Below are 56,990 nucleotides of genomic sequence, written 5' to 3' on the forward strand. Positions count from 1 at the left end.
CTTTTCTTTCATTTCGACTTCGGTGGCAGCGCCAACCTTGATCACGGCAACACCGCCGGCCAGCTTGGCCACGCGCTCTTGCAGTTTTTCACGGTCGTAGTCGCTGGTCGCTTCTTCGATCTGAACGCGCACTTGCTTGACGCGGGCTTCGATGTCGCTGGCTGCGCCGGCGCCGTCGATGATGATGGTGTTTTCCTTGCCCACTTCGATGCGCTTGGCCTGGCCGAGGTCAGCCAGCGTCACTTTCTCGAGCGACAGGCCGACTTCTTCAGCGATGACCTTGCCGCCGGTCAGGATGGCGATGTCTTCCAGCATGGCTTTGCGGCGATCGCCGAAGCCAGGGGCCTTGACAGCCACCACTTTCAGGATGCCGCGCAGGGTGTTGACCACCAGCGTTGCCAGGGCTTCGCCTTCAACTTCTTCAGCGATGATCAGCAGCGGACGGCCGGCCTTGGCGACTTGCTCCAGGGTGGGCAGCAGGTCACGGATGTTGCTGATCTTTTTGTCGAACAGCAGCACAAACGGGTTGTCCAGCAGGGCGGACTGCTTTTCAGGGTTGTTGATGAAGTAGGGTGACAGGTAGCCACGGTCAAACTGCATGCCTTCAACGACGTCGAGTTCGCTTTCGAGCGACTTGCCGTCTTCCACGGTGATCACGCCTTCTTTGCCGACTTTGTCCATCGCGTCAGCAATGATCTTGCCGATGGTTTCGTCAGAGTTGGCAGAAATCGAGCCGACCTGGGCGATTTCCTTGGAAGTCGTGGTGGGCTTGGAAGCCTTTTTCAGTTCTTCGGTCAGGGCCAGAACAGCCTTGTCGATACCGCGCTTGAGGTCCATCGGGTTCATGCCGGCGGCCACGTACTTCATGCCTTCGTGAACGATGGCTTGTGCCAGCACGGTGGCGGTGGTGGTGCCGTCACCCGCGATGTCGGAGGTCTTGGAAGCCACTTCCTTGACCATCTGCGCGCCCATGTTTTGCAGCTTGTCCTTGAGTTCGATCTCTTTGGCGACGGACACACCGTCTTTGGTCACGGTGGGGGCGCCGAAAGAGCGCTCGAGCACCACGTTGCGGCCTTTGGGGCCCAGGGTTACCTTGACGGCGTTGGCCAGGATGTTCACACCCTCGACCATGCGTGCGCGGGCTTCGCCGCCGAAAATGACGTCTTTTGCTGCCATGTTTAATTCTCCAGATTCAGTAAATTTAAGGATTGAAAGAGATGAGAAAAATTACTTCTCGACGACCGCGAACAGGTCGTCTTCTTTCATCACGAGCAGCTCGTCGCCATCGACCTTGACGGTCTGGCCGCTGTATTTGCCAAACAGCACGCGGTCGCCGACTTTGACGGCCATCGGGCTCAAATCGCCCTTGTCATTCTTTTTGCCAGGACCGACGGCCAAGACTTCACCCTGATCAGGCTTTTCAGCGGCGCTGTCGGGAATGACGATGCCAGAGGCGGTTTTGGTTTCGTTTTCCACGCGTTTGACGATCACGCGGTCGTGCAGGGGACGAAGTTTCATGAGAGCTCCTTGCTTTTAGACAATGGTTTTAGGAATCAAAAAGCACCAGCGTATGAGGTTGGTGCTTGTTAACTTAGGTGGCAGGAGTGATTTGTTAGCACTCCATGTCATCGAGTGCCAATCATAAGGGCGTTTTGTGATGGTTTCAAGTCACGGCCTTCGAAATTCACCGGGTGGCTGCTGCAGAAGTGCCGCATCGCCCGAGCCGGATTAAGGGACAGCCTTAGGCGCAGGACTCAGTGGGGCGCTTATCCGGCACGCCGGCGTCTAAGGCCCCCACGGGCTGCGCCCTGCCCCCCGAGGGGGCGCAGCCGGTTTGAGGCGGCTCGGCACCGGCTAAGCTTCCACGGGAAAGCCAAGCCGTTTGGCTCGCTGGGTTTTAATCCCCATGCGCTCTTCAATAGCTTAATTGGCTTAAGGCAACACTTTCACTAGATGTTCTAAGTGCATAATTTAGAACACTTTTTTGCTTTTGGTTTGCTTCCGGAAAGACGCCTAAGTCCTTGATTTCATTGAAAGAATTTGTTTCAACCCTCTTGCGTGCGGGAGGTTTCCTGATAAAGTGGTAAAAAGTGCAATTTAGTGGTGAAAAGTGTTTTCTAAAGGTTTTTAGCGGTGTTTCAAGGCGCGTCATCTGTAGCTCTCGATGCCAAGGGTCGGCTTTCTGTGCCGACCCGGCATCGTGACGTGCTCAGCGCCACGGCCGCCAGCCAGCTCACCATCACCAAGCATCCGCACGGCTGCCTGATGATTTTCCCTCGCAACGAGTGGGAGAAATTCCGCGAGCGCATTGCGGCTTTGCCGATGCAGGCACAGTGGTGGAAACGGATTTTTCTCGGTAACGCCATGGATGTGGAGATGGATGCGACCGGCCGTGTGCTGGTTTCGCCCGAATTGCGCGCGGCTGCGGGCATCACCAAAGACTCCGTGCTGCTGGGCATGGGCAGTTACTTTGAACTGTGGGATGCGGCGACCTACGCGGCCCAGGAAGCCGAGCAGATGAAGGGCGAGATGCCCGATGTCTTCAGAGACTTTTCATTTTAGAAAGCAGACGGTGCAAGACACATGGACACACCGCACCGTCTTGTTGAACGAAGCAGTCGAGGCGCTTCACATCAACCCGGACGGCCACTACATCGACGCGACCTTTGGCCGCGGCGGGCATTCGCGGCTGATCCTTTCGCAACTCTCGCCAAGCGGCCGCCTGACGGCCTTCGACAAAGACCCCGACGCGATTGCCGAGGCGCAGACCCTGGTCGATCCACGGTTTTCCATTCGCCACGAGGGCTTCATGCATCTGGGCGAGCTGCCTGCGGCCAGCGCGGCTGGCGTGCTGATGGATCTGGGCGTGAGCTCGCCACAAATCGACAACGCGGCGCGTGGTTTCTCGTTTCGATCGGACGGTCCCCTCGACATGCGCATGGACACCACGCGCGGTCAAAGTGTGGCCGATTGGCTGGCAGATGCGCAGATAGAAACCATGGCGGAGGTGATTCGTGAATATGGCGAAGAACGGTTTGCTCAACAGATTGCAAAGGCGATTGATCGTCGCCGACAGGAACGGGGCCCTCTTCGAACCACCGCTGAGCTGGCCGAAGTCGTGGCTGGCGCGGTCAAAACCCGCGAGCCGGGCAAGGACCCTGCAACGCGCACATTTCAGGCTCTTCGGATTTTCATCAACGCCGAGCTTGAAGAGCTGCAACAAGCGCTAGAGGCTTCACTGAAGGTACTGCAACCAGGAGGACGTTTGGTGGTGATCAGTTTCCATTCACTGGAAGACCGCATCGTCAAGCAATTCATGGCGGCGCATTCGCGCGAGGTGTTTGACCGTCGCGCGCCTTTTGCTGCGCCCAAGGCGATGAAGCTCAAGGCGCTTGGTCGCATCAAGCCCAGCGAAGAAGAAATTGCCGGCAACCCGCGCTCGCGCAGTGCCGTCATGCGCGTCGCCGAGCGCACGGAGGTGAGCGCATGAGCACCGCAGTACGCGCAGCGACAAGCGTGGGGACCAGCGAACGCCGCGAAGGGCCGCCCCAAGCAAGTTCAGCCCCTCCTCGTGGTGAAAGGGGCAGCGTAACGCCGGAGGCACGCGCAGCGACAAGCGTGGGGGCCGCCGAACGCCGCGAAGGGCCGCCCCAAGCAAGTTCAGCCCCCTCGGGGGGCAGCGCAGTACGCGCAGCGACAAGCGTGGGGGCCTCATGACCCGCCTCAATCTGGTGTTGCTGGTGGCAGTGATGGTCAGTGCGCTGTACCTGGTGCGCACGCAATACGAGTCTCGCCGCCTGTATGTCGAGCTGGAAAAAGCCACCGCCGAAAGCCGCAGGCTGGAGACCGACAGCGAGCGTCTGCAGGTTGAAAAGCGCGCGCAGGCGACGCCGTTGCGGGTGGAAAAACTAGCGAAAGACCGCTTGCAGATGCAAACGGTCACGCCTGCCATCACGCAGTATGTAACGTATAAAAGCAATGCGGCGGCGGGGGGTACGCATGAGTAGAAGCGTCCTCTACACTTCCAGCCCCTTGCTGGCGAGCAAAACGCCGGTCTGGCGCAGCAAGTTCATCGTGGCCGGCATTGCGCTGGCCTTTGTTGCATTGGCGGGGCGGGCTGCGTATGTGCAGGTGTTTGGCAATGATTTTTTCCAGCGGCAGGGCGAAGTCCGCTTTGCCCGCACGCTGGAGTTGCCCGCCAACCGCGGGCGCATTCTGGATCGCAACGGCCTGATCCTGGCTTCCAGCGTGCCGGCGCCCAGCATCTGGGCGATTCCGGAAGATGTGGAAGGCAGCAAAGCCCAGCTGGCGCAGCTCGCGAAACTGCTGGACATGTCCCAGGCAGAGTTGTCAAAGAAACTTGAGAACGAAGACAAGAGCTTTGTCTGGCTCAAGCGTCAGGTTGACGAGCCTGTTGCCCAGAAAATCCAGGCCTTGGGCATCAAGGGGATATACCAGCGCAAGGAATACAAGCGGCAATACCCGGAGGGTGAAGCGGTCGCGCATGTGGTGGGCTTTACCAATGTGGAAGACCGCGGGCAAGAGGGCATGGAGCTGGCCTTCAACAAGGATCTGGCGGGGCGCCCCGGTTCCCGCCGGGTGATCAAGGACCGCCTGGGCCGGGTGGTGGAAGACGTGCGCGAACAGGTGCCGCCGGTCGATGGCAAGGAGCTGCAGCTGAGCATCGACAGCAAGATGCAGTTCGTGGCCTACCAGAAACTGCGGGACGCGGTGCTGACCAACAGGGCGCATGCCGGCAGTGTGGTGGTGCTCGATGCCATCACAGGCGAGGTGCTGGCGATGGCCAACTATCCCAGCTATGTGCCGGACAAGCGCCAGAACATGAGCGGATCGCAACTGCGTAACCGGGCCCTGACCGACACGTTTGAGCCGGGCTCTGTCATGAAGGCCTTCACGGTCGGCCTGGCATTGGACACCAACCGTGTGAAACCCCAAACCCAGATCCAGACGGCGCCGGGCCGCATCCAGATCACAGGCTCCACCATCAGCGACGCGCACCCCCGTGGCGTGCTGTCGGTTGAGGAGGTGATCCAGAAGTCCAGCAACGTGGGCACGGTCAAGATGGCCATGCAAATGCAGCCGCGAGAAATGTGGGAGACTTTTTCACGGGCTGGTTTCGGCCAGAAGCCGCAGCTCGCTTTCCCGGGCGTGGTGTCGGGGCGTCTGCGGCCCTACAAAACCTGGAAGCCGATTGAGCAGGCGACCATGTCGTATGGCTACGGCTTGTCGGCCTCGCTGTTCCAGATGGCGCGTGCCTATACCGTGTTTGGCCATGATGGGCAGATCATTTCGGCCACGCTGCTCAAAAGCGATGAACCTGCCTCCGGTGTGCAGGTCTTTTCATCCCGCACGGCGGCAGAAATCCGCAAGATGCTGCAAATGGCGGCGGGCCCTGGCGGCACCGGCCCCAAAGCCCAGACCGTGGGTTATTCGGTTGGCGGCAAATCAGGCACGGCCTACAAGCAGGTGGGCAAGGGCTATGGAACCGACAAGGACCGCAAGTACCGGGGCTGGTTCGTGGGCATGGCGCCCATCGACAAGCCGCGTGTCATTGTGGCGGTGATGATTGATGAGCCGTCGGCGGGCAAGTACTTTGGTGGCGATGTCGCAGCGCCGGTGTTCAGCGAAGTGGTGCAGCAGACCCTGCGCATGATGGGCGTGCAACCCGACGTGGCGGTGAAACCGCAGATCGTGGCGCAAGCCGTGGAGGAGTCATTTTGACCACGCTGCTGCAAACTCCTGAACAGGCAGCCCGCTGGCTGCGTGAACGCGTCACAGGCAGTCTGTGGGCCGACAGCCGCAAAGTGGGTGCGGGTGATGGTTTCATCGCCTGGCCCGGCGCCGCGACCGATGGCCGCAAATACGTCAACCAGGCGCTGGCAGCTGGCGCCCATGCCTGTCTGGTCGAACAGGATGGCGTGGACGCCTATGGTTTTTCCGACGACCGCATCGCGGTTTACGGCGGGCTGAAGGCCGCCACGGCGCCCATTGCGGCGGCCTATTTTGATGAGCCGAGCCAGCACCTGCAGGTGCTGGCCGTGACCGGCACCAATGGAAAAACGTCCACCACCTGGTGGCTGGCCCAGGCGCTGGCCAAGCTGGGGCGCAGGTGCGGCGTGGTCGGGACACTGGGCGTTGGCGAGCCCCATGCCATGGTCTACAACGGCTTGACAACGCCAGACCCGGTCTTGCTGCAGCAGCAATTGCGCCGCTTTGTGGATGAAGGTTTTTCCGCTTGTGCGATGGAGGCCTCTTCGATCGGCATGGCCGAGCGCCGCCTGGATGCAACCGCCATACAGATCGCGATTCTGACCAACTTCACCCAGGATCACCTGGACTACCACGCGTCCATGCAGGTTTACTGGGAAGCCAAGGCCGGGCTGTTCAGCTGGCCAGGCCTCAAGGCCGCGGTGATCAATGTCGATGATCACAAGGGCGTCGAGCTGGCCGAATCGCTGCGGGAGTCGGGTCTGGATGTCTGGACTTTTTCCTGTGTGGGGCCTGCGCGGATTGAAGCCCGGGCGATTGAGCACGGTGCCCAGGCTTTGAGTTTTGAGGTGTTCGAAGGGGCTGAGAAGCACTGGATTTCAACCCCGATGGTGGGGCAGTACAACGTTTCCAACCTGCTCGGCGTGATGGCGGCCCTGAGGGCCATGAATATTTCCTTGAAGGATGCCGTGGGTGCTTGCGCCGACCTGCTGCCCGTACCTGGCCGCATGGAGACCATCGCCCTGCAGGGGCGGCCGCTGGCGGTCATCGATTACGCGCATACGCCGGACGCGCTCGAAAAAGTCCTGTCCGCCCTGAGACCGGTCGCGCTGAGTCGCGGAGGGCGGCTCTGGTGTGTGTTTGGCTGTGGCGGGGACCGCGACGCCACCAAGCGCCCCCTGATGGCGGCCGTCGCAGAAAAAAATGCGGACGAGATTGTGGTGACCAGCGACAACCCGCGCAGTGAAAGTCCGGCGGTCATCATCAGTCAGATCCTGCTGGGCTTGAGTCACCGTGCGGTGGTCCATGTGCAGGCCGACCGGGCTGCGGCGATTGCGCATGCGCTGGGTTTGGCGCAATCTGGCGATGTCGTGCTGATAGCGGGTAAAGGGCATGAAGACTACCAGGAGGTGCAGGGAGTCAGGTTGCCGTTTTCTGACCGGGTCCATGCGCAAGCAGCCCTGCAGCAGGGCCCGGCCACGGTCCCGGGCGCAGGAGGTGTCGCATGATGAATTTGCAGCAAGTATTGGGCTGGCTGCCTTCGGCGCGGCTGGTGGGCGATGGCGAGGTGCGTGTCAATCGGGTGCACACCGATACGCGAACCCTGCAGGCCGGCGATCTGTTTGTGGTGCTCAAGGGGGAGCGTTTTGACGCGCATGATTTTCTCGCCCAGGCCAAAGACAAGGGGGCGGTGGCCGCCATTGCGCACCACGGTCTTGCCCACGCAGGTCTGCCGGGTCTGGAGGTGGCGGACTCCAAGCTGGCCTTGGGGCAGTTGGCTGCCGGTTGGCGCTCGCAGTTTGAACTGCCGCTGATTGCGGTGACGGGCAGCAACGGGAAAACCACCGTCACGCAAATGATTGCGTCGATTCTGCGTGCCTGGAAACAGGGGCAGGCCTTTGCCACCGAAGGCAATCTCAACAACGACATTGGGGTGCCCCTGACCCTGCTGCGCCTGCAGCGCAGCCATCGGGTAGGGGTGGTGGAGTTGGGCATGAACCACCCGGGTGAGATTGCCTACCTCTCGGCCATCGCCAAGCCCACCGTGGCGCTGGTCAACAACGCCCAGCGCGAGCATCTTGAATTCATGGCGACGGTTGAAGCCGTCGCGTGCGAAAACGGCTCGGTCATAGAGTCACTCGGCGCCCAAGGCGTGGCCGTATTCCCCGCCGATGATGAGTACTCAGGCGTTTGGCGAGCGCTGGCAGGCTCAAGGCCGGTGTTGACATTTGCCGAGACCGGGCTGGCCGATGTGACGGCGGATGCCGGCTGGACCGGCAGTTACTGGCAGGTGAATGCGACAACACCTTCAGGTTCGTTTGAATTTGAGCTGGCGGTGGCGGGTCGCCACAACGTCAAGAATGCGCTGGCGGCGACGGCCTGTGCGCTGGCAGCAGGGACCCCGTTGGCAGCCATCGCGGCCGGGCTGTCTGCGTTTGTTCCCGTCAAAGGCCGTTCACGGGCCGCGACCATCAGTCTGCAAGGGCGATCATTCACCCTGATTGACGACACCTACAACGCCAACCCCGACTCCATGCGCGCGGCCATTGACGTGCTGGCAAATTTGCCGGGCCCGCGCCTGTTGGTGCTGGGCGACATGGGGGAGGTGGGCGATCGCGGGCCTGAGTTTCATCAGGAAATTGGCCAGTACGCCAGGCAATCCGGCATCGAAGGCCTGCTGTGCATTGGTGACTTGATGAAGCACAGTGCGGCTGCATTTCCCGGCGCGCACCACCACGACAGCATGGACTCGTTGATCGAATTGACGCGCCAGATGCTGGGCCAGCAGGGCAGCGTGCTGGTCAAGGGGTCACGCTTCATGAAGATGGAGCGCGTGGTTCAGGCGATTGAGGCGATGGCGGTTGAACCGGCTGCCGCAATACAGCCTGGGCAGGATGGATTAACGGCGCAGGCCGGCAAGGAATCAAAATGTTATTGAGTCTGGCTCAGTGGTTGCAAAGCCTGTCGCCCGAGTTTGGTTATTTCCGGGTGTTTCAGTACATCACTTTTCGTGCGGTGATGGCGGCCATGACCGCCTTGCTGATCGGTTTGATTGCCGGTCCCTTTGTGATTCGCCGCTTGACGGAACTCAAGATTGGCCAGCCCATCCGTGAATACGCGATGCAGACGCATTTGAGCAAGACCGGCACCCCGACGATGGGGGGCGTGCTGATTCTTTTGTCGATTGGCATTTCCACGCTGTTGTGGTTTGACCTGAGCAACCGCTTTGTCTGGATTGTGCTGGTCGTCACGCTGGGTTTTGGCGCCATTGGATGGGCAGACGACTGGCGCAAGGTGGTGCACAAAGACCCCGAAGGCATGCGGTCGCGTGAAAAATACCTCTGGCAGTCGCTGATTGGCCTGCTGGCTGCGCTGTACCTGGTGTTCAGCATTTCCGAGAGCTCCAACCTGCGTGTGCTGGAGCTGTTCTTCAGCTGGGTGCAATCGGGCTTTGATGTGAACCTGCCACCCAAGGCCGGCTTGCTGGTGCCGTTTGTCAAGGAAGTCAGCTACCCGCTGGGCGTGTTTGGCTTTGTCATCCTCACCTACCTGGTGATCGTGGGCGCGAGCAATGCCGTCAATCTGACGGATGGGCTGGACGGCCTGGCGATCATGCCGGTGGTCATGGTTGGTTCGGCGCTCGGCGTGTTTGCTTACGTGACGGGCAGCTCGGTCTACTCCAAATACCTCTTGTTCCCCTATATCCCCGGCTCGGGCGAGTTGCTGATATTTTGCGCTGCCATGGCCGGCGCCGGCTTGGCATTCCTGTGGTTCAACACCCATCCGGCCCAGGTGTTCATGGGCGACGTCGGCGCGCTGGCGCTCGGTGCGGCACTGGGCACCATTGCCGTCATTGTTCGCCAGGAAATCGTGCTGGCCATCATGGGCGGAATTTTCGTGGTCGAGGCCCTTTCCGTGATGCTTCAGGTGGTGTATTTCAAATACACCAAAAAAAGATACGGAGAAGGACGCCGCATCCTCAAGATGGCGCCGCTGCACCATCATTTCGAGAAAAGTGGCTGGAAAGAAACGCAGGTGGTGGTGCGCTTCTGGATCATCACCATGCTGCTGTGTCTGGTCGGCCTTTCATCGCTCAAACTAAGATGAAACACCTGGCTCAAAAAAATGTTCTGGTGCTGGGGCTGGGCTTGTCCGGCCTGGCGCTGGCCCGCTGGTGTGCCCGCTGGGGTGCCCAGGTGACCGTGGCCGATACCCGTCAGGCACCGCCGCAGCTTCAGGTCTTGCAGGACGCGGTGCCGTTGGCTACCTTTGTAAGCAGCGAGATGAATGAAGCGCTGCTGGGCGCTGCCGATTTTGATCTGGTGCTCAAAAGCCCGGGCTTGTCGCCCGCCTCGGTGGCGCCAGTGATGAACGCTGCACAGGCCAGGGGTGTGGTCTGCGGCAATGAGCTGAGCCTGTTTGCGCAAGCGCTGGCGGACCTCAAAGAGAGCCAGGGCTACGCCCCCAAAGTGATTGGCATCACGGGCACCAATGGCAAGACGACCGTGACATCCCTGACGGGGCAGCTGGTTCAGCGCGCCGGTAACTCGGTGGCTGTGGCGGGCAACATCGGCCCGACGCTGCTCGATACCCTGGCCGAAAAACTGGATGCGCAAGTTTTCCCGGAGGTCTGGGTGCTTGAGCTGTCGAGTTTCCAGCTCGATCAGGTGAACAATTTCGAACCGTCTGTCGCCACCATCCTGAACATCACCCAGGACCATCTGGACTGGCATGAAACCATGTCTGCCTACATGGCAGCCAAATCGCGTGTTTATGGCAGCCAGGGGCTGATGCTGCTTAATCGTGATGACGCCCGGGTCATGTCCGGCTTGCCGCCGCTGGTCAAGGGCAAACAGCTGCGCGAGTACCTGACTTTTGGCAGTGACGAGCCGCAACGCCCCGGTGACTACGGCATCGAAACAGTCAATGGCATGGCCTGGCTGGTCCGCGCGGCCGAGGCGGATGAAACCATCAAGCGCCGCAAGGATGAGGAAATCACGCTGCATGTCCAGCGTTTGATGCCCGTCGATGCCCTGAGGATTCGCGGCCGCCATAACGCAAGCAATGCGCTGGCGGCCCTGGCGCTGGCCGTTGCGGCCGGCTGCGGCATGGCCCCCATGCTGCATGGCCTGCGCGAATACAAAGGCGAGCCGCACCGGGTGGAGTCGGTTGCCGTGATCCATGACGTCGAGTATTTTGACGACAGCAAAGGAACCAACGTCGGAGCGACGGTCGCGGCACTGGCCGGTCTGGGAGCGGAGCGCAAGCTGGTCGTGATCCTGGGCGGAGAAGGCAAGGGGCAGGACTTTTCGCCACTGGCCGATCCGGTGGCACGCCATGCCAGGGCGGTGATTTTGATCGGACGCGATGCCCCTCTGATCAGGGCCGCGCTGGAGGGTACGGGTGTTGCCTTGCTCGATGCGCAGGCTATGCCCGCAGCGGTGCTGCTGGCCTCGCAGCAAGCCCGAACCGGTGATGCCGTCCTGATGTCACCTGCTTGTGCCAGTTTTGACATGTTTGAAAACTACGAGCACCGCGCCCAGGTGTTTTGTCAGGCCGTCAATGAGTTGGCGCAGGATGCGGGGGTTGTGTCGTGATCGCCATGGCACGTCTTTCCGGCTGGTTTTCGGGCTTGGGCAAGGCTGCCTCCGATGCGTTGCCGGTTCGTACCGGGGGCCAGAGCCTGTCGCGCACGCCCTCCACACCCCATCGCATGCCCGGGTTTGATCAGACTCTTGTGTGGGTCACGCTCGCGCTGCTGATGTGGGGGCTGATCATGGTGTATTCGGCTTCCGTCGCGATGCCGGACAACCCCAAATTCGCCCGCTACGCCCACACCCACTTTTTGCTGCGCCATGTGTTGTCGATGGCGGTGGCATTTGTGGCCGCCGTGCTGGTCTTTCAAATACCCATGTCAACCTGGGAAAAACTGGCGCCCTGGCTGTTTGTGGCCTCTTTGCTGCTGCTGATACTGGTGCTGGTGCCATTCATCGGCAAAGGCGTCAATGGTGCACGGCGCTGGATTTCCATGGGGTTCATGAATTTCCAGCCTTCCGAGCTGGCCAAGTTCGCGGTGCTGTTGTATGCCGCCGACTACATGGTGCGCAAGATGGAGGTCAAGGAGCGCTTCTTCCGCGCGGTGATGCCCATGGCGGTGGCGATTGCGGTGGTGGGGCTGCTGCTGCTGGCCGAGCCCGACATGGGCGCTTTCATGGTGATCTCCGTGATTGCCATGGGCATACTTTTTCTGGGCGGCGTCAATGCGCGCATGTTCTTTGTCATCGCGGCGGTGGTCGTCATTGCTTTTGGCCTGATGGTGATGCTCAGTGACTGGCGCAGGGAGCGGATTTTTGCCTACCTTGACCCGTGGAGCGACAAGTACTCCATGGGCAAGGGCTACCAGCTGTCCCATTCACTGATTGCGTTCGGACGCGGCGAGATTTTCGGGGTGGGATTGGGCGGCAGCATTGAAAAACTTCACTGGCTGCCTGAAGCGCACACCGACTTTTTGCTCGCCGTCATCGGTGAGGAGTTTGGCTTGCTGGGGGTGCTGTCGGTCATCGGCATGTTCATGTGGATGACACGCCGGATCATGCATATCGGCCGCCAGTCGATTGCGCTGGACCGCCTGTTTGCCGGTCTGGTCGCGCAGGGCGTGGGCATCTGGATGGGCTTTCAGGCCTTCATCAACATGGGTGTGAATCTGGGCGCCCTGCCCACCAAGGGCCTGACGTTGCCGCTGATGAGCTATGGCGGCTCTGCGATTCTCATGAACCTGATCGCGCTTGCCGTGGTGCTGCGGATTGACTACGAGAACAGAACCTTGATGCGGGGAGGGCGGCCATGAGCGCCGTGCGGACGCCTCTATTCCTCAGCCCCTGTGCGGGGGGGGCTTTTTCCCTCTCCCTCTGGGAGAGGGTTAGGGTGAGGGCGCTCGGTCGGCGCGATGCCCTCACCCCTGCCCTCTCCCAGAGGGAGAGGGAGCAGGAGCAAGAGGTGACACCATGAGCAAGTGCGCGTTGGTCATGGCCGGTGGCACCGGCGGCCACATTTTCCCCGGGCTGGCCGTGGCCGAAGCCCTGCGTGAGCGCGGTTGGCGTGTGCACTGGCTGGGCGGTAAAGGCACGGCCGAGCATCCGAGCATGGAAAGCCAACTGGTACCACCGCGCGGATTTGCTTTCGAGAGCATTGATTTTTCAGGCGTGCGCGGCAAAAGTCCTGTCACGCTGGCTTTCCTGCCGCTGCGCTTGCTCAAGGCCTTCTGGCAGAGCATTGCCGTGGTGCGCCGCGTCAAGCCGGATGTCGTGGTGGGTCTGGGGGGCTACATTGCTTTTCCGGCTGGCATGATGAGTGTGCTGCTGGGCAAACCCCTGGTGCTGCACGAACAGAACTCGGTCGCCGGCCTGGTCAACAAGGTGCTGGCCGGCGTGGCTGATCGTGTCTTTACCGCCTTTCCAAATGTGCTGAAAAATGCGCAGTGGGTAGGCAACCCCTTGCGTCCGGCATTCACGCAGCAGCCTGAGCCTGCCGTCCGTTTTGCCGGCCGCAGCGGGCCTTTGAAATTGCTGGTGGTCGGCGGCAGCCTGGGGGCTCAAGCCTTGAACCGCATCGTGCCGCAAGCGCTGGCCCTGATTCCGCAGGCGCAGCGCCCCAGCGTCATCCACCAGAGTGGCGCCCGGCAGATTGATGAACTGCGCGAGAACTATCGCGCCGCTGGCGTGCAGGCCGAACTCACGCCCTTCATCGATGACACCGCCCAGGCTTTCGCCGAGGCCGACCTGATTGTCTGCCGCGCCGGTGCCAGCACCGTGACCGAGATTGCGGCGGTGGGTGCCGCGGCCCTGTTTGTGCCTTTCCCGGCAGCTGTCGACGACCACCAGAGCACCAACGCGGCCTTCCTGGTGGACCAGGGCGGCGGCTGGTTGGTGCGGCAAAAAGACCTGACACCCGACTACTTGGCCAGAATGCTGCAAAAAACAGAGCGCTCCGCGCTGATGGAGCGGGCGCTACAGGCCAGAAAGATGCAAAAAACAGATGCCACAGCCCTTGTGGTGGCCGCTTGCGAGGAGCTGGCAACATGAAACACGCCATTAAAAACATTCATTTCATCGGGCTGGGTGGATCCGGCATGTCGGGTATTGCGGAGGTTCTGCACAACCTGGGCTATGTGATCTCCGGCTCCGATCTGCATGACAGCCAGACGCTCAGGCGCTTGGCTCAGTTGGGCATCAAAACCTTTGTAGGCCATGCTGCGGCCAACCTGGCCACGGTAGATGCGGTGGTCACCTCCACGGCGGTGCAGGCCGATAATCCCGAAGTGCTGGCGGCGCGCGAAAAGCGCATCCCGGTGGTGCCGAGGGCCCTGATGCTGGCCGAGTTGATGCGTCTCAAGCAGGGCATCGCGATTGCCGGAACGCATGGCAAGACCACGACCACCAGCCTGGTGGCCAGTGTGCTGGCCGAAGCGGGGCTGGACCCGACCTTTGTGATTGGCGGCCGGCTCAACAGCGCCGGCGCCAATGCCAAGCTGGGCTCGGGCGACTACATCGTGGTTGAGGCCGACGAGTCGGATGCGTCTTTCCTCAACCTGCTGCCGGTGATGGCGGTCGTGACCAATATCGACGCCGATCACATGGAAACCTATGGCCATGATTTCGGCAGGCTGAAACATGCATTTGTCGACTTCCTGCACCGCATGCCGTTTTATGGCACGGCGATTTTGTGCACCGACGATGCGGCCGTGCGCGAAATCGTGCCCCAGGTGACCTGTCCCATCACCAGCTACGGCTTTGCTGAAGAAGCCCAGGTACGCGCCATCAACGTGCGGGCGGTGGGCGAACAGATGCATTTCACGGTGCAGCGGCGCAACGGCGTGACCTTGCCGGACTTGCCCATCGTGCTCAATTTGCCGGGTGTGCACAACGTGCTCAATGCACTGTCGGCGATTGCGGTCGCCGTGGAACTCAATGTGCCTGATGCAGCCGTGCAAAAAGCACTGGCCGACTTCAAGGGGGTGGGCCGCCGCTTCCAGCGATACGGCGAGGTTGCGGCCAAACCCGACAACGGGGGCGGCAGCTTTACCGTGATCGATGACTACGGCCATCACCCGGTCGAGATGGCCGCCACGCTGGCCGCGGCGCGCGGGGCATTTCCGGGCCGGCGGCTGGTGCTGGCCTTCCAGCCGCACCGCTATACCCGCACCCGCGATTGCTTTGAGGATTTTGTCAAGGTCATTGGGCTGGCAGATGCCGTTTTGCTGGCAGAGGTCTATGCCGCCGGCGAAGCGCCGGTGGTGGCGGCTGACGGGCGTTCGCTGGCGCGCGCCTTGCGGGTTGCCGGCAAGGTGGAGCCCGTGTTCGTGGATGACATTGGTGCCATGCCGCAGGCTATTTTGGACAACGCGCGGGACGGCGATGTGGTGATGTGCATGGGGGCGGGCTCGATTGGTCTGGTCGCCGGAAAAGTCGTTGAAATGCAGGAAATAACAGGGCGCCCGGCGCCGGCGGGGCGGACATCATGAGTCAGAAGAATCCGGATTTTGGCAAGGTTGCCGTGCTGATGGGAGGGCGGTCCGCCGAGCGCGAGATTTCCCTGATGTCGGGCGCGGGCGTGCTGCAGGCACTACGTTCGCGGGGTGTCGATGCCCATGCCTTTGATCCTGCCGAGCGCGATCTGGGCGAGCTGAAAAATGAAGGCTTTGAACGCTGCTTCATCACCCTGCATGGCCGGTTTGGCGAAGACGGCACGGTGCAGGGCGCCCTGGAGCTGCTGGGCATTCCCTACACCGGCTCGGGGGTGATGGCCTCCAGCATTTCCATTGACAAGGTCACCACCAAGCGCGTCTGGCTGGCCGAGGGCCTACCCACGCCGAAGTATGTGCTGTTGCACCAGGGGGCGTACAGCAGTGCCCAGGTCAACACCATTGCCGACACGCTGGGTCTGCCGCTGATCGTCAAGCCTTCGCGCGAAGGCTCTTCCATTGGTTTGACCAAGGTGACCAAGGCGGTGGATATGGCGGGCGCAGTGGCGCAGGCCGGGCAGCTGGATGCCGACATCCTGTGCGAGCAATTCATCAGCGGCGATGAAGTGACCTGCCCGGTGCTGGGAACGGGCGCGCAGGCCCGGGCGCTGCCGGTGATTCGCATCGTGGCGCCGGATGGCAACTATGACTACCAGAACAAGTATTTCACCGATACCACGCAGTACCTGGTGCCTTGCGGACTGCCCGAGGGCGAAGAGCAGGCCATCCAGCAACTGGTGTTGCAGGCCTACCGCACGCTCAATTGCCGCGGCTGGGCCCGGGCTGATGTGATGATCGATGCGACAACGCGCAAGCCCTACCTGCTTGAAATCAATACCTCACCCGGCATGACGGGGCACTCCCTGGTGCCGATGTCGGCGCGGGCGGCCGGTATTTCGTACGAGGACCTTTGCATCGAGGTGCTCAAAACGGCCGCGCTGGATTATCCCAAGCCGGGAGGACATTGACTTGAGTCGAACCCTGCCACTGCCAAAGCCATTGCCGCTGGATGTCAAGTTCATGAACACCCTGTCCATGGTGTTCGGCCTGGCGTTTGCGGCCATGGCGCTGGCATGGGTGGGGACGTGGTTGATGCGTCAGCCGCTGTTCGCCTTGAAGGCCATCCATGTGCAAGGTGATTTGACGCATAACAACGCCGTGACCTTGCGTGCCAATGTGGCGCCCAGGCTGGCTGGCAATTTCTTCACGGTCGATCTGGCCCGCACGCGCGCCGCCTTCGAGGCGGTGCCCTGGGTGCGCAAGGCGGTGGTGCAGCGCGAATTTCCCAATCGGCTCCGGGTGAGCTTGCAGGAGCACCAGGCGATGGCCTATTGGGGCCCTGAAGAGGACTCGCGGCTGGTGAACCATTTTGGTGAGGTGTTCGAAGCCAACCAGGGGGATGTGGAGTCCGAGGCCCTGCCGCGGTTGAATGGCCCCCAGGGGCAGGCGGCCCTGGTGCTGCAGGGTTACCAGATGCTTGCGCCGGAGTTTGAAAAGCTCGATGCCACGCTGGAGCAGCTCGAGCTGACCGGGCGCGGCAGCTGGCGGGCCCGGTTGGACAGTGAGGCCGTGCTCGAACTGGGCCATGGTTCACTCGAAGAGATTCTGGCGCGGACACAGCGATTCACCGCCACGTTGACACAGGTGTCGTCGAAATTCGGCCGAAATCTGGAATCCGCCGATTTGCGTTACGGCAATGGCTATGCGCTCAAGCTCAGAGGGGTCACCACGACAGGGATGGGTGACAAACGGGACAGGAAAGAACGAAGGTAAACATATGGCCAAGGAATACAAAGATCTGGTGGTGGGGCTGGACATCGGGACCAGCAAGGTGATGGCCGTGGTTGCCGAAGTCTTGCCGGGTGGGGAGCTCAAGCTGGCCGGCCTGGGCATTGCGGCCAGCAATGGTCTCAAGCGCGGCGTGGTGGTCAACATCGATGCCACGGTGCAAAGCATCCAGCAGGCGCTGAAAGAGGCCGAGTTGATGGCCGACTGCAAGATCGCGCGCGTCTACACCGGCATCACCGGCAGCCATATCCGCGGCATCAATTCCAGCGGCATGGTGGCCGTCAAGGACAAGGAAGTCACGCAGGCCGATGTGGCGCGCGTGATTGAAACCGCCAAAGCCATCAACATCTCCACCGACCAGCGCCTGCTGCTGGTCGAGCCGCAGGAGTTCGTGATCGACGGCCAGGACGTGCGCGAACCCATTGGCATGAGCGGCATCCGCCTGGAAGCCAAGGTGCACATCGTGACCGGTGCGCAGAGTGCCGCCGAGAACATCATCAAGTGTGTGCGCCGCTGTGGCCTGGAGGTGGACCAGCTGATGCTCAATCCGCTGGCGTCGAGCCTGTCGGTGCTCAGCCAGGACGAGCAGGAGCTCGGTGTGGCGCTGGTCGACATTGGTGCCGGCACCACCGACGTGGCGATTTTCACGGGCGGAGCCATTCGCCATACCGCCGTGATCCCGATTGCTGGTGACCTGATCACCAGCGACATTGCCATGGCCCTGCGCACGCCGACCAAGGATGCCGAGGACATCAAGGTGGAAAGCGGTTATGCCAAGCAACTGCTGGCCGATCCGGAAACGCAGGTCGAGGTGCCCGGTCTGGGTGATCGCGGTCCGCGCATGCTCAGCAAGCAGGCGCTGGCCGGGGTGATCGAGCCGCGTGTCGAAGAGATTTTTTCGCTGGTGCAGCAGGTCATCCGCGAGTCAGGCTACGAAGAGGTGCTCTCGTCGGGCATTGTGATCACCGGCGGCAGCGCCGTGATGCCCGGCATGGTGGAGCTGGGCGAAGACATTTTTCTCAAACCTGTGCGCCGCGGTATTCCCAGATATTCCAGCGCCCTGTCGGACATGGTGGCGCAAGCCCGCGCTGCCACGGTGATGGGCCTGCTCGAAGAAGCGCGCCTGGCACGCATGCGCGGCTACAAGGTGGCGCAAAAGGCAGGCAGTGTGCACAACGCTTTCGGTCGTGTCAAAGACTGGTTTGTGGGGAACTTCTGATGAAAAACTTTTTAGCTTTTATTGAGTCCCGGTGTCCTTCCAGATGTGTTCCAAAACATGCTTTGGGACGTTCAAGGTCAGGGGGCGCTGATCCGCCCTCATGAGCATCAATGTCAAACAGAAGAACGTTTAAAAAATCTTGGCAACTGCAGTTTATTGATAGGAGGCTCCCATGAGCATCGAAATGATTGAAATCGAAGAATTCAACCAGGGCACGCAAATCAAGGTGATTGGCGTGGGTGGCGGCGGCGGCAACGCGGTCGAGCACATGATCGGTTGCAACGTTCAGGGTGTCGAATTCATTTGCGCCAATACCGACGCGCAGGCCCTTGGCCGGGGCAGCGCGCACAAAACCATCCAGCTGGGGGGCAGCGGGCTGGGCGCCGGCAGCAAGCCCGAAAAAGGGCGTGACGCGGCCGAGCTGGCGGTGGACGATATCCGCTCGGCCATCGATGGCGCCCACATGCTGTTCATCACGGCCGGCATGGGCGGCGGCACCGGCACCGGCGCGGCCCCGGTGATCGCGCGCATTGCCAAGGAGATGGGCATTCTCACCGTGGGCGTGGTGACCAAGCCTTTCGACTGGGAAGGCGGTCGCCGCATGACCAATGCGGATCAAGGCCTGGCCGAGCTGGAAGCCAATGTCGATTCACTGATCGTGGTGCTCAACGAGAAGCTGCTCGAAGTGCTTGGCGATGACGTGACCCAGGACGAGGCCTTTGCCCATGCCAACGACGTGCTGAAAAACGCCGTCGGCGGGATTGCCGAGATCATCAATGTGCCCGGCCACGTCAACGTCGACTTCGAAGACGTGCGCACCGTGATGGGCGAACCCGGCAAGGCCATGATGGGGACGGCGGTGGCCAACGGCCCTGACCGTGCCCGCATCGCGGCCGAGCAGGCGGTGGCCTGCCCGCTGCTCGAAGGCATCGACCTGTCGGGCGCCAAGGGCGTGCTGGTGCTGATCACCGCGGCCAAGGGCTCGCTCAAGCTGAGCGAGTCCAAGCTGGCGATGAACACCATTCGCGCCTATGCCTCACCCGATGCGCATGTGATCTACGGCACCGCCTACGACGATGCGCTCGGCGACCAAATTCGCGTGACCGTGGTCGCGACGGGTCTGAGCCGCCAGGGGGTGCGTCGCCACGCACCGCCGCTGCAGGTGCTGCGCACCGGTACTGACAACGTGCCGTTCAACGTGCCCACGCTCAATACCGGGGTGGCCGGTTCGCCTGCCATGACGGGCGGCGTGGCCCAGCCTGACTACGGCAATATGGCCGTGCCCAGCGTGTGGCGTACCAACCGCACGCAGGCCGCCGCCAAGGTGGACGCACTGGCCTCGGGCGGCATGGATGACTTCGAGATCCCGGCCTTCCTGCGCAAACAGGCGGATTAAGAACCGTCTTGCCCTTCAGGCGCTGGCGAACGGCGGATGACCGTGCCTTACGCAAGGTTCATCCGCCCTCTTTAAAATAGTTGCATGCTCGCTCAAAGAACACTCAAATCCCTGACCAAGGCCGTAGGCGTGGGCCTGCACAGCGGCCAGCGGGTCGAGTTGACCCTGCGGCCTGCCGCGCCGGACACGGGCATCGTGTTTCGGCGAGTTGATCTGCCCCAACCAGTGGATATCGTCATTTCGGCGCAGGCCGTGACCGACACCCGGCTGGCTTCCACCATCTCGAGTGGCAGCGCCAAGGTGCACACCGTCGAACACCTGATGTCGGCCTGTGCCGGCCTGGGCATCGACAACCTGTACGTCGACATCACGGCCGAAGAAGTGCCGATTCTGGACGGCTCGGCATCGTCGTTTGTGTTTTTGCTGCAATCCGCCGGCATTGCGCTGCAGGCGGCCCCCAAGCGCTTTATTCGGGTGCTGCGGTCCGTCGAGGTGCGCGAAGGCGAGGGCGCTACAGCCAAATGGGCGCGCCTGAGCCCCTACAACGGCTACAAGCTGAGTTTCGAGATCGACTTTGACCATCCGGCGGTGGACTCCACCGGCCAGCGCGTGGAGTTCGACATGAGCTCTGGCTCCTACACGCGGGACATCGCCCGGGCCCGGACCTTCGGATTTACCAAGGACGTGGAGATGATGCGCTCCAACGGACTGGCGCTGGGCGGCGGTCTCGACAACGCCATCGTGATGGATGACTACAAGGTTCTCAACAGCGACGGCCTGCGCTACAACGACGAATTCGTCAAGCACAAGATCCTCGACGCCATGGGCGACCTGTACCTGATCGGCAAGCCGCTGCTGGCGGCCTATAGCGCCTTCCGTTCCGGCCATGCACTCAACAACAAGCTGTTGCGCGAGTTGCTGCTGCATGAAGACGCCTACGAAGTCGTCACCTTTGAAGACGAAAAACGCGCGCCGCAAGGGTTTGCCACGCTGGCTCGTGCCTGGTAGTCAAGCGCGCTGAAGGCTGAGTCATGCTGCTGTTTCGCTGGGCCATTTTGCTGTTGCTGCTGGGTGCGGCGGTGGCCTTTGTTTTTTACGCGAGCACCGGCCAGGCCCGCTACAGGCGTCTGGGCCTGATCATTCTCAAGTGGACGCTGATTGCGGCTTTCGGTTTTTTCGCCGTGCTGATTCTGGAACGCATCGCCTGAAACGGCGAATTACCCAGCAGTCCGTAACGAAGTCGACGCCGCCCATGCTGTCATTCTGAGCAAGGCGAAGAATCTTGCCAGCATACCGAGACAACTACTTCTTCTCGGGCATTGCCGAGGAATGGTGGCTCGTAATGAGCCACTCTGAACCGTTCCAGCGATAGGTGTAGGTATAGCGTCCGCTGACCTTTGCCCCTGTCTTGGCAAACGTGAAGGTGTAAAGACCAGCATTAACCGCTGTGTTGCAACCGAGCTCAATGGTGCGCAAGTCGATCGCGCCAGAGGGGCGGTTCTCCAAGAAGTGATGGAAGTAATCCTCCTTCTCGGCTGGCGTGAGACGCGGCTTGTTTGAAACAGTAGGCAAGAGGATGGATCGCTCTGCGTAGTTGGCGACTACCTTGTGCGGATCACCAGTTAGCAACGACTGATTCCAGCGATCGAATAGCGAGGCGATTTCCTGTTCTGTAGTCGCCTTACAGGACTCTACGCGCGCACCTTGCGTACTGGCACAGCCGACAAGAGTTGCGGCAATCACGAACATGCTTAAAGACTTAATCTTCATTTACGCGCTCCTTTTAGTGTGGGCAGCAGAGTTTGAGGCATAACTTTCTGGTTTGGCCATCAGTAATGGCGGCCTGCCTTGTAAGACGCGCTGGACTTGGGGCTCAAGGTCGCCGCGGCTGACAACAGGGCGGCTGAGCGCCCCGCATGCGCATGCGTGATGGCCAGGCCCAGGGCATCCGCGGCATCCTTGCCGGGCAGGGCGGGCAGCTTGAGCAGGCGCATGACCATTTGCTGGACCTCAGCTTTGCCGGCCTTGCCGTAACCCGCAACGGCCTTTTTCATTTGCAGGGCGGTGTATTCCGCCACCGCCAGATCACTGGACACCAGCGCCGTCACGCAGGCCCCGCGGGCCTGGCCCAGCAGCAGGGTGGCTTGCGGATTGACGTTGACGAAGACGATTTCCACCGAAGCCGAGTCCGGCTGGTAGCGCTGCACGACTTCGCGCACGCCGTCAAACAGCACCTTCAGGCGGCCCGGCAGGTCGCTGCGCTCCAGATGGGTGGTCTTGATGGTGCCGCTGGCCACGTAACGCAAGTCCTGGCCGTCCATGTCCACCACGCCAAAGCCCGCGATCTGCAGGCCGGGGTCAATTCCCAGAATACGCATTTTTGCTATGAATTTTGTAGCTGCTTGCGCAGGATTTTAAAGGGCTAGAGGCCAAAATACCATCTGACCGAATGAAAGAACACGGGCGCTGCGAAGCACAGCGCATCGACGCGGTCCAGCAGGCCGCTGGCGCCCGTGATGGATTTTCCTTCGGCGCCCCAGTTGGTGATGCCCCGGTCGCGCTTGAGGGCCTTCATGACCAAGTGTCCCATGGAGCCCGCCACGCAGGCGATGAAGGCCATGGCCAGCGCCTGCGCCGGTTTGAAGGGCGTGAGGCCCGCCATCAGGCCGCCTACAAAACTGGCGACGGCGACGGCGATCAGCCAGCTCACCCAGTTGAAACTTCTGCTGATATTGGGGGCGCTGGAGGGCCGTGCCAGCTTGCGGCCAACCAGATGCTGGACGATCATGCCGCTTTGCACCACGAACACCAGGAAAAACACCAGAAACGCATTTTTGCCGCCGTAGTTCGGAAACTTGAGCAGCAGCAGCGCAGGGATGTGGCTGATGCCGTACACGCAGACCATGATGCCCCACTGCAGCTTGGCGTTGCGCTCCAGAAAGCGCTTTGGGTCGTCCGCCAGCGCACTGACCACCGGAATGGCGAGAAACACGTAAACCGGAATGAACACGGTCACCAGATCGAAATGCCGCGTGATGACCAGCGCGAACTGCACCGGCAGGATCACAAAAAAGGCCAGCACCAGGCTGCGGTGGTCGCCTTTGCGGGTGGGTGACAGGGTGATGAACTCCCGCAGGGCAAAAAAAGCGACCAGGCCGAACAGGACGGTCGCCACGGTCTCACCCGATGCCCAGCCCAGCCAGAACACCGTGCACATCACCCACGAGGTTCTCAGCAGGCCATTGAATTCTTTCAACGCCTGCGTGCGCTGCTCATCTTCATGCCGGTCCTTGAAGGACCTCACAAAAGCGGTCACGCTGACGATCAGCAGCAGGCCAAACACAATCACAAACAGCAGGCCCACCTGCTGGGAGGGCGTCAGGCTGCGCAAAAAGGTATTCATGCCTAACTGTCCTTGAGCGCCATGACGGCCAGACGGGCCCGGGCGAGAAAGCTGCCCCGCTCCTCGCCGTCTTCCAGGGCGAGCGGCGCGCCAAACGTGACCGAGCACAGAATCGGCACCGGCACCACTTCACCCTTGGGCATCACGCGCTGCACGTTGTTGATCCAGGCCGGCACCAGCACCACCTGCGGGAATTTCTGGGCCAGGTTGTAGAGCCCGGACTTGAAGGCCTGGGGCTCTTCCTGGTTGCCGCGCGTTCCCTCGGGAAACAGGATGATGGAGTCACCGCTTTCCAGCGCCTCTATCAGGGGCTCCAGCGGGTCCTGATCGCCGGTCTTGGCCCGATCGACGTAGATGGCATTGAACACCGCTGTGGTAATCCATTGCCTGAACGGTGTTTTGGTCCAGTAGTCCTTGGCGGCGATGGGTCGGGTGATACTGCGCAGCTCTTCGGGCAGCGCCGCCCAGATCAGCACCAGATCGGCATGGCTTTGGTGGTTGGCAAAGTAAATCCGCTGCTCCGCCTTGGGTGGGCAGCCCTGCCAGCGCGCCTGGGCGCCGGTCAGTGCCCGGATCAGGCCCAGCAGAAAGAGGCTCATTAATCTAGCCAACATCTCAAGGCAGTTCTATGCCCCCCATGCGGGCCGTGATGGTGCTGGCGCGCGAGGCCAGGTAGCCCGAGTTGGGGCGGGTCTCAAAATACCTGGGCCGCGGCAGCATCACGGCCAGGCGGGCGGCTTCGTAGGCGCTGAGTTTGACGGCGGGTTTGCGGTAGTAGTGCTGGGCTGCGGCCTCGGCGCCAAACACGCCTTCACCCCATTCCACGCTGTTGAGGTAAATCTCCAGAATGCGCTGCTTGTCCAGCAGGGCTTCAAGCAGCAGCGTCAGCACCAGCTCCTGGCCTTTGCGCAGCAGCGTGCGCTCGCCCGATAAAAAGAGGTTTTTGGCCAGCTGCTGGGTGATGGTGGAGCCACCGACAATCTTGGGCGGTTTCGCTAGCCTTGCGGGCGCCAGTTTGTTGCCAAACCGTGCCGACTGGGCCGCAATCTGTTCGGCACGTTGTTCGGCCCGGCTGTTTTTGCCCCAGGCTTTTTCCAGCGCCTCGATGTCCACGCCGTCGTGCTCGATGAAGCTGGCATCTTCCGAGGCAATCACGGCGCGCTTGAGGTGATCGGGCAGCTCGTCATAAGACATCCAGTGCTGCCGCCACTTCAGCGAACCCTTCTCGACGGCAACGCGGTACGCTTCGGAGCGTTGAAACGCGGTGGACTCAGGGTCAAGCACCGCCATCAGGGCGATGCGCGCCACAAAGAAAAGCTGCAGGGCCAGACCGGCCAGCAGCACCAGAGCGAGCCAACGCAGCAGCGCTTTCATGAAAGTGCTTTCACAGACAAGCTTTCATGCCAGGCGCGCCCGCATTTCCTGCAGCACCTGGGCTGAGGGCGGGCGCACACCGCGCCAGAGGGCAAAGGCCTCGGCCGCCTGTTCCACCAGCATGCCCAGGCCGTCGCGCGCCACCGCGCCGTGCTCTTGCGCCCAGCGCAGGAAGCCCTGGGCGGGCGGGCCGTACATCATGTCGTAGGCCAGTGCGCCGGCTTTCAGCACACGCGGCTCCACCGGCACACCGCCGCCGGCCAGGCTGCTTGCCGTGGCATTGATGATGACATCGAAATCGCCTTCCGGCCCTTGCAGATCCTGCGCAGACAGCTCTGTTTTTTGTAGCAATTCTTGCAGCGAGGGATGGACCCGGTGCCGCGCCACCAGTGCCACCGCCTTGTCCTTGGTGCGGTTGACCAGCACCAGCCGGCGCGGACCGGCTGCCAGCAAAGGCCCCAGCACACCGGCGGCTGCACCGCCTGCGCCTATCAGCAGCACATCCCGGCCGGCCAGGCTGACGCCGGCATTGACCTGGATGTCCTGCACCAGGCCGACGCCATCGGTGTTGTCGGCATGAATGGTGGAGCCGTCGAATTTCAGGGTGTTGGCGGCCTGCGCGAGTTGTGCGCGCTCGCTTTGCGTGCTGGCGGCCTGGAACGCCTCGAACTTGAAAGGCACCGTCACGTTGCAGCCGCGCACGCCGCTTCGGATCAGCTGTGCCAGGGTGTCGGCAAAGCCGTCCAGCGGCACCAGCTGTTTGCCGTAGTGCATGCTTTGCCCGGTCAGCTCGGCAAAGCGGGCCTGTATCAGCGGTGATTTGCTGTGTTCGACCGGGTTGCCCAGTACGCAGTAGTGGTCCATGGCGCAGTGCTGTTGATTGAGATGGGTTGGTCGGGCGTATCGGGAATGCAGGGCGGGCCAGGCTGTGCGTCAGCGGCTGAGCAACCGGGTTTCCAGGGCCTCGTCGCGGGTGAACTTGAAGCGCGAGACCACCACAATCTGGTCGGCCTTGCGGCGCATGGCGTCATTGAAGCGACCCAGCGGGCCGGTGCCTTTGACGATGCTCTGGGCCCGGCGGTCCAGCGTCAGGTTGCCTGAGGTCTCGGCCACCTCGGTGGCCAGGATCTGGCCATCGAAATTGACGGTGACGATCATGGTGAGCTCGCCATAGAGCTTTTTGCCCGCCTGTTCGGGAAAGTTCACCGTGCCCTTTTCCTCGATCTTGCGGCGCATGGTGTCGTAGTAGACCGCATAGACCTCTTCGCGTGTGGCCGGGCTGATGTAGCGCTTCTTGGGCCGGGCATTTTCTTCGTTGATGCGCTTTTCAATTTCGGCCAGCAGCTTGATGAGCTGCTTGCGCTTTTCCTCGCGCTCGGCCTGCGCCGGGTGGGTGGCCGTCTGTTTCGGGTCGGGCAAGGGCATGGACGCGAGCTGCTTCCTGAGCTGCGCCAGCAGCATGGTCTGCTGCTCCTGCATGGACTCGATCTTGCGCTGCGCGTCTTCGGTGGCGTCGCCGAGCTCCATCAGGGCCGAGGGCGGCAACGGCGAGGTGGCGCGGCCTTTTTCCAGCTCGCCACCGCCGGCCAGCGAGGTTTGCGCAATGGCCCTGGCCAGGTCGGGTTTGTCCTTCGATCTGGCATTGACCAGAATCACTTCCAGCGGCGTGTCCTGGAACACCCGGTTGAAAGCTTCCGGATTCACAAAACGGACGGTCAGCAGCACCGCGTGGACCGCGACCGAGACGCCCAGGGCAATTTGCAATGTACTCAGTGATTTCACAGGGGCCGATTATCCGTGCTAAGTCGCTTGCGCGGCAGCGGGGAGCGCCTCATTGACAGGTTCGTCCACCTCCACCGCGATCGAGATCGGGCCCGCGGCCAGCTCGTCGGCTTCGCTGTCCTCGTCTTGCGCCACCTGGGCGGCCGCATCCACCACGGTATCCAGCCGTTCAATCACCGCGCCCGAAACGTCCAGCGTGATCTCGTCAATCGCGCCCAGCTTGACGCGCACCCTGGCGCCGCGGGGCAGGCCCTGCGCGCCCATCGCGGACAGCACCAACGGCACCTCATCGGCGCGCACCAGGTTGTCCTTGAAGGCGGTGGCGGTCAGCTCGCTGATGCCGTGTTGCTCCAGGTACTTCAGTGTCCAGTAGCGTTCAATGCCGGCCTGAAAACCGTTGTAGGCGCTGTAGGCCGCATCAAAGCCTGAAATGATGGAAAACAGCTCGGCGTCTTTCGGTTTGAAGGGCGCGGCCAACGCGGCCGTGCGGCCATGCCGCGCGCAGGCAATGATCTGCCACTGGTTGACCAGGTCGGTGTAGCGGCGCAGCGGCGAGGTGCTCCAGGCATAGCTTTTGACGCCAATGCCGGCGTGCGGCAAGGCCTTGGTGCCCATGCGCACCTTCACGCCCGGCGCCAGGCTGGCCTGGCTGCGGTAGATGCCGGGCACGCCCAGCTCGCCCAGCCAGCTGCCCCAGGTGCTGTTGGCCAGGATCATGGCTTCGGCCACGATCAAATCGAGCGGGGCGCCGCGCTGACGGATGCTGATGCGGACGGTCTCTTCGCCCTGCGGTTCCTGGCCGGAAGAATGGTCGAGCCGGAAGTTGTAGTCGGGCCGGTTGAAGGTCTCGGGTTTGCCGCGCACGACTTCGCGCTGCGCCTTCAGATGTTTCGCCAGGCGGTATAAAAATGATAGCGTCTCACGCCCGATCGGCAGGGGCGTTGAGCCGTTCTCATGCTCAAACGCCGGATTTTCAAGCCATTCGGCGGTGATCACCGAGTCCAGCTGGTCATGCCGCAGATTGGCGGCAATCGGCACGCGTTCGAGTTTGGTTTCAGAGGCCTTGATGTCCAGCGTGGCCTCGTCCAGCGTGACGTAGAGCGAGACGGCCGGGCAGTCGCGGCCTTCTTCCAGCGTGTAGCTTTGCACCACGTCGTCGGGCAGCATGGTGATTTTGTAGCCCGGCATGTAGACCGTGGACAAGCGGGTTCTGGCCACCTGGTCGATCGCGTCGGCCGGCTGGATCGCCAGGCCGGGCGCGGCAATGTGGATGCCCAGCACCACGGTGCCGCTACCCAGGCCCTGCACCGACAGCGCATCGTCGATTTCGGTGGTGGCCGAGTCGTCGATCGAGTAGGCCTGGACCGCCGCCAGCGGCAGCTCATCCAGGACCTTCGGGGCCTGCAGGGCCGGGAAGGCCGTGCCCTTGGGGAAGTTCTCGAACAGGAAGCGCTTCCAGTGAAACTGGTAGGGCGAAGCGATGGCGCCGGCCCGCTGCAGCAGTGCCAGCGGCGCGATGTGCGTGGCGCGCGAGGCTTCGACCACGGCCTTGTACTCCGGGCTGTTCTTGTCGGGTTTGAAGAGAATTTTGTAGAGCTGCTCGCGCACGGGGGCCGGGCACTGGCCCTGGCCCAACTCCTCGGCCCAGGCGCTGATCTGCGCGGCGAGCTGTTTTTTCTTCTCGATGGCGCCAAGGGCCTGCTGCAGGATCTCGGCCGGGGCTTTCTTGAAGCGGCCCTTGCCGGCGCGCCGGAAATAGTGCGGCGCTTCGAACAGGCGGAATAGCGCCGCGACCTGCTGCTCGGTGCTGGCGGGCTTGGCCGGGTCGGCGCTGAAGTAGTCGCGCGCCAGGTCGGCAAAGCCGAACTCTTCATCGCTGGCAAATTCCCAGGCCAGGTCCAGCTCGATCTCGGCGCTCAGTTTTTGCCCGGCGGCCACCAGCTCGGCGGGCGCGGGTTTTTCAAACTTCAGCAGCGCGTTGACGGCCTTGACCTTGACGCGCTTGCCCGAGTCGAGCTCAACCTGCAGCGAGCTGTCGGCTTCGGACAAAATGCGGCCGGCCAGAAACTTGCCGGTTTCTTCAAACAATACAAACAAAACGGGATCCCTTTGGTGTCTTTGATGACTTGTGGCTAGTGTAATCAGGGGCTGTTGGATGGCGCTCTCAGGCCAGATTCAGAAAATCAAGGATTTCCGGCAAATGCGCGTCGAAATCGCTCAGGGCGTGGTCACCGCCTTCGAGCAGCTTGAGGCGGGCGCCGGCGTAGCGGGCCGTCATTTCGCGCCAGTCCAGCACTTCATCGCCCTTGGCAATGATGGCGAAATACTGCTCCAGCCGCTTGAGTCGGCCGGCATGGAGCATACGCAGTTCATCGACAAATTCGGGGGCGAAGAAAAAACGCTCGGCCTCGTTGTGCCAGGCCGTCTGCTCGCCGATATGGCGGGCCAGGTCCCGGGCCGGGGCTATCGCCGGATTGAGCAGCACCGCCTTGCACCCGGTGCGCTCGGCGATCCAGGTCGCGTAAAACCCGCCCAGGGATGAGCCCACCACGGCCAGGCTTTCAAAGCCCTTCGCCTGGGGCCAGGCGGCGATGCCGTCCATCACCAGTTGCATGGCGGCGCGCGGCGAGGGCGGCAGCTGCGGGCACCACCAGGTGACGCCGGGGTGGCGCTGCTGCACGCAGGCCGCCATTTTGCGGGCCTTGACCGACTGTGGCGAGGAGCGAAAACCGTGCAGGTAAAGCAGGTGGGTGGTGTGCATGCCGGTATCGTAAAGGGGCTGGGCCGGGCACGCTGCGCTGGGGGTAAGCCGGCGGCGGTCTGGTTTTTCGCTGTTTATGGAATTAAACAGGCTTGTAGTCGGCTATTTATATGAATGTTATGCTATTAATTTGATAGCTAAAGTGCCATTTTTCGACTAAATTCCCCGGGCGAATGTGGGGGCGACCCAGGTGGGGCCGCAGGTCAACTGGCAGATAATCCGGGGCATGGCTGCCGTTTTCGACAAACCTTCCCTGCTACAGCGTACCTTGCCCCTGTTTGAGGGCTTTGACGGGCCGCTGGCGTTTGCGGTTTTTCTGCTCGCCTGCGCGGGCCTGCTGATCATGTATTCGTCCGGCTATGACCACGGCAGCCGCTTCATGGACCATGGCCGCAACATGCTGATTGCCGGCGCCATCATGTTTGTGGTGGCGCAGATCCCGCCGCAGCGCCTGATGGCGTTTGCCGTGCCGCTGTACGTGGTGGGTGTGGCGCTGCTGGTTGCCGTGGCCATTTTCGGGATCACCAAAAAGGGCGCCCGGCGCTGGATCAACGTCGGCATCGTCATCCAGCCCAGTGAAATCCTCAAGATCGCGATGCCGCTGATGCTGGCCTGGTGGTTCCAGAAACGCGAGGGCCAACTGCGCCCGCTGGACTTTCTGGTCGCCGGCCTGCTGCTGCTGGTGCCGGTGGGGCTGATCATGAAGCAGCCCGATCTGGGCACCTCCCTGCTGGTGCTGGCGGCGGGTGTGGCCGTGATTTTCTTTGCCGGCCTGAGCTGGAAACTGATTGCGCCGCCGGTGCTGCTGGGACTGGTGGCGGTGTTTCTGCTGGTCTGGTTTGAGCCCCGGCTGTGCGCCGATGGCGTGCGCTGGCCCCTCCTGCACGACTACCAGCAGCAGCGCATCTGCACCTTGCTCGATCCGTCCCGGGACCCGCTGGGCAAGGGCTTTCACATCATTCAGGGCATGATTGCGATCGGCTCGGGCGGGGTGTTTGGCAAAGGCTTCATGGCCGGCACGCAAACCCATCTGGAGTTCATTCCCGAACGCACCACCGACTTTATTTTTGCGGCTTATTCCGAAGAGTTCGGCCTGTTCGGCAACCTGCTGCTGATAGGCGCTTTCATCTTCCTGATCCTGCGCGGCCTGGCCATTGCGCTGGAAGCCCCGACGCTGTTTGCCCGCCTGCTGGCCGGTGCCGTGACCATGATTTTCTTCACCTACGCCTTCGTCAACATGGGCATGGTCAGCGGCATCTTGCCGGTGGTCGGTGTGCCGCTGCCCTTCATCAGCTACGGCGGCACGGCCATGGTGACACTGGGGCTGGCGGTCGGCATTTTGCTGTCGATTGCCAAAGCCAAGCGGCTGGTGCAGTCATGAGTGGCGCACGCGAAGCGACAAGCGTGGGGGTCACCGAACGCCGCGAAGGGCCGCCCCGAGCAAGTTCAGCCCCCTCGGGGGGCAGCGCAGTACGCGAAGCGACAAGCGTGGGGGTGATTACGCTCATCGGGGCCGGCAACATGGGCGGCGGCATGGCGGCCAACCTGCTGGGCCGCGGCTGGGGCGTGCAGGTGTGCGACATTGATCCGGTCAAGGTTGCCGATATGACGCGGATTGGGGCTGTAGCCCTTGCAAAACCGGCCCAGGCTGCTATTGATTCGATAGCGTTTATTGTCTGCGTGGTGGATGCGGCGCAGACGGAGGATGTGCTGTTTGGCGAACACGGCCTGGCCGGCATGCTGCAACCCGGGCATGCCGTGATGCTGTGCCCGACGATTGCGCCGCAGGATGTCGAGTCTTTCGCCAGCCGGCTGGCCGAACGCGGTGTCCACACCCTGGACGCACCCATGTCGGGCGGACCGGCAAGGGCGCGCGATGGCTCCATGAGCCTGATGCTGGCTTGCGCGCAATCCGTGTATGAGCAGCAGGCCGGCTTGCTGCAGGCTTTGTCGAGCAAGGTGTTCCGCATCAGCGAAAAACCCGGCGACGCGGCCCGCACCAAACTCGTCAACAACCTGCTGGCCGGCATCAACCTGGTGGGCGCTGCCGAGGCGCTGGCGCTGGCCGCCCGGCTGGGGCTGGACCTGGGCAAAACGCTGGACGTGATCGAACAGTCGAGCGGGCAAAGCTGGATAGGCTCGGACCGCATGCGTCGCGCCATTGCGGGCGACTACGCACCCCGCGCCCACGTCACCCTGCTGGAAAAGGACACGCGGCTGGCGCTGCAGGCCGCACGCGCGGCGGGCTTTGAAGGGCCGCTGGGTGCGCCGGCCAGCCGTGTGTTTGAGCAGGCGCACGCGGCGGGGCTGGCGGCGCAGGATGATGCGGCGCTTTTCAAATACCTGAGCCGCCGGCGCGACTGAGATCGCACGCCCCATGAGGCCTGTTCAGAATGTTGCACTATTGGGCCTTGCCTTCATGCGGATGACCGGTTACAAAGTGACTGGCAAGCTGTTCAACCCGACGTCTTACCTGGAAGGAGCATCGTCATGGCTGGTAAATATGAGCTCAAGAAATCCAAAAACGACAAATATTTCTTCTCGCTGCTCGCAGGCAACGGGCAGAAAATCCTGGCCAGCGAAATGTATGAGTCCAAGGCCAGTGCCCTCAACGGGATTGAATCGGTCAGGAAAAATGCCGGGGACGACACCAAATACGCCCGTCTGGTGGGCAAGGATGGCTCACCTTATTTCACGCTCAAGGCCGGCAACGGGCAGGTCATTGGCAACAGCGAGATGTATTCGAGCGAGAAGGCGCGCGACAACGGCATTGAATCGTGCAAAACCCATGGTCATGGCGCTGCGACCAGCGACCTGACCGACTGAGCGCCGCCTAAGCGCAGTCTGGCGAATGGGCCAGTCCGTGGTCTGAGCCTTCGCTTGCATCATCCGCCCGGATGCGCCTTGCCGGAGCAACCTTGCCGCCACAGGGCAGGGGCGGACTGCCTACAATGCCAGCATGACTTCACTCAAACCTGCTGCAGCTTCTGTCCGCCAACCTTTCGCTGGAGCTTCCTCGCTGGCCCGCCCCACGACTGAATCCACTGCGGGGCGGCTGGCGATTGCCCAGAAGCTGCTGCTGGCGCCTTTTGGCCTGACCGAAGCGCACCTGGGCCGTGCGCTGGCCGAGATCAGGTCGCACCAGGTCGACGATGCCGATCTCTACTTCCAGTACACCCGCAGCGAAGGCTGGAGCCTGGAAGAGGGCATTGTCAAAACCGGCTCCTTCAGCATTGACCAGGGTGTCGGCGTGCGCGCCGTGAGCGGCGAAAAAACCGCTTTTGCCTACTCGGACGACATTTCCGAAGCCTCGCTGCTCGATGCCGCCCGCACCGTGCGCAGCATCTCGGCGGCCAGCAAGAACAGCCGCGTCAAGACGGGCGCCCGCAAGATTGCCAGCAGCCGCTCGCTCTACCAGGGGCTGGACCCGATTGCCACGCTGGACAGCACCGCCAAGGTCCAGCTGCTCGAGAAGGTGGAAAAACTCGCCAAGGCCAAGGACCCGCGCGTGGTGCAGGTCATGGCCGGCCTGGCCAGCGAATACGACGTGGTGATGGTGGCGCGCGCCGATGGCACGCTGGCGGCCGATGTGCGCCCGCTGGTGCGTTTGAGCGTCACCGTGATCGCCGAGCAAAAAGGGCGGCGCGAAATGGGTTCGGGCGGCGGCGGCGGCCGCTTTGGCCTGGCGTATTTTGACGAGGCGCAAATTGCCCGTTATGTCGATGACGCGGTCAACTCCGCACTGACCAACCTCGATGCGCGGCCGGCGCCGGCCGGTGAGATGACCGTGGTGCTGGGCCCCGGCTGGCCGGGCATTTTGCTGCACGAAGCGATTGGCCACGGGCTGGAGGGCGACTTCAACCGCAAGGGCTCCAGCGCGTTTTCAGGCCGCATCGGCGAGCGCGTGGCCGCCAAGGGCGTGACGGTGCTCGACGACGGCACGATTGCCGACCGCCGCGGCTCGCTCAATGTGGATGACGAAGGCCATGCCAGCCAGCGCAACGTGCTGATTGAAGACGGCATTCTCAAAGGCTATATCCAGGACTCGCTCAACGCGCGGCTGATGAAGGTCAAGCCCACCGGCAATGGCCGGCGCGAAAGCTACGCCCATGTGCCCATGCCGCGCATGACCAACACCTACATGCTGGGCGGCGACAAGGCGCCCCAGGAGATCGTGGCCAGCATCAAAAAAGGCCTGTACGCCACCAACTTTGGCGGCGGCCAGGTCGACATCACGTCCGGCAAGTTCGTGTTTTCGGCCAGCGAAGCCTTCTGGGTTGAAAACGGCAAAATCCTCTACCCCGTCAAGGGCGCCACCATTGTGGGCAACGGCCCCGACGCGCTCACCCGCGTGACCATGACGGGCAATGACATGGCGCTCGACAGCGGCGTCGGCACCTGCGGCAAAGAGGGGCAAAGCGTGCCGGTGGGCGTGGGCCAGCCGACTCTGCGCATTGATGGCCTGACGGTGGGCGGCACCGCTTGAAGTACGCGCTTTAACGTCGGCGCCCTTAGCCCTTTCGCCCTTTATTTCGACCAGGCCATGGCTGCACCGTCTTTTCAGCGTTCTTCGATACTGCCGCTCGATCCGTCGACGCAATACCCCAGCGCCCAGAACTTTGGTGAGCTCAGCCAGTTCCTGCGCTCGTCCATGGCCGACGACGAGTCGCTGCAGATGGCCGATGGCATGGGCGTTCTGGCGGCCTGCATCGACGCCGTGCTGGCCAGTCTCAAGAACCGGTCGGACCCGGCGGCCATGGCCCCGCTGCTGATGGATTTGATGACCCATCTGCGCCAGCACCGCACGCTGGTGGTCGAGCTGGGCCCGGGCTGGCGCGGCCTGTATGAATACGCCTCCTACCTGGCCGCGCTCAATAACTTCCGGGTGCTGATCGGGCAGTGGCTGCTGGCCGCCAAGGAGCAGGCGGCGCAGGGGGTCAGTTTTGCGGATTTCGAGCTGGTGGCCTGGCGCACGCTGGGTGAGGGCATGCTGCTGATCGACATGCGCGAACAGTTTCGCAAGCAGGCGCCGGTGGAGTCGTCGCTGGCTGCGCTGGACGAGTCGCGCGTGCAGCGCGCCCGGAGCTGGTGGGACAGGCTGCGTGGATAGGTCGGGAGCGGCCCGAAACAGCTGTTTTTTGGCGTTTGGCCGGCCTGTGATACATTGCAGCTCATGACTTCAGCGAAATTTTATTTCGGTTACTTTTGGTTCTCAAGCGCCACCGGCGGTAGAGAGATCTACGCGTAACCCTCAAGTAACGCAAGCAATCTCCAAAAACCGCCGGACACCCGGCGGTTTTTTTTTGCCCCCTTCAACCGTGTTTAGCCTGTATTGATCCCCTGAAATTGTCTGAAATTTAAAAAAGGAAGCCCGTGATGAACGCCAAAGCCACCTCCGCCAGCGACGCCTGGTATGCGCACCCCGTCGACAAAACCAGCCAGACCGACGACGAACGCATCAAGGACATCACCGTGCTACCCCCTCCCGAGCATTTAATCCGCTTCTTCCCGATTCGCGGCACCGCCGTCGAGTCGCTGATCACCAAGACGCGCCAGAGCGTTCACAATATCATCGCGGGCAAAGACGACCGCCTGCTGGTGGTGATTGGTCCCTGCTCCATCCACGACCCGGCCGCCGCCCTGGACTACGCCCGCCGCCTGGTGGAGCAGCGCAAGAAGTACGCCGGCACGCTGGAAATCGTGATGCGCGTCTACTTCGAAAAGCCGCGCACCACCGTAGGCTGGAAGGGCCTGATCAACGACCCCTACCTCGACGAGAGCTTTCGCATCGACGAGGGCCTGCGCATCGCGCGCCAGCTGCTGATCGAGATCAACCGCCTGGGCTTGCCGGCCGGCAGCGAGTTCCTCGACGTGATCTCGCCGCAGTACATCGGTGACCTGATCTCCTGGGGTGCGATTGGCGCGCGCACCACCGAAAGCCAGGTGCACCGCGAACTGGCCTCGGGCCTGTCGGCGCCGATAGGCTTCAAGAACGGCACCGACGGCAACATCAAGATCGCGACCGATGCGATCCAGGCGGCGGCGCGCGGTCATCATTTCCTGTCGGTGCACAAAAACGGCCAGGTGGCGATTGTGCAGACCAAGGGCAACAAGGACTGCCATGTGATCCTGCGCGGCGGCAAAGCCCCCAATTACGACGCCGCCAGCGTGGCCGCGGCCTGCAAGGAGCTCGAAACGTCCAAACTGCCGGCCACGCTGATGGTCGACTGCAGCCATGCCAACAGTTCCAAGCAATACGAAAAGCAGGTCGACGTGGCGCGCGACATTGCCGGCCAGGTGGCCGGCGGTTCGCGCAGCGTGTTTGGCCTGATGGTGGAAAGCCACCTGAACGCCGGTGCGCAGAAATTCACGCCCGGCAAGGACGATGTCAAGGCGCTGGAGTATGGCAAGAGCATCACCGACGCCTGCCTGAGCTGGGGCGATTCGCTGGACGTGCTTCAGGTGCTGTCCGAAGCGGTCCAGGCCAGACGCGCCCGCTGAGCCCCAACGCTTGCCGCTTCCGCGTACCGCGGACGTCAGCCCCTCGGGGGCTATTTTCCTTGGGGCGGCCCGGCGCCGGCCTAAGCCGGCATCCCCTAATTGGGGGATGTTGACTTAGTCACAAAGTGCTACATTGGTTACTTATTGTTGCGTTTTGTTGTGCTAGACACCTGTCGGTTGCAGCAAAAAAAACGGATCAATCTGTCCATGGAGGCACCATGTCTTTTGAGCAACCCCTTCTCTTGTTGGGCATGGCTGGATTTACCCCGGAGCAGCGCAAGCATCTGGACTTGCTGCTGGGCCAGTTGCCTAAGGGCTGGCCGGTCTGGCACAGTGGCGCATTCGCGGAGGCGGATGCCTGGCTGGTCAGCGGCGAGAAGAGCCGCCTGCTGAGTGCCGATACCCTGAAAATCCTGGCCGGCCTGCCGACGGAGCGGGCGCTGCAGCTCAACCTGGAGGAGGTTGACCGTCCGATCGCCTTTTCCCTGCCGTTGGCCTGCAGAGATATCGATCCGATGTGCACCCTTGACCTGAGCTCGGGCGCCAGCCTGCACAAAGTGCTGCAGCAATTCGAAGCTTGGCTACGGCCCTTGCGCTCCCAATTTGTGCTCGGCGGGCAACTAATCGAGCGTGAAAGCCAGCTGCTGCCTGGTATCTACCATGTCAGCCATAAAGGCACTCTGCTGGCGGTGATGGATTTTCACGAGGGGCGGATCGGTCTTTCGCCCAGCGCCGACCCGGTCGATTTCGAGCTGGCTCGCTGGGACAGGCGCCCGCGCGAGGCGCATGATATTCCCGGGCATTTTCTGAAAAGCAGCCTGGCGCAGCTGTGCTGGATTTACGCCCAGCGCACCGAACGCGACGTGTTGCCGCCACGCTATCGCAGCAAGCCGGTCTATTTTCGCCATGCGCCCGGCGTGCCGATGCGCTGGCTCAGGGATTCGCAGCTGGTGCTGCTGCGCGAGCTGTCGGTCGAACCCGGCAGCTTCGACGCCTTGCGGCGGCGGACCGGGCTGACGCAGGCCCAGTTGGCGCGGGATCTGGCCAGCTTGTATTTCGCGGGTTCCGTCACGACGACGGCTGAAAAGGCCGGGACCGGTTTTGCGGGCCACGAGGAAGCCTCGACCGGGCAGGCGCAGAACAGCCTGATGGGGGCGCTACCCATGGACTCCGAGTCGGCGCTTGCCCGGCTGCCTCGTTCCCCACTGACGGTGGATTTGACGGTGCCTGCGCAACTCGGGCTCAAATAAATGTTTGCCGGTCAGGCGGCACCAGCGGGGATTCAACGGCTGCGACGCCCGGGTTTCAGCGGATTGCCAGACCTCGCCGCCGCGTCCATGCTTGCCACTATCTTGTCAGTCTTGATGCCGAGGTAAGCATGCGCAGCGAAGTTACCGTGACGTTTCAAAACAGCCCGCCGGTGCGGATGGACCTCAACGAGGTGCAGCCCATGCCACACGACGTGGCCAGGGCCTGGTTGGACGAGCAGTTCACCCAGATGGGCTGCGAGCCGCTGCGCCCGACCGGCAAGCTCTTGATTGCCGACAAGGTGGTGGTGGTGGCCCAAGCCGCCGGCCAGCAGAAGTTTGCTGATGCCGCATGGGCTCAGGCATTCGCCCGTGCGGCCAGTGCGGCGCTGGCCAAACCGGTGGTGCACATTGATGTGCCGGCCATGAGTATCAGCTACTAGACCCCCACGCTTGCCACTGCGTGTGCTGCGCTGCCCCCCGAGGGGGCTGAACTGCGCTCGGGGCGGCCCTTCGCTGGTTCTGTGACCCCCACGCTTGCCACTGCGTGTGCTGCGCTGCCCTCCGAGGGGGCTGAACTGCGCTCGGGGCGGCCCTTCGCTGGTTCTGTGACCCCCACGCTTGCCACTGCGTGTGCTGCGCTGCCCCCCGAGGGGGCTGAACTGCGCTCGGGACGGCCCTTCGCTGGTTCTGTGCCCCCACGTTCGTTCACTACGTGTAACGCGCTGCCTCCGAGGGGGTTAATTTCCCCAGGGGCGGCCCGTCGGGAAATTGTCGGGCTTCCGATATTGGATGCCATTTTGGCCACTGGCCCTTTGAAAACGGGCGCATACAGCTATCAAATCAGTAGCATCTCACCCGGCCTTGAGCGCCTGCAGCAGCTTGGCATGAATGCCGCCAAAGCCGCCGTTGCTCATGCACAGCAGATGGTCGCCCGCTTTGGCCGCTGCCTTGACCTGCGCCACGAGCTCATCAATGCTGTCGGCGACCCGGGCCCGCTCGCCCATGGGCGCCAGCGCGGCCCTGGCGTCCCACTCCAGCCCGCCGGCGTGGCAAAACGCCAGATCGGCCTGCTCCAGGCTCCAGGGCAATTGCGCCGTCATGGTGCCCAGCTTCATGGTGTTGCTGCGCGGCTCGAAAATGGCCAGGATGCGCTGGCCGCCTTTTAACTGGCGGCGCAGGCCGTCAATCGTGGTGTGGATCGCGGTCGGGTGGTGCGCAAAGTCGTCATAGACGGTGATGTCGCCGCCGGCCGATGGAACGACGCCGCGCACTTCCATGCGGCGCTTGACGTTCTGGAACCCGGCCAGCGCCTCGGCGGCGGCCGCGGGCGGCACGCCCACATGCTCCGCCGCGGCGATGGCGGCCAGTGCATTGAGCTGGTTGTGCACGCCACTGATGCCCCACTGCACGCGGGCGATTTTTTGCCCGGCTTTCAGCACTTCAAAATCATGCGGCTCGCCCCGGGCAGTGAAGCCACCCTGATTTTGCGCGCCATTTCCGAAGAGTACCCGCTCACTCCAGCAGCCCTGGGCCAGCACGCGCGCCAGGCTGGCTTCCTGCGCGTTGACCACCACACGGCCTTCGGACGGCACGGTGCGCACCAGGTGGTGGAACTGCCGCTCAATCGCCGCCAGGTCGTCAAAGATGTCGGCGTGGTCGAACTCCAGGTTGTTCAAAATGGCGGTGCGCGGCCGGTAGTGCAAGAATTTGCTGCGCTTGTCGAAAAACGCGGTGTCGTATTCGTCGGCCTCGATCACAAAGGTGTTGCCTTCGCCCAGCCGCGCCGACACGCCAAAGTTGAGCGGCACGCCACCCACCAGAAAGCCCGGCTGCAGGCCGGCCTGCTCCAGAATCCAGGCCAGCATGCCGGTGGTGGTGGTTTTGCCGTGGGTGCCGGCCACGGCCAGCACATGGCGCGGGCCGGTCGCGTGGTGCGTCGGGTGGTGCAGCACATGGCCCGACAGCCACTGCGGGCCGCTGGTGTAGGGCAGGCCGGCGTTCAAAATGGCTTCCATCAAAGGGTATTTGGGACCGCCATCGGCCAGCCGGGCGCGCGAAACCACGTTGCCGACCACAAAGACGTCGGGCCGGTAGGCCAGCTGGTCGGCGCTGTAGCCTTCGATCAGCTCGATCCCCAGCCCACGCAGCTGGTCGCTCATGGGCGGGTAGACGCCGGTGTCGCAGCCGGTGACCTTGTGCCCGGCCTCACGCGCCAGCGCGGCGAGGCCGCCCATGAAGGTGCCGCAAATTCCCAGAATATGTATGTGCATGGGCGTATTCTAGGCAGGCGCATGCCGGGGACTGGCACCCGTTAGATGGCTTTCATGCCCGCTTCTTGAAAGAAATAAGGCGCTGGCCCAATGAACACGTGCGCAAGTAGCTATTTAAATGATAGCAAACAACACGCCCGCAGGCTTGGGCTCTGGCCTTGCGTGCAGACTGGCGCGCCAATAGGTGCAAAAATGGTCTGTTTCCAACTCTGTCCCAAACCACTCCAGCCGTGAAGTCCACCCCGCTCAAATCAGAAATCGCCGCCACCGCCGCCGCCTTGGTGGTGGAAGAAGGGCTGGAATACGGCCCGGCCAAGCGCCGCGCGGTCAAGCAGATGGCCTTGCCGGTGCGTACCGAGCTGCCCGGCAATGACGAGGTGGAAGATGCGGTGCGTGACTATATTGCGGTTTTTTGCGCCGACACCCAGCCCGCCGAACTGGCCGCCCTGCGCGAGTTGGCGCTGGTCTGGATGGAGCGTCTGGCGCAATTTCGGCCTTATCTGGGCGGCGCGGTCTGGCATGGCACGGCTACGCGGTTGTCCGACATCTATATACAGCTGTTTTGCGACGACCCGAAATCGGCCGAGATTGCGCTGATCGAGCGCAACGTGGATTACGAGGCGCGCACCGTGACCGGCTTTACCGGCGACAGCGTGGAAGCCCTGAGCGTGCGAAGCCTGTGCAAACCCCTGAACGAAACCGTGGGCGTGCATCTCATGGTGTATGACCACGACCACTTGCGCGGCGCCCTGAAGCCCGACGCCAAAGGCCGTACACCGCGCGGTGACCTGGCGGCCGTGCAAAAATTGCAGCCTACTGATCCGGAGTCTTGAGACGTGAATCGCAGAAACATGCTTTATGGGGGCGTTGCCGCCGCGGCCGGTTTGGCCGGCGCCGGCGTGGCCTGGTGGAAATTTCAGCCGCATGAGGTCGCTGCCACGGCGCCAGCTGGTTCGCCAGACCCGTTCTGGGGCCTGAGTTTTGACACGCCACAAGGCCAGCCGCTGGCCATGAAGGACTTTGCCGGCAAGCCCTTGCTGGTCAATTTTTGGGCCACCTGGTGTCCTCCTTGCGTGGAGGAACTTCCTTTATTGAATCGCTTTTACCAGGAAAACAAGGCTAAAAGCTGGCAAGTTATCGGTCTGGCGGTGGATCAGCCAAGCGCTGTGCGGACCTGGCTGGAAAAATCACCCCTGAGCTTTCCGGTCGCCATGGCCGGGTTGAGTGGCGCCGAACTCAGCAAGGCCTTGGGCAACCTCAGCGGTGGCTTGCCCTTCACGGCGGTGTTTGGGGCCTCGGGGCAGTTGCTGCATCGCAAGAGCGGCAAGGTCACTCCCGGGGACCTGGCGCAGTGGGTGCAACTGCGCTAGGAGCCTGCCTGGGGCTGGAGGCTGCGCCGAAGGCCACCTGAAGGAAGTTGGGTCTACGGGCTGGAAAATGCCCGAATTTGCGTTAAAGTGCGTTTCTGCATCGCCCGGCTTTGATGCCCGGTGCAGCCAGAGTGGCCGGCCAGACGCTGGATTGAGGGCCCCCGGCTTGAGGTAAACTCTGCGCTCTGCTGATTTACTCAAAATCTGATCCCGTGGAGTTGAATGACTTTAAGTGCTGAAAAGCCCTGAAAGCTGGGAATACGCGTAAGAAGGCGTCAATTTATTTAAATCACCCTTCGGATCAGAGCAAAACAGGTGCCGCATGGCGCCACAGGCAAGCACCCACCGTCGTTGGAGGAAAAATGGATTTACGAAAACTCAAGACACTGATCGACCTGGTTTCAGAGTCGAATGTGTCTGAACTGGAGATCACCGAAGCCGAAGGCAAGGTGCGCATAGTCAAATCCAGCGGCGCTGCACCCATGCTGATGCAGCAGCCCGCCGTCGCCATGGTGCCCGCACCGGTTGCCGCACCCGTCGCCGGTCCGGCCATCGATGCGGCTCCCCCCGCTGAACCGCAAGGGCACGCAGTCAAATCGCCGATGGTCGGCACCTTCTACCGTTCCTCCAGCCCCGGTGCCAAGCCGTTTGTGGAGCTGGGCAGCACGGTCAAGGAGGGCGAAACCATCTGCATCATCGAGGCCATGAAAATCCTCAACGAAATCGAGGCCGACAAGTCCGGCACGATCACCAAAATCCTGTCTGAAAACGGCCAGGCCGTGGAATATGGGCAGCCACTCTTCATTATTGAGTGATTGAGCCCTGCTTCTCGAGGCAGAGCACCCCCGGCCCCCGCACATGACTGAGTAGCCAGACGAATGTTTAAGAAAATACTGATTGCCAACCGCGGCGAAATCGCCCTGCGGATCCAGCGCGCTTGCCGGGAGCTCGGCGTCAAGGCCGTGATGGTTTATTCCGAGGCGGACCGCGAGGCCAAATACATCAAGCTGGCCGATGAGGCGGTTTGCATCGGCCCGGCGCCTTCGGCCCAAAGCTACCTGAACATGCCCGCCATCATCTCGGCGGCCGAGGTGACGGACGCCGAAGCAATCCACCCGGGTTACGGCTTCTTGAGTGAAAACGCCGATTTTGCCGAGCGGGTTGAACAAAGCGGCTTCAAGTTCATCGGCCCCACGCCCGAGTCCATCCGCATCATGGGTGACAAGGTGTCGGCCAAGCAGGCCATGATCAAGGCGGGCGTGCCCTGCGTGCCGGGCTCCGAGGGCGCCCTGCCCGACGATGCGGCGCAGGTCAAGCGCATCGCCAAAACCATTGGTTACCCGGTCATCATCAAGGCCGCCGGCGGCGGCGGCGGCCGCGGCATGCGCGTGGTGCACACCGAGGCGGCCTTGCTGCATGCGGTGCAGACCACCAAGGCGGAAGCCGGCGCCGCATTCGGCAACCCGGCGGTCTACATGGAGAAATTCCTGCAGAACCCGCGCCACATCGAGATCCAGATTCTGGCCGACCAGCACAAAAACGCGGTCTGGCTGGGCGAGCGCGACTGCTCCATGCAGCGCCGGCACCAGAAGATCATCGAGGAAGCGCCGGCACCGGGCATTGCGCGCAAGCTGATTGAAAAAATCGGGGAGCGCTGTGTGGCGGCGGTCAAAAAGATCGGCTACCGCGGCGCCGGCACCTTTGAGTTTCTCTATGAAAACGGCGAGTTCTACTTTATCGAGATGAACACCCGCGTGCAGGTGGAGCATCCGGTGACCGAATGGGTCACGGGCATTGACATTGTCAAGACACAAATCCAGGTGGCGGCCGGCTACAAGCTGCCCTTTGCCCAGCGCGACGTGCAGCTCAAGGGCCACGCGATCGAGTGCCGCATCAATGCCGAAGACCCCTACAAGTTCATCCCCTCGCCGGGGCGCATCACCACCTGGCACATGCCGGGCGGTCCGGGGGTGCGGGTCGATTCGCATATCTATGCCAACTACTTTGTGCCGCCCAACTACGACTCGATGGTGGGCAAGATCATCGTGCATGGCGACACGCGCGAACAGGCCCTGGCCCGCATGCGCACGGCGCTGGCCGAGACCGCGGTGGAAGGCATCAATACCAACATCCCGCTGCACCGCGAATTGATGGTGGATGCCAAATTCATGGACGGCGGCACCAACATTCACTACCTCGAAGAGTGGCTGTCGCAGCGCGACCGCTGAGGGCCGGTGCGAGCATGAGACGCCGGGCCGTTCCCAAGGCCAATACCACAGCGCGTAGCGCGGAGCTTACCCAATGAGCATGTTTGAGCTGGTCCTGCTGGCCCCGGTGGACAGTGTGGAAGTCCTCAGCGAGGCGCTCGATGCACTCGACGCGTTGAGTGTGTCGGTCGAAGACGCCGACGCCCAGACCCCGGCCGAGCAGGCCCTGTTTGGCGAGCCCGGCATGCCGCCGCCCAAAGCCGGCTGGGAACGCTCACGCGTGGTGTCGCTGTTTGCCACCGAAGCACTGGCGCGCGATGCCGCGTCGGTGCTGGCCGCGCAGGACTTTTTTGCCGGCTGCCAGCCGATCGCTATTCAAGCCGTGCCCGAGCAGGACTGGGTGCGGCTGACGCAGACGCAGTTCACCCCGGTGGAGATCACACCCGAATTCTGGATCGTGCCCACCTGGCACGAACCGCCGGCCCAGGCCAGGCAACTGATCCGGCTCGATCCGGGTCTGGCTTTTGGGACCGGTACGCACCCGACAACACGTATGTGCCTGCGTTGGATTGCAGGCCAGGGTGCTGCGGGCAAACCACTGGGACGGGTCCTCGACTACGGCTGCGGCTCCGGCATTCTGGCCATCGGTGCGGCCAAGTTTGGGGCCGTCGAGATTGATGCCGTGGATATTGACGAGGCGGCCGTCCAGTCCACCCTGGCCAATGCCGAGGCCAACCATGTGAAGCTGCAGGCCGGCCTGCCGGACAAGGCGGTGGGCAGCTATCAGACGGTGCTGGCCAATATCCTGGCGACGCCCCTGAAAGTGCTGGCGCCTTTGCTGTGCGCGCATGTGGCCCCTGGCGGTTCGCTGGTGCTCGCCGGCATTCTGGAGCGGCAGGCCGAAGAGCTCAAAGCGGCTTACGCGCCGTGGTGCCAGCTTGAAGTGACCGACCAGGAAGACGGCTGGATTTTGATGACCGCAAGGCTTTGAGCCGGCCTGCGGCCTGCACTGCCGGGCCGTGTTTCCAGGGCGGCCCGGGGCTGGGCAAGCCCTACAATACAGCGCTATCACCATGAGCCTGATTACGCGCTGTCCCGCTTGCGGCACGATGTTCAAAGTCGTGACCGATCAACTCAAGATCTCACAAGGCTGGGTGCGCTGCGGGCATTGCGCCGAGGTGTTTGACGCCTCGGCACATTTGCAGACGGGTGAAGCCGCAAGCGTGCCTGTGCCTGAGACTCCCGCCGCCGACGAGATCGCAGCGCCGGCCGCCATCACGGCTGAATCATCGGCTGAACCGTACGAAGAAGCTGCGCCTGAAGACTCTTCCTGGGCGCCCGCAAGATCGTTTGCCGACCAGCGGTATTCGAGGGGCTCCTCGGCGATGGTCGATGCGCAAGACAGCGCCATCGATTTTGACCCTGCAGGCTGGAGGCAGCAACAGTATGAGCGCCAGCAGGACGATATTCCGCTGCCAGTCAGTCCAGCCGCCCCGGCCTACTCCGGCCCCTCCAGGGCAGAGGCGTCTGACTCGGCGATAGACTCTGATTACGCCCACTCTGAAACCGAAGCGCACGATGTGTCTTTCGTGCGGGAGGCCCGGCGCAAGGCGTTCTGGCGAAAACCAATGGTCCGTTTCGCATTGGGTGTGCTGGCCTTGCTGCTGCTTGCCACGCTGGCCTTGCAGGGCATGGTGCAGCAAAGAGACCGGCTGGCCGCGCTTGAGCCCCGGCTCCAGCCGTGGTTGCAGCTGCTGTGCGTGCAGCTGGATTGCGAGATCGGGCCGCTGCGCCACATCGAATCCGTGGTTGTGGACAGTTCATCGTTCAACAAGCTGGGCAGCGATGCCTACCGGCTCAGCTTTACGATCAAAAACACCAGTGCGGTGCCGCTGGCCATGCCCTCGCTGGAGCTGAGCCTGACCGACAGCCAGGAGCAGGCGCTGGTGCGCCGCGTGCTCACGCCGGCCCAGTTTGGCGCCAGGGCCGGCACGCTGGAAGCGGGCGCTGACTTTGCCGGGATGGTGGTTCTCAAGGTGTCAGGCAACGGGGCTGGTGCCTCGGTGGCCCCGGCTTCCTCGGCGTCATCAACATCCTCTGCGCCGTCACCTTTGGCACCTTTGCGCATCGCGGGCTACCGCGTCCTTGTTTTTTACCCCTGATTGAATTGAGAACTTAATGTCTGCTGTAATTTGTGGCTCGTTCGCCTTTGACACCATCATGACTTTCGAGGGCCGGTTTTCCGAGCAAATCCTGCCCGACCAGTTGCATATCCTCAACGTGTCGTTTCTGGTGCCGGCACTGCGGCGCGACTTCGGCGGTTGCGCCGGCAACATCGCCTACGGCCTGAAGCTGCTGGGCGGCGAACCGCTGCCAATGGCCACCGTGGGCAGCGACGGCGCCGACTACCTGCAGCGCCTGGAGAGCCTGGGCATCAGCACCGAGTTCGTGCGCCAGGTGGACGACACCTACACCGCGCAGGCCATGATCATGACCGACCGCGACAACAACCAGATCACGGCCTTTCACCCCGGTGCGATGATGCAGGCGCACATCACGAAGATCGCGGCGCGCAGCGATATCAAGCTGGGCATCATTTCACCGGACGGGCGCGACGCCATGCTGCAGCACGCCGAGCAGTTCAAGGCGGCGGGCATTCCCTTTGTGTTCGACCCGGGCCAGGGCCTGCCAATGTTCGACGGCAAGGAACTCGCGCACTTCGTCGCGCAGTCGACCTGGGTCACGGTCAACGACTACGAAGGCAAGATGCTCAGCGAGCGTATCGGCTGGAGCAGTGCGGAGATCTCGCGCCGCGTCAAGGGTCTGGTCGTGACCCTCGGTGCCGAGGGCTGCGAAGTCTGGATCGATGGCGAGAAAACGGTGGTGCCGCCGGTGAAAGCGAAAGAAGTGGTTGACCCCACGGGCTGCGGCGATGCCTGGCGCGGCGCGCTGCTCCACGGCCTGGAGCAGGGCTGGTCGCTGGTGCGTTGCGCCGAGTTGGGCAACAAGATCGGCGCACTCAAGATCGCCCAGCGTGGGCCGCAGAACTACACGCTGGAATCTGCCAAATAGGGCGCTAGCCCTTGCAAAGATTGTGTGAGCAGCTACTGATTTTGTAACAATTCAGGGTTGGGGCTTGACCGGGGGCTGATCCAGCTTCTCCCAATTGGCTTTTTCCGCCACGCGGGCGCTCACCCGAAGCTGCTTGCGCCTTGAAGTGTCTCCCCGTACCAGCTCAATCGTGCTGGGCGCAATGCCCAACTGGCCAGCCAGCCATTTGATCAGCGCCTGGTTGGCCTTGCCCTCGACCGGTGGTGCATGCAGACGCACCCGCAAGGCCAGGTCACCTGCCTCGCCATGCAAACCGTCGGCCTGCGTTTTGGCGGCATTGGGGATCACATGCACCGTGATGGTCACATCGCCATTTTTGCCGGTGCGTAAAAACGGGGCTGCGGGCTGTCTGGGGGAAGAGTTCATGGGGCATGAAGGGCGAAGGGCGCCCAGGCGAAGACAAGTAAAAAAGCCCGGCATCTTGCGACGTCGGGCTTTTAAGCAGAAGTACCTTGCTGCTTACGGCTTGCTGGCTGTTGGAAACGGCCAGGCAGCTTGCGGGTTCAGAGTTGTCTGAGTCGCAGGGGCAGCCGGGGCAGCAGGTGCTGCTTTGGCAGCGGGTTTCTTCGCTGCTTTCTTCGCAGCGGGTTTTTTCGCGGCTTTCTTGGCGGCAGGCTTTTTGGCAGCGGGTTTCTTCGCGGCTGCTTTTTTCGCTACCTTCTTGGCCGCAGGCTTTTTAGCTGCTGCTTTTTTAACAGCTGGCTTTTTAGCCGCTACTTTCTTGGCTGGGGCCTTTTTCGCTGGCGCTTTTTTAGCAGGAGCTTTTTTAGCTGCTACTTTTTTCGCTGGCGCTTTTTTGGCCGGAGCTTTTTTAGCTGCTACTTTTTTAGCAGGGGCTTTTTTAGCCGCTACTTTTTTAGCAGGAGCCTTCTTGGGAGCAGCTTTTTTAGCTGCAGGTTTTTTCGCAGTTGCCATAGTTTTCTCCTTGATCACATTGCAAAGAGCACTTCACGTCTGGAGTACGCAAAGCGATTCACAGCGTTGGGTCTGCGGATAACCGGACCCAGCGCCGTGAACACAGGAGCAAAGTCCAATGCGCACTTCTGTGGTGCTGTCATTGGCCATTGCAATTCTAGAAATCATTGTTATTCGTGTCTTGCGTCAATCAATCTCAGATCAATCCCATGACAGGGCACCACCGGACTGGTACTCAATCACACGGGTTTCAAAGAAATTGCGTTCTTTTTTCAGGTCAATCATTTCGCTCATCCACGGAAACGGATTCTCCTCGTTCGGGAACAAGGTTTCAAGTCCGATTTGCGTGGCACGGCGGTTGGCAATGTAGCGCAGGTAGCCTTTGAACATGGAAGCATTGAGGCCCAGCACGCCGCGCGGCATGGTGTCCTCGGCGTAGCGGTACTCGAGCTCGACGGCTTTCATGAACAGCGCTTTGATCTCGGCCTTGAACTCGGCCGTCCACAAATGTGGGTTTTCCAGCTTGAGCTGGTTGATCAGGTCGATGCCGAAATTGCAGTGCATGGACTCATCGCGCAGGATGTACTGGTACTGCTCGGCCGCGCCGGTCATCTTGTTCTGACGGCCCAGGGCCAGAATCTGCGTGAAGCCGACGTAGAAGAACAAGCCTTCCATCAGGCAGGCAAACACGATCAGCGACTTGAGCAGCGTCTGGTCGGCTTCGTGGGTGCCGGTCTTGAAGTGGGGGTCCGAGATCACGTTGATGAAGGGGATCAGGAACTGATCCTTGTCACGGATCGACTGGACTTCGTTGTAAGCGTTGAAGATCTCGCTTTCGTCCAGGCCCAGCGACTCGGTGATGTACTGGTAGGCGTGGGTGTGAATGGCTTCTTCAAACGCCTGGCGCAGCAGGAACTGGCGGCACTCGGGGGCTGTGATGTGGCGGTAGGTGCCCAGCACAATGTTGTTGGCGGCCAGTGAGTCGGCCGTGACAAAGAAGCCGAGGTTGCGCTTGACCAGGCGGCGTTCGTCTTCGGTCAGGCCGTTCGGATCTTTCCACAGCGCGATGTCGCGCGTCATGTTCACTTCCTGCGGCATCCAGTGGTTGGCGCAGGTGGCCAGGTATTTTTCCCACGCCCATTTGTATTTGAAAGGCACCAGCTGGTTGACGTCGGTCTGGCCGTTGATGATGCGCTTGTCGGCCGCATTGACGCGGCGGGCGGTTGCGGATGCCGTAGCGGCTGGTGCCGCTGCAGAAGAAGGGGTGCCTGCCGATTGGAGCGCAGCGTCGCTCAGTGCGCGCGCAGGGGCTTGGGTTTGCAAAGAAAGAGGCTGAAGTTCCATCAAGCGGCTATCGGGCAAGCTGCTGGCAAGAGGTTTTTGCAACGATGGTTTGACTTCTTCGTCCCAGGTCAACATAGATGTTTCCAATACTCTGGATTATGAAAGCAGCGATACAAAATGAAAAGTGTTCATTCACATCGCTACAAATTAGTGTTGCTCAATTACATCGAATGGCGTGCTGAATTTCAGCGCGCCATTCGATCTTTTTTTATTGGCAAGCCTCGCAGCCAGGGTCGTCAATTGCACAGAACTTGATATCGGTGGCAGGCCCGGCATTCATTTGTGCCTGGGCTGCCGCCGCCGCGGCATCGAGCGCATTCATGCTGCCGGCGTCGTCGGTGTTGCCTGATGCGACCGAGTTGAGCTTGCCGGCCTTCACGGTGGATTTCTCGGCGTGCGTGGCGCCCATGGTGCGCAGGTAGTAGGTGGTCTTCAGGCCACGCAGCCAGGCCAGCTTGTAGGTGTCGTCCAGCTTTTTGCCGGAAGCGCCCGCCATGTAAATGTTGAGCGACTGCGCCTGGTCAATCCATTTCTGGCGACGTGCCGCAGCCTCCACGATCCAGGACGTTTCGACTTCAAATGCCGTGGCGTAAAGCGCCTTGATGTCCTGCGGCACGCGGTCAATCGGGCGCAGCGAGCCATCAAAGTGTTTGAGGTCCACCACCATCACGTCGTCCCACAGGCCCAGGCGCTTGAGGTCACGCACCAGGTAGTGGTTGATGACGGTGAACTCGCCGGACAGGTTGGACTTGACCGAGAGGTTGCCGAAGCAGGGCTCGATGCAGGCATCCACGCCAATGATGTTGGAGATGGTGGCGGTGGGGGCAATCGCGACGCAGTTGGAGTTGCGCATGCCGTCCTGGGCAATTTTCTTGCGCAGGGCATCCCAGTCCAGGGTGGAGGAGCGGTCAACTTCCACATAGCCGCCGCGCTCTTTGGCCAGCAGGTCCAGCGTATCGAGCGGCAAAATGCCCTGATCCCACAGCGAGCCTTTGTAGCTGGCGTACTTGCCGCGTTCCTTGGCCAGCTCGGTCGATGCCCAATAGGCGTGGTAGCAGACCGCTTCCATGGATTTGTCGGCAAACGCCACCGCAGCCTCGGAGGCGTAGGGAATGCGCAGTTCGTACAGGCAGTCCTGGAAGGCCATGATGCCCAGCCCGACTGGGCGGTGGCGCATGTTGGAGTCACGGGCTTTCTTGACGGCGTAGTAGTTGATGTCAATCACGTTGTCCAGCATGCGCATGGCGGTGGTGATCGTCTTTTTCAGCTTGTCCTGATCCACGGCGCCGTTTTTCAGGTGCTGCACCAGGTTGATGGAGCCGAGGTTGCAGACCGCCGTTTCGGTGTCGCTGGTGTTGAGCGTGATCTCGGTGCACAGGTTGGAGGAGTGCACCACGCCGCTGTGCTGCTGGGGTGAGCGTACATTGCAGGCGTCCTTGAAGGTGATCCAGGGGTGGCCGGTCTCGAACAGCATCGAGAGCATCTTGCGCCACATGTCCACCGCCTGCAATTTGCGGGCGGGCTTGATTTCGCCGCGCTCGGCTTTGGTTTCGTAGGCGGTGTAGGCCTTTTCGAAGTCAACGCCAAACTTGTCGTGCAGATCCGGTGTGTCTGAAGGCGAAAACAGCGTCCAGGAGCCGTTTTCCATGACGCGGCGCATGAACAGGTCGGGAATCCAGTTGGCCGTGTTCATGTCGTGCGTGCGGCGGCGGTCATCGCCGGTGTTCTTGCGCAGCTCCAGAAACTCTTCAATGTCCAGGTGCCAGGTTTCCAGGTAGGTGCAGACCGCGCCCTTGCGCTTGCCGCCCTGGTTGACCGCAACCGCGGTGTCGTTGACCACTTTCAGGAAGGGCACCACCCCCTGGGATTCGCCGTTGGTTCCCTTGATGTGCGAGCCGAGGGCGCGCACGCGCGTCCAGTCGTTGCCCAGGCCGCCGGCAAACTTGGACAGCAGGGCATTTTCCTTGATGGACTCATAGATGCCGTCCAGATGGTCGGGCACCGTGGTCAGGTAGCAGGACGACAGCTGCGAGCGCAGGGTGCCGGCATTGAACAGGGTGGGCGTGCTGGACATGAAGTCAAATGAAGACAGGACTTCGTAGAACTCGATGGCCCGCTCTTCGCGGTTGACTTCATTGAGCGACAAGCCCATGGCCACACGCATGAAGAAAGCCTGTGGCAGCTCGATGCGCTGTTTGCGCACGTGCAGGAAATAGCGGTCAAACAGGGTCTGCAGGCCGAGGTAGTCAAACTTCAGGTCGCGCTCGGGCTTGAGTGCGGCGCCCAGGCGGGCCAGGTCGAACTGCTGCAGTTTCTCATCGAGCAGTTCGTTCTCGACACCTTTCTGGATGAACTGGGGGAAGTACTCGGCATAGCGGGTCCCCATTTCTTCATGGGCCACTTCCTCGCCCAGCACTTCCTTGCGGATGGTGTGCAGCAGCAGGCGCGCGGTGGCGTAGGTGTAATCCGGGTCTTTTTCGATCAGGGTGCGGGCCGCCAGAATGGACGCCTTGTAAACCTCATCAATCGGCACGCCATCGTAAAGATTGCGCATGGTCTCGGCCACGATCGGGTCGGGTTTGACGTCAGCGCCCAGGCCGGCGCACGACGCTTCAATGAGCGCTTGCAGCTTGCGGGTGTCCAGTGCAACTCGCCGGCCGCCGTCCATCACGTGCAGCAAGGGGGCTTGCGGTGCCGGCGACTGGGGCTGACGGGCGCGCTCCTGGGTGCGCTTCTCGCGGTACAGCACATAGGCGCGGGCCACTTCATGATGACCGCCGCGCATCAGGCCCAGTTCAACCTGGTCCTGCACATCTTCAATATGGAAGGTGCCGCCACCGGGCCGCGAACGCATCAGCGCACGCATGACCGCCTGTGTCAGGCCGTCCACGGTTTCACGAACACTGGCCGAAGCCGCGCCCTGGGTGCCATGCACGGCCAGGAAGGCTTTCATCATGGCCACGGCAATCTTGTTCGGTTCAAACGGGACCACTGCACCGTTGCGGCGAATGATCTGGTAATGGGCCAGGGCGTTGGGCTGTGCGCTAGTGTCGCTGGCAGATGGCGGCATGGCCGGGGCGGTGGCGGGGGCTGCAGTCAGGATTGTTTGCATGGCTTCCTCTTGTGTTTTGTTTTGATGGGTTTGATGTGCGGTTCTAAGCAACTTGAAGCGGTTGGCGGTGTACCGGCTGATTGGCTGAATTCCTTGTTTGTTGCACCCAAATTACATCAAACTGAATTAGGGTTCAAACACTATACCTAGGGTCTATGGGGAATTCAAGCCACTACAGGTAGTGTACCGCGGCCTGAATGCACTGTTACGTTTTGTGGCCTTTTTTGGGGCTTTGAAATAGGCTTGCTGCCGGGGTGATGGAGGGCCTTGCAGGCCTGATGAAATAAGGGGAAAGGACTTCCCGCAAAACGCTCATGCGCCTTGCCAAGCGTTTAGCCTTGCAAGGGCTTGCCAATACTTGATTTCCCGGGCGTCAGCGAGGGGCGCTGGCGCGCTGTTTGCCAAAAATGGTATTTTTTACAGGAAGCGTTGAGTCAGCGAGCTGCGGGAAAATAGGGATCGGGCAGGGCCAGCGAGTGCTGCAACAGGGGCCAGTCAAAGCCCGGCCCCGGGTCCTGCTTGCGTCCTGGGGCGATATGCTCGTGACCGGCGATGTGGGCGATCGGATACTGCTGAAGAATCGCTGCGCAAAGCCCGGCCAGGGTTTCGTATTGCGGCGGATCAAAGGCATCGCCTTCCAGCCCTTCAAGCTCAATGCCTATCGAGTCGTCGTTGCAGTTGCTTTTGCCGCGGTAGCTCGATTCACCGGCGTGCCAGGCGCGGTCATTGCAGCTTACAAATTGCCACAGCTGGCCGGTGCGGGCAATGAAAAAATGGGCTGAGACCTGCAGGCCCCGGATGCCTTGAAAGTAGGCGTGTTCCTCCCAGTCCAGCTGGTTGGTAAACAGGCGCTGCACGTTGCCCGTGCCAAATTGCCCTGGCGGCAGGCTGATGGAGTGGATGACGATCAGGTCAATCGGTGCGCCGCCGGGGCGCGGGCCAAAATTGGGGGAGGCCAGCGCCCTCGCATAACGGTACCAGCCGTTTAGCCAGAGGGCCGGTGCCGCCTCAGGGTTGCTCGTTGTCGGGGAGGGCTTCATCGCCATGCGGGGTCACGATATTGAGGCGCGCAATGCGGTAGCGGATCTGGCGCAGGCTCAGGCCCAGCTTGGACGCCGCAGCCGTGCGGTTAAAGCGGGTTTCCTGCAGCACCTTGGCCAAAATGCTGCGCTCCTGCTCATCCAGGAAATCCTGCAGATTGTCCGGCACGGTCACATGCTCACCGGGTGGGGTGTCGAGGTGCAGGTCGCCGCCTTCGCTGAGCGCCACGGCACGGTGCAAGACGTTCTCCAGCTCCCTGACATTGCCATTGAAGGGGTGTGAACGCAGCCGCTCCAGAACCGGGCCACTCAGGTGGGGCATGCTGAATCCGGACTCCTGGCAAATCCTGGCCAGCAAGGCATGGCATAGCGCAGGCAGGTCTTCGCGCCGCTCGCGCAGGGGCGGCACGCTGATTTCGATGACGTTGAGCCGGTAGTACAAATCCTGGCGGAAGCGTCCGGCCTGGACTTCGGCGGCCAGGTCCTTGTGGGTGGCGCTGACAACGCGGACATCGACCGCGTCTTCCTGCGGGGACCCCAAAGGCCGGACCACACGTTCCTGGATGGCGCGCAGCAGCTTGGACTGCATGGCCAGCGGCAAGTCCCCGATCTCATCCAGAAACAGGGTGCCGCCCTTGGCCGCCTGAAAATACCCAAGCCGGTCCTGGGTCGAGCCGGTGTAAGCACCTTTGCGCGCGCCAAAGAATTCGGCTTCCAGAAGGTTTTCAGGAATGGCGCTGCAATTGACCGCCACAAACGGACCGGCATGGCGGTGGCTGCAGCCATGCACGGCGCGCGCCACCAGTTCCTTGCCGGTGCCGGATTCGCCCTGGATCAGGATGGGGGCCATGCTGCCCGCCACCTTGACGATGCGGGATTTGACGGCCTGCATGGCGGCCGATTCGCCCACCAGCCGTTGCAGGATCGCAGAAGTTTCCCCGGGTTTGAGCGATGCCGCCGCCTGCGGACTGGCTTCGCTGCGCTCGGCACGGGCTGAAGTGGTGACGGCGTTTTGGGCGCCCTGTATGGCTGACGCCACCACGCTGCGAAACTGCTTGAGGTCGACTGGTTTCGTCAGGTAGTCAAAGGCGCCGGCCTTGAGTGCTTCGACGGCGTTTTCAGCGGAGCCATGGGCCGTGATGACCACGCAGCGCTCGGGACGCTGCTGGCCCACCATCTCGCGCAACAGCTCCAGGCCCAGTCCATCGGGCAGGCGCATGTCGGTGATCACGGCATCGAAGCGCTTGTCCTGTAGCAGCAAGCGCGCCTGCGACAAATCGGCGGCCGCTTCAACCCGGTAGCCTTCCCGCAGCAGGGTCAGCTCATACAGGGTGCGCAAATCGGGCTCATCGTCGATGATCAGTATTTGTGCTGGCTGGGCGGAGGCAGTAGGTGTTGTCATGGCTTTCAGGCTGCCATTGTGTCAAAAGAAGAGGACCGTCCGGCCGTGGGCGCAGGCGCCGGCCTGAAAATCACAAAGAACTCATTGCCCTCAACCTGCTGGCGCAGGGCGCGCTGGTAGCCAATCAGGGCGCCATAACGCTCGCAAAGTTCCCTGCAGATATACAGTCCCAGTCCGCTGGAACGGCTTTCCGACGAAAAAAACGGCTCGAACAAGTGGGATTGAACGGTTGTCTCCAGCGGCCGCCCATCGCTCCAGACGGACAGCCGCGTCTGGCCCGGGGCCGCAGTTTGGGTGCTCACCTGGATGGCGCCCGCTGAAGCACTTGCATAGCGCAACGCATTGTCCAGCAGATTGATCATCACGCGTCGCAAATGCTCCGGTTCAAACTGGACGACCGCATGGCCTGCGCCGGGTGTCGTACGCAGCAGGTGGCCCGATGACGCTTGCTGGGACCAGTCCGAGCAGATCCCCGATACCGCGTCGTCCAGCAGCAGGGTGGTGCTTGGCTGTCCGGTGGCGGGCTGGACGCGTGAAATGTTCAGGACTTCCTCGACGATTTTGGCCAGGCGTTGTGCATTTTGCCGGACCATGCCGGTCAGCTGACGGTGCCCTGCATCCTTCAAATCTTCTTCGAGCAGGGCATTGGCCTGGGAAATGGCGGCCAGCGGGTTCCTGATTTCATGGGCCACTGCCGCCGACATGCGGCCCATGGCGGCCATTTTCTCGGTGCGCACTCGCGCTTCCATCTCGCGCAGGTCTTCCAGGAACATCACGCACAGGCTTTCATGGGCGCCATCTGGCGATGCGGCCAGCCGGGTGCGCACATGCAGCCGTCGGGCGTTGCGTGCCGGGCACTCCAGGCTGACGTCCGCCTCCTGCGGTGTTTTCAGGGTAAAGGTCTGGTGCAGCAAGCCTGCCAGCGGCTGCCAGGCCACTTCGGCGGCGAGCACAAAAGGAGGGGGGCGTGCGGCATCGTGTGTTGCCAGCAAGCGTCTGGAAGCCGGGTTGGCGGAACGGACGATGCCATTGGAGTCGATGACCAGAACGCCATCGGCGAGCGTGTCAATCACCAGTTCATTGACCTGTGTTTGCATGCGCGCCACGGCCTGATTGCTTTTGGCCAGGTGCTCCTGCCGCGCCAGCCGCAAGGCCAGCTGGTTGGCGAGCAGGGCCACTACAAAAAACCCCGACCCGCTCAAACCGGACTGCAGGAAGCGGGCCGTGGATTCTCCGAGGGGTTGCAGCGACAGCCACCAGGCATCGGCCAGCAGCAGCAGCGTGACGCTGGCTGCGGTGCCAAAGGCCAGCAAAATGGGGCCCAGCACGGAAGCCAGCAGCACCGGCAGGGCGAACAAGGGGGTGTAATTGATGCCGCTGGACTGCAAAAAATTCAGCAATGAAAACGTGATGACGTCCACGCCGATGGTGAACAGCCACTGCGCATCAAACGTGCTGCCGGGTGGTTTCGGACGGGCCCAGAGCCGCACCACCAGCGTGGCGCACCAATAGGCCAGGCAGACCGCAATGGACCAGCCATTGGTGACGTTGCCCAGCGCAAAAATGGAGGCCTGCAGGACCACCAGCACGCTGGCAATGGTTACGCGTGCGGTCATGAAGACATGCCACAAGCGGTAAAAAGAGCCGATTTCCGGCTCCGCCTCCCAAGCGCCCGATGTTGTTTCTGCCGGGCCGAACCAGGAGCTTGCTTCGCTGGTCATTCAGTCACCGGCCTGCTGGCGGTGAGCGTCGCTGCAGTAGATGCCGCGGCGTCCGATCAGGGCTTCGGAGCGGGGCAGGTGGACAGCGCACACATCGCAAGCCACCATTTCCGTGGCCTGGGTGGGTGGTCCGGGGCGGGTGTCTGGGCGGGAAGTTCGTCGCTGTTCCAGTTCGGCGCGCCGGTTGTTGCGCCAAAGCCAGAAGCCCACCAGTACGACAGCGATGACAAGCAGGTATTTCATACTCAGACACGCTTCAAAATGACTTCCAGCACAAAGCGCGAACCGACATAGCCCAGCAGCAGCAAACCCGAGCCCAGGTAGAGCACGCGCACGGCGGTGCGTCCACGCCAGCCCAGTTGCGCACGGCCTGCGAGCAGACCGGCAAATACGAGCCATGCAAGCACCGAGAAGATGGTTTTATGGTTCCACTTCCAGGCCAGACCAGGCCCGTACAGGGTTTCGGCGAACAGCCAGCCCACCAGCAGCGTCGCGGACAGCAGCACAAAACCGGCCTCTACAAAACGGAAGGTCAAGCGCTCCAGCGTGAGCAGCGGCACGCCGGCATCGGTTTGCGCTGCAGAGCGGATGGAGCGCTCGGAGCGAGTCATCAGCCAGCCATGCACCACGGCCGCGGCAAACAGGCCATACGACGCAATGCCCAGCGCCCAATGCAGCGGCAACCAGGGCGAGGCAATCACGTGGTAGCTGGAGCCCGGGAATATCAGCGAGAGTACGACGGCAGCGCTGCCCAGACCAGCCAGCGCCCAGTGTGCCTGCAACTGCGGAAACAACCGGCTTTCAATCGCATACACGGTCAGGACCAGCCAGACCGTCATGGACAGCGCCGGTGCGAACCCGAAGCGTGGCGGCTGGCCGAGCAGGCCCTCGGTCAGTGTCAGGGCGTGCAGCAACCAGGCTGCCAACAGGACGGCGCGGGTAGCCCCCAAACTCAAACGTGGGGCGGCCAGGGCCAGGACGGCATAGGCCAATGCCGCCCCTACGGCGATGGCCAGACCCCACCAGGCGCTCAAAGCTAAAATCATGGCTAGAGTTTAGTCCTTACTTCCGTTTTTCTTACCTAATTGCTCCATGTTTGTGGAGCCTTCCCATGGCCTCAGCCCTTACCGACAAATTATCCCGCCTCGTCAAGGAAATGCGAGGCCAGGCCCGTATTACCGACTCCAATGTGCAGGACATGCTGCGCGAGGTCCGCATGGCGCTGCTGGAAGCCGATGTGGCCTTGCCCGTGGTGCGCGACTTCATTGCCCGCGTCAAGGAAAAGGCGCTGGGGCAGGAGGTGATGGGGTCCCTGTCGCCGGGCCAGGCGCTGGTGGGCATTGTGAACCGGGAGCTGGCCGCCACCATGGGAGAAGGCGTCAGCGACATCAATCTGGCGGCACAACCCCCGGCCGTGATTTTGATGGCGGGCCTGCAGGGGGCGGGTAAAACCACCACCACCGCCAAGCTGGCCAAACACCTGATCGAAAAGCGCAAGAAGAAGGTGTTGACGGTATCCGGTGACGTGTACCGCCCGGCGGCCATCGAGCAGCTGAAAACCGTAACCCGGCAAGCGGGGGCCGAATGGTTCCCCAGTACGCCCGATCAGAAGCCGTTGGACATCGCCAACGCGGCCCTGGACTATGCGCGCAAGCACTTTTTTGACGTCCTGCTGGTCGATACCGCGGGACGCCTGGCCATTGACGAAGCCTTGATGCAGGAAATCAAGGCCCTGCACCAGGCGCTGGATCCGGTCGAAACCCTGTTTGTGGTC

General features: G+C 62.0%; 54 protein-coding genes (1 of these 54 running past the window's edge). 33 read left to right on the forward strand and 21 right to left on the reverse strand.

Translation table 11 applies throughout. The features are described 5' to 3' along the window. Both groL and groES read right to left on the reverse strand, forming a co-directional pair. A partial coding sequence (groL, locus tag V6M61_RS14285; protein ID WP_332777247.1) for a chaperonin GroEL occupies positions 1-1,176 on the reverse strand: 1,176 nt, incomplete at its 3' end. 51 nt (positions 1,177-1,227) lie between these two features. Continuing rightward, positions 1,228-1,518 (reverse strand): co-chaperone GroES, encoded by a 291-nt coding sequence (gene groES, locus V6M61_RS14290; protein ID WP_332777248.1) that lies wholly within the window; start codon positions 1,516-1,518, stop codon positions 1,228-1,230. A 615-nt stretch (positions 1,519-2,133) separates the two neighbouring features. Between groES and mraZ the strand changes: the two genes are divergently transcribed. The 17 genes from mraZ (at position 2,134) to V6M61_RS14375 (ending at position 20,861) form a co-directional block, all read left to right on the forward strand. Then, positions 2,134-2,562, forward strand: coding sequence for a division/cell wall cluster transcriptional repressor MraZ (gene mraZ / locus V6M61_RS14295; RefSeq protein WP_332777249.1), 429 nt, complete (start codon positions 2,134-2,136; stop codon positions 2,560-2,562). After that, positions 2,537-3,490, forward strand: coding sequence for a 16S rRNA (cytosine(1402)-N(4))-methyltransferase RsmH (rsmH, locus tag V6M61_RS14300; RefSeq protein ID WP_442957785.1), 954 nt, complete (start codon positions 2,537-2,539; stop codon positions 3,488-3,490). The genes mraZ and rsmH overlap by 26 nt, the downstream gene beginning before the upstream one ends. 223 nt (positions 3,491-3,713) lie before the next feature. Beyond that, positions 3,714-4,007, forward strand: a complete 294-nt coding sequence (gene ftsL, locus V6M61_RS14305; RefSeq protein WP_332777251.1) for a cell division protein FtsL — start codon at positions 3,714-3,716, stop codon at positions 4,005-4,007. Further along, complete coding sequence (locus V6M61_RS14310) at positions 4,000-5,742, forward strand: peptidoglycan D,D-transpeptidase FtsI family protein (RefSeq protein WP_332777252.1); 1,743 nt, start codon at positions 4,000-4,002, stop codon at positions 5,740-5,742. Before ftsL ends, V6M61_RS14310 begins: the two co-directional genes overlap by 8 nt. Continuing rightward, entirely contained in the window at positions 5,739-7,238 is a 1,500-nt protein-coding gene (locus tag V6M61_RS14315; RefSeq protein WP_442957786.1) for a UDP-N-acetylmuramoyl-L-alanyl-D-glutamate--2,6-diaminopimelate ligase, read from the forward strand. Before V6M61_RS14310 ends, V6M61_RS14315 begins: the two co-directional genes overlap by 4 nt. Continuing rightward, the gene (locus tag V6M61_RS14320; RefSeq protein WP_332777253.1) at positions 7,235-8,668 is read left to right on the forward strand and encodes a UDP-N-acetylmuramoyl-tripeptide--D-alanyl-D-alanine ligase; all 1,434 of its coding nucleotides are present in this window, start codon (positions 7,235-7,237) and stop codon (positions 8,666-8,668) included. The genes V6M61_RS14315 and V6M61_RS14320 overlap by 4 nt, the downstream gene beginning before the upstream one ends. Beyond that, a complete protein-coding gene (gene mraY, locus V6M61_RS14325) occupies positions 8,659-9,837 on the forward strand; it encodes a phospho-N-acetylmuramoyl-pentapeptide-transferase (protein WP_332777254.1) in 1,179 nt (392 codons plus the stop codon). The genes V6M61_RS14320 and mraY overlap by 10 nt, the downstream gene beginning before the upstream one ends. Beyond that, positions 9,834-11,327, forward strand: coding sequence for a UDP-N-acetylmuramoyl-L-alanine--D-glutamate ligase (gene murD, locus V6M61_RS14330; protein WP_332777255.1), 1,494 nt, complete (start codon positions 9,834-9,836; stop codon positions 11,325-11,327). The genes mraY and murD overlap by 4 nt, the downstream gene beginning before the upstream one ends. 5 nt (positions 11,328-11,332) lie before the next feature. Then, positions 11,333-12,577 (forward strand): putative lipid II flippase FtsW, encoded by a 1,245-nt coding sequence (ftsW, locus tag V6M61_RS14335; RefSeq protein ID WP_332777256.1) that lies wholly within the window; start codon positions 11,333-11,335, stop codon positions 12,575-12,577. A 157-nt stretch (positions 12,578-12,734) separates the two neighbouring features. Beyond that, a complete protein-coding gene (gene murG / locus V6M61_RS14340) occupies positions 12,735-13,811 on the forward strand; it encodes an undecaprenyldiphospho-muramoylpentapeptide beta-N-acetylglucosaminyltransferase (RefSeq protein WP_332777257.1) in 1,077 nt (358 codons plus the stop codon). Then, positions 13,808-15,250, forward strand: coding sequence for a UDP-N-acetylmuramate--L-alanine ligase (murC, locus tag V6M61_RS14345; RefSeq protein ID WP_332777258.1), 1,443 nt, complete (start codon positions 13,808-13,810; stop codon positions 15,248-15,250). The genes murG and murC overlap by 4 nt, the downstream gene beginning before the upstream one ends. Continuing rightward, positions 15,247-16,218 carry a D-alanine--D-alanine ligase gene (locus tag V6M61_RS14350; protein WP_332777259.1) on the forward strand — a complete coding sequence of 324 codons (972 nt, stop codon included), beginning with the start codon at positions 15,247-15,249 and terminating at the stop codon, positions 16,216-16,218. Before murC ends, V6M61_RS14350 begins: the two co-directional genes overlap by 4 nt. Position 16,219: 1 nt before the next feature. Then, positions 16,220-17,023, forward strand: a complete 804-nt coding sequence (locus tag V6M61_RS14355) for a cell division protein FtsQ/DivIB (protein WP_332777260.1) — start codon at positions 16,220-16,222, stop codon at positions 17,021-17,023. Positions 17,024-17,027: 4 nt separating this feature from the next. Next, a complete protein-coding gene (gene ftsA, locus V6M61_RS14360; protein WP_332777261.1) occupies positions 17,028-18,257 on the forward strand; it encodes a cell division protein FtsA in 1,230 nt (409 codons plus the stop codon). Between the two features lie 172 nt (positions 18,258-18,429). Continuing rightward, complete coding sequence (gene ftsZ / locus V6M61_RS14365; protein WP_332777262.1) at positions 18,430-19,653, forward strand: cell division protein FtsZ; 1,224 nt, start codon at positions 18,430-18,432, stop codon at positions 19,651-19,653. 84 nt (positions 19,654-19,737) lie between these two features. Next, the gene (lpxC, locus tag V6M61_RS14370; protein ID WP_332777263.1) at positions 19,738-20,661 is read left to right on the forward strand and encodes a UDP-3-O-acyl-N-acetylglucosamine deacetylase; all 924 of its coding nucleotides are present in this window, start codon (positions 19,738-19,740) and stop codon (positions 20,659-20,661) included. A gap of 23 nt (positions 20,662-20,684) precedes the next feature. Beyond that, the gene (locus tag V6M61_RS14375) at positions 20,685-20,861 is read left to right on the forward strand and encodes a hypothetical protein (RefSeq protein WP_332777264.1); all 177 of its coding nucleotides are present in this window, start codon (positions 20,685-20,687) and stop codon (positions 20,859-20,861) included. Between the two features lie 94 nt (positions 20,862-20,955). On the opposite strand, the gene V6M61_RS14380 is transcribed toward V6M61_RS14375, so the two are convergent. The 9 genes from V6M61_RS14380 to V6M61_RS14420 form a co-directional block, all read right to left on the reverse strand. Next, on the reverse strand, positions 20,956-21,423 hold the full coding sequence (locus V6M61_RS14380; RefSeq protein ID WP_332777265.1) for a DUF4440 domain-containing protein: 468 nt from the start codon (positions 21,421-21,423) through the stop codon (positions 20,956-20,958). Between the two features lie 59 nt (positions 21,424-21,482). Next, positions 21,483-22,031, reverse strand: coding sequence for a crossover junction endodeoxyribonuclease RuvC (ruvC, locus tag V6M61_RS14385; RefSeq protein WP_332777266.1), 549 nt, complete (start codon positions 22,029-22,031; stop codon positions 21,483-21,485). 44 nt (positions 22,032-22,075) lie between these two features. Further along, complete coding sequence (locus V6M61_RS14390; protein WP_332777267.1) at positions 22,076-23,056, reverse strand: phosphatidate cytidylyltransferase; 981 nt, start codon at positions 23,054-23,056, stop codon at positions 22,076-22,078. A 2-nt stretch (positions 23,057-23,058) separates the two neighbouring features. Further along, the gene (locus V6M61_RS14395) at positions 23,059-23,670 is read right to left on the reverse strand and encodes a lysophospholipid acyltransferase family protein (protein ID WP_332777268.1); all 612 of its coding nucleotides are present in this window, start codon (positions 23,668-23,670) and stop codon (positions 23,059-23,061) included. A 1-nt stretch (position 23,671) separates the two neighbouring features. Beyond that, positions 23,672-24,430, reverse strand: coding sequence for a transglycosylase domain-containing protein (locus V6M61_RS14400; RefSeq protein WP_332777269.1), 759 nt, complete (start codon positions 24,428-24,430; stop codon positions 23,672-23,674). 24 nt (positions 24,431-24,454) lie between these two features. Continuing rightward, the gene (gene aroE, locus V6M61_RS14405) at positions 24,455-25,294 is read right to left on the reverse strand and encodes a shikimate dehydrogenase (protein WP_332777270.1); all 840 of its coding nucleotides are present in this window, start codon (positions 25,292-25,294) and stop codon (positions 24,455-24,457) included. Between the two features lie 69 nt (positions 25,295-25,363). After that, positions 25,364-26,212 carry a TonB C-terminal domain-containing protein gene (locus tag V6M61_RS14410; RefSeq protein ID WP_332777271.1) on the reverse strand — a complete coding sequence of 283 codons (849 nt, stop codon included), beginning with the start codon at positions 26,210-26,212 and terminating at the stop codon, positions 25,364-25,366. Between the two features lie 18 nt (positions 26,213-26,230). Beyond that, entirely contained in the window at positions 26,231-28,309 is a 2,079-nt protein-coding gene (locus V6M61_RS14415) for a ribonuclease catalytic domain-containing protein (RefSeq protein ID WP_332777272.1), read from the reverse strand. A gap of 67 nt (positions 28,310-28,376) precedes the next feature. Continuing rightward, a complete protein-coding gene (locus V6M61_RS14420; protein WP_332777273.1) occupies positions 28,377-28,973 on the reverse strand; it encodes a YqiA/YcfP family alpha/beta fold hydrolase in 597 nt (198 codons plus the stop codon). 226 nt (positions 28,974-29,199) lie between these two features. On the opposite strand from V6M61_RS14420, the gene rodA reads away from it, so the two are divergent. The 8 genes from rodA (at position 29,200) to V6M61_RS14460 (ending at position 37,164) form a co-directional block, all read left to right on the forward strand. Next, a complete protein-coding gene (gene rodA, locus V6M61_RS14425) occupies positions 29,200-30,354 on the forward strand; it encodes a rod shape-determining protein RodA (RefSeq protein ID WP_332777274.1) in 1,155 nt (384 codons plus the stop codon). Next, on the forward strand, positions 30,351-31,337 hold the full coding sequence (locus V6M61_RS14430) for an NAD(P)-dependent oxidoreductase (protein WP_332777275.1): 987 nt from the start codon (positions 30,351-30,353) through the stop codon (positions 31,335-31,337). The genes rodA and V6M61_RS14430 overlap by 4 nt, the downstream gene beginning before the upstream one ends. A gap of 126 nt (positions 31,338-31,463) precedes the next feature. Beyond that, entirely contained in the window at positions 31,464-31,799 is a 336-nt protein-coding gene (locus V6M61_RS14435; protein WP_332777276.1) for a YegP family protein, read from the forward strand. Positions 31,800-31,932: 133 nt separating this feature from the next. Then, a complete protein-coding gene (gene tldD, locus V6M61_RS14440) occupies positions 31,933-33,459 on the forward strand; it encodes a metalloprotease TldD (protein WP_332777277.1) in 1,527 nt (508 codons plus the stop codon). Between the two features lie 57 nt (positions 33,460-33,516). Beyond that, positions 33,517-34,083: a hypothetical protein gene (locus tag V6M61_RS14445; RefSeq protein ID WP_332777278.1), complete on the forward strand. Its 567-nt coding sequence runs from the start codon at positions 33,517-33,519 to the stop codon at positions 34,081-34,083. A gap of 266 nt (positions 34,084-34,349) precedes the next feature. Beyond that, a complete protein-coding gene (locus V6M61_RS14450) occupies positions 34,350-35,474 on the forward strand; it encodes a 3-deoxy-7-phosphoheptulonate synthase (RefSeq protein ID WP_332777279.1) in 1,125 nt (374 codons plus the stop codon). Between the two features lie 218 nt (positions 35,475-35,692). Then, positions 35,693-36,724, forward strand: coding sequence for a hypothetical protein (locus V6M61_RS14455; protein WP_332777280.1), 1,032 nt, complete (start codon positions 35,693-35,695; stop codon positions 36,722-36,724). 128 nt (positions 36,725-36,852) lie between these two features. Further along, positions 36,853-37,164 carry a hypothetical protein gene (locus tag V6M61_RS14460; RefSeq protein WP_332777281.1) on the forward strand — a complete coding sequence of 104 codons (312 nt, stop codon included), beginning with the start codon at positions 36,853-36,855 and terminating at the stop codon, positions 37,162-37,164. 411 nt (positions 37,165-37,575) lie between these two features. Here the strand turns inward: V6M61_RS14460 and mpl are convergent, their stop codons facing one another. Further along, a complete protein-coding gene (gene mpl, locus V6M61_RS14465) occupies positions 37,576-38,994 on the reverse strand; it encodes a UDP-N-acetylmuramate:L-alanyl-gamma-D-glutamyl-meso-diaminopimelate ligase (protein WP_332777282.1) in 1,419 nt (472 codons plus the stop codon). Positions 38,995-39,224: 230 nt separating this feature from the next. Between mpl and V6M61_RS14470 the strand changes: the two genes are divergently transcribed. The 7 genes from V6M61_RS14470 (at position 39,225) to V6M61_RS14500 (ending at position 45,643) form a co-directional block, all read left to right on the forward strand. Continuing rightward, the gene (locus V6M61_RS14470; RefSeq protein WP_332777283.1) at positions 39,225-39,827 is read left to right on the forward strand and encodes a hypothetical protein; all 603 of its coding nucleotides are present in this window, start codon (positions 39,225-39,227) and stop codon (positions 39,825-39,827) included. A gap of 3 nt (positions 39,828-39,830) precedes the next feature. Next, the gene (locus V6M61_RS14475; protein WP_332777284.1) at positions 39,831-40,364 is read left to right on the forward strand and encodes a TlpA family protein disulfide reductase; all 534 of its coding nucleotides are present in this window, start codon (positions 39,831-39,833) and stop codon (positions 40,362-40,364) included. Positions 40,365-40,726: 362 nt separating this feature from the next. After that, the gene (accB, locus tag V6M61_RS14480) at positions 40,727-41,179 is read left to right on the forward strand and encodes an acetyl-CoA carboxylase biotin carboxyl carrier protein (RefSeq protein WP_332777285.1); all 453 of its coding nucleotides are present in this window, start codon (positions 40,727-40,729) and stop codon (positions 41,177-41,179) included. 63 nt (positions 41,180-41,242) lie between these two features. After that, entirely contained in the window at positions 41,243-42,592 is a 1,350-nt protein-coding gene (accC, locus tag V6M61_RS14485; RefSeq protein WP_332777286.1) for an acetyl-CoA carboxylase biotin carboxylase subunit, read from the forward strand. A gap of 79 nt (positions 42,593-42,671) precedes the next feature. Continuing rightward, a complete protein-coding gene (gene prmA, locus V6M61_RS14490) occupies positions 42,672-43,562 on the forward strand; it encodes a 50S ribosomal protein L11 methyltransferase (protein WP_332777345.1) in 891 nt (296 codons plus the stop codon). Positions 43,563-43,644: 82 nt separating this feature from the next. Beyond that, positions 43,645-44,733 (forward strand): DUF3426 domain-containing protein, encoded by a 1,089-nt coding sequence (locus tag V6M61_RS14495; RefSeq protein WP_332777287.1) that lies wholly within the window; start codon positions 43,645-43,647, stop codon positions 44,731-44,733. Positions 44,734-44,749: 16 nt separating this feature from the next. After that, the gene (locus V6M61_RS14500) at positions 44,750-45,643 is read left to right on the forward strand and encodes a carbohydrate kinase family protein (protein WP_332777288.1); all 894 of its coding nucleotides are present in this window, start codon (positions 44,750-44,752) and stop codon (positions 45,641-45,643) included. A gap of 51 nt (positions 45,644-45,694) precedes the next feature. Here the strand turns inward: V6M61_RS14500 and V6M61_RS14505 are convergent, their stop codons facing one another. From V6M61_RS14505 to V6M61_RS14545, 9 genes are all read right to left on the reverse strand, one after another. After that, complete coding sequence (locus V6M61_RS14505; RefSeq protein ID WP_332777289.1) at positions 45,695-46,048, reverse strand: DUF167 domain-containing protein; 354 nt, start codon at positions 46,046-46,048, stop codon at positions 45,695-45,697. 93 nt (positions 46,049-46,141) lie between these two features. Continuing rightward, on the reverse strand, positions 46,142-46,597 hold the full coding sequence (locus V6M61_RS14510; protein ID WP_332777290.1) for a histone H1-like DNA-binding protein: 456 nt from the start codon (positions 46,595-46,597) through the stop codon (positions 46,142-46,144). 201 nt (positions 46,598-46,798) lie between these two features. Continuing rightward, entirely contained in the window at positions 46,799-48,016 is a 1,218-nt protein-coding gene (locus tag V6M61_RS14515) for a ribonucleotide-diphosphate reductase subunit beta (protein ID WP_332777291.1), read from the reverse strand. Between the two features lie 133 nt (positions 48,017-48,149). After that, a complete protein-coding gene (locus tag V6M61_RS14520) occupies positions 48,150-51,053 on the reverse strand; it encodes a ribonucleoside-diphosphate reductase subunit alpha (RefSeq protein ID WP_332777292.1) in 2,904 nt (967 codons plus the stop codon). Positions 51,054-51,487: 434 nt separating this feature from the next. Continuing rightward, positions 51,488-52,093 carry a 1,6-anhydro-N-acetylmuramyl-L-alanine amidase AmpD gene (gene ampD, locus V6M61_RS14525; protein ID WP_332777346.1) on the reverse strand — a complete coding sequence of 202 codons (606 nt, stop codon included), beginning with the start codon at positions 52,091-52,093 and terminating at the stop codon, positions 51,488-51,490. Then, positions 52,062-53,495, reverse strand: coding sequence for a sigma-54-dependent transcriptional regulator (locus tag V6M61_RS14530; RefSeq protein WP_332777293.1), 1,434 nt, complete (start codon positions 53,493-53,495; stop codon positions 52,062-52,064). The genes ampD and V6M61_RS14530 overlap by 32 nt, the downstream gene beginning before the upstream one ends. 5 nt (positions 53,496-53,500) lie before the next feature. Beyond that, entirely contained in the window at positions 53,501-55,216 is a 1,716-nt protein-coding gene (locus tag V6M61_RS14535; protein WP_332777294.1) for a sensor histidine kinase, read from the reverse strand. Then, positions 55,217-55,459 carry a PP0621 family protein gene (locus V6M61_RS14540; protein ID WP_332777295.1) on the reverse strand — a complete coding sequence of 81 codons (243 nt, stop codon included), beginning with the start codon at positions 55,457-55,459 and terminating at the stop codon, positions 55,217-55,219. It lies immediately after the preceding gene. 2 nt (positions 55,460-55,461) lie between these two features. Beyond that, the gene (locus tag V6M61_RS14545; RefSeq protein WP_332777296.1) at positions 55,462-56,262 is read right to left on the reverse strand and encodes a cytochrome C assembly family protein; all 801 of its coding nucleotides are present in this window, start codon (positions 56,260-56,262) and stop codon (positions 55,462-55,464) included. Between the two features lie 65 nt (positions 56,263-56,327). Between V6M61_RS14545 and ffh the strand changes: the two genes are divergently transcribed. After that, a protein-coding gene (ffh, locus tag V6M61_RS14550) for a signal recognition particle protein (RefSeq protein WP_332777297.1) crosses the window boundary here: on the forward strand, positions 56,328-56,990 show its beginning. 696 nt of this gene lie beyond the right edge of the window; 663 of the gene's 1,359 nt are visible here — the first part of the coding sequence; it begins with the start codon at positions 56,328-56,330; the stop codon falls past the right edge of the window.

This window comes from Polaromonas sp. (assembly GCF_036676035.1).
Lineage (GTDB): Bacteria > Pseudomonadota > Gammaproteobacteria > Burkholderiales > Burkholderiaceae_C > Polaromonas.

Coding starts and splice junctions, on each gene's coding strand:
- V6M61_RS14495 (WP_332777287.1), top strand. CDS start 43,645: ATGAGCCTGATTACGCGCTGTCCCGCTTGCGGCACGATGTTCAAAGTC.
- V6M61_RS14455 (WP_332777280.1), top strand. CDS start 35,693: ATGTCTTTTGAGCAACCCCTTCTCTTGTTGGGCATGGCTGGATTTACC.
- V6M61_RS14535 (WP_332777294.1), bottom strand. CDS start 55,216: ATGACCAGCGAAGCAAGCTCCTGGTTCGGCCCGGCAGAAACAACATCG.
- lpxC (WP_332777263.1), top strand. CDS start 19,738: ATGCTCGCTCAAAGAACACTCAAATCCCTGACCAAGGCCGTAGGCGTG.
- V6M61_RS14540 (WP_332777295.1), bottom strand. CDS start 55,459: ATGAAATACCTGCTTGTCATCGCTGTCGTACTGGTGGGCTTCTGGCTT.
- V6M61_RS14390 (WP_332777267.1), bottom strand. CDS start 23,056: ATGAATACCTTTTTGCGCAGCCTGACGCCCTCCCAGCAGGTGGGCCTG.
- V6M61_RS14530 (WP_332777293.1), bottom strand. CDS start 53,495: ATGACAACACCTACTGCCTCCGCCCAGCCAGCACAAATACTGATCATC.
- ftsA (WP_332777261.1), top strand. CDS start 17,028: ATGGCCAAGGAATACAAAGATCTGGTGGTGGGGCTGGACATCGGGACC.
- ruvC (WP_332777266.1), bottom strand. CDS start 22,031: ATGCGTATTCTGGGAATTGACCCCGGCCTGCAGATCGCGGGCTTTGGC.
- ftsL (WP_332777251.1), top strand. CDS start 3,714: ATGACCCGCCTCAATCTGGTGTTGCTGGTGGCAGTGATGGTCAGTGCG.
- prmA (WP_332777345.1), top strand. CDS start 42,672: ATGTTTGAGCTGGTCCTGCTGGCCCCGGTGGACAGTGTGGAAGTCCTC.
- V6M61_RS14515 (WP_332777291.1), bottom strand. CDS start 48,016: ATGTTGACCTGGGACGAAGAAGTCAAACCATCGTTGCAAAAACCTCTT.
- rodA (WP_332777274.1), top strand. CDS start 29,200: ATGGCTGCCGTTTTCGACAAACCTTCCCTGCTACAGCGTACCTTGCCC.
- V6M61_RS14435 (WP_332777276.1), top strand. CDS start 31,464: ATGGCTGGTAAATATGAGCTCAAGAAATCCAAAAACGACAAATATTTC.
- accB (WP_332777285.1), top strand. CDS start 40,727: ATGGATTTACGAAAACTCAAGACACTGATCGACCTGGTTTCAGAGTCG.
- mraY (WP_332777254.1), top strand. CDS start 8,659: ATGTTATTGAGTCTGGCTCAGTGGTTGCAAAGCCTGTCGCCCGAGTTT.
- V6M61_RS14430 (WP_332777275.1), top strand. CDS start 30,351: ATGAGTGGCGCACGCGAAGCGACAAGCGTGGGGGTCACCGAACGCCGC.
- groES (WP_332777248.1), bottom strand. CDS start 1,518: ATGAAACTTCGTCCCCTGCACGACCGCGTGATCGTCAAACGCGTGGAA.
- aroE (WP_332777270.1), bottom strand. CDS start 25,294: ATGGACCACTACTGCGTACTGGGCAACCCGGTCGAACACAGCAAATCA.
- V6M61_RS14420 (WP_332777273.1), bottom strand. CDS start 28,973: ATGCACACCACCCACCTGCTTTACCTGCACGGTTTTCGCTCCTCGCCA.
- V6M61_RS14500 (WP_332777288.1), top strand. CDS start 44,750: ATGTCTGCTGTAATTTGTGGCTCGTTCGCCTTTGACACCATCATGACT.
- V6M61_RS14350 (WP_332777259.1), top strand. CDS start 15,247: ATGAGTCAGAAGAATCCGGATTTTGGCAAGGTTGCCGTGCTGATGGGA.
- murD (WP_332777255.1), top strand. CDS start 9,834: ATGAAACACCTGGCTCAAAAAAATGTTCTGGTGCTGGGGCTGGGCTTG.
- V6M61_RS14450 (WP_332777279.1), top strand. CDS start 34,350: ATGAACGCCAAAGCCACCTCCGCCAGCGACGCCTGGTATGCGCACCCC.
- V6M61_RS14395 (WP_332777268.1), bottom strand. CDS start 23,670: ATGTTGGCTAGATTAATGAGCCTCTTTCTGCTGGGCCTGATCCGGGCA.
- V6M61_RS14520 (WP_332777292.1), bottom strand. CDS start 51,053: ATGCAAACAATCCTGACTGCAGCCCCCGCCACCGCCCCGGCCATGCCG.
- V6M61_RS14310 (WP_332777252.1), top strand. CDS start 4,000: ATGAGTAGAAGCGTCCTCTACACTTCCAGCCCCTTGCTGGCGAGCAAA.
- ampD (WP_332777346.1), bottom strand. CDS start 52,093: ATGAAGCCCTCCCCGACAACGAGCAACCCTGAGGCGGCACCGGCCCTC.
- V6M61_RS14510 (WP_332777290.1), bottom strand. CDS start 46,597: ATGGCAACTGCGAAAAAACCTGCAGCTAAAAAAGCTGCTCCCAAGAAG.
- murC (WP_332777258.1), top strand. CDS start 13,808: ATGAAACACGCCATTAAAAACATTCATTTCATCGGGCTGGGTGGATCC.
- V6M61_RS14505 (WP_332777289.1), bottom strand. CDS start 46,048: ATGAACTCTTCCCCCAGACAGCCCGCAGCCCCGTTTTTACGCACCGGC.
- tldD (WP_332777277.1), top strand. CDS start 31,933: ATGACTTCACTCAAACCTGCTGCAGCTTCTGTCCGCCAACCTTTCGCT.
- V6M61_RS14380 (WP_332777265.1), bottom strand. CDS start 21,423: ATGAAGATTAAGTCTTTAAGCATGTTCGTGATTGCCGCAACTCTTGTC.
- rsmH (WP_442957785.1), top strand. CDS start 2,537: ATGTCTTCAGAGACTTTTCATTTTAGAAAGCAGACGGTGCAAGACACA.
- V6M61_RS14545 (WP_332777296.1), bottom strand. CDS start 56,262: ATGATTTTAGCTTTGAGCGCCTGGTGGGGTCTGGCCATCGCCGTAGGG.
- mpl (WP_332777282.1), bottom strand. CDS start 38,994: ATGCACATACATATTCTGGGAATTTGCGGCACCTTCATGGGCGGCCTC.
- V6M61_RS14445 (WP_332777278.1), top strand. CDS start 33,517: ATGGCTGCACCGTCTTTTCAGCGTTCTTCGATACTGCCGCTCGATCCG.
- V6M61_RS14400 (WP_332777269.1), bottom strand. CDS start 24,430: ATGAAAGCGCTGCTGCGTTGGCTCGCTCTGGTGCTGCTGGCCGGTCTG.
- ftsW (WP_332777256.1), top strand. CDS start 11,333: ATGGCACGTCTTTCCGGCTGGTTTTCGGGCTTGGGCAAGGCTGCCTCC.
- ftsZ (WP_332777262.1), top strand. CDS start 18,430: ATGAGCATCGAAATGATTGAAATCGAAGAATTCAACCAGGGCACGCAA.
- V6M61_RS14460 (WP_332777281.1), top strand. CDS start 36,853: ATGCGCAGCGAAGTTACCGTGACGTTTCAAAACAGCCCGCCGGTGCGG.
- V6M61_RS14320 (WP_332777253.1), top strand. CDS start 7,235: ATGATGAATTTGCAGCAAGTATTGGGCTGGCTGCCTTCGGCGCGGCTG.
- accC (WP_332777286.1), top strand. CDS start 41,243: ATGTTTAAGAAAATACTGATTGCCAACCGCGGCGAAATCGCCCTGCGG.
- murG (WP_332777257.1), top strand. CDS start 12,735: ATGAGCAAGTGCGCGTTGGTCATGGCCGGTGGCACCGGCGGCCACATT.
- V6M61_RS14375 (WP_332777264.1), top strand. CDS start 20,685: ATGCTGCTGTTTCGCTGGGCCATTTTGCTGTTGCTGCTGGGTGCGGCG.